Consider the following 54478-nt stretch of genomic DNA (forward strand, 5'->3'; position numbering starts at 1 on the left):
CTCAGGCCTACCAGATGCAGCAGGACGTCGACTCGCTCACGACGTTCGCGCGTGGGCACGCCGGCGATCTCCAGCGGCAGGTCGATATTGTCGTGGACATTGCGCGCGTGGATTAAATTGAAATGCTGAAAAATCATGCCCATCTGTTGGCGCTGGCGACGCAGCTGCGCCAGGCTCAGCTGCCCGATATCGCTGCCGTCAACCAGAATGCGCCCGGACGAGGGGCGCTCCAGCCGGTTAAGGCAGCGCAGCAGGGTGCTTTTGCCCGCGCCGCTGCGTCCGAGAATGCCGAAAATGGCGCCTGTCTCAATTGTCAGCGTCACTTCCGTTAACGCCGCCGCTGTCGTGCCGGGATAGTGTTTGCTCAGGTTCTCAATCTTAATCATGTTTTTCATCCGTCACCGGGATCACCGAGCCGTTATAGTGCTGACGAATAAAGGCCGCCACCTGCGGAGAGGTGAGATCTTTCGCCAGCGCCAGCACGCGCGGATCTTTCGCCAGCTGTGGCGTGGTGACCAGCAGGTTGGCGTATGGGTTGTGCCCGGCCGACTCCAGGCCCAGCGCATCTTTCGCCGGGGTCAGGCCTGCCTCCAGCGCATAGTTGCCGTTGATTACCGCGGCGTCCACATCGTCCAGCGAGCGCGGCAGCTGCGGCGCCTCAATCTCAATAATTTTGATCTGCTTCGGGTTCTCGCTGATATCTTTCGGCGTCACCAGCGTCGAACCGGCTTCACCCTGCGCATTGAGACGGATCAGCCCTTTATCCTGCAATAGCCAGAGCGCCCGGCTCAGGTTGGTGGGGTTGTTCGGCACCGCGATGCTGGCCCCCTGCGGCAGCGCCGTCAGGCTTTTTACCCTGTGTGAATAGATGCCGAGCGGCTCAACGTGTACGCTGGCGACAACGTCGAAGGTTTTGCCCAGCGCCTTCTCCTGATCTTTCAGGTAGGGCAGATGCTGGAAGTAGTTGGCGTCGACATCCCCGGCGGCCAGCAGCTCATTGGCGTTCACGCCGCCGCTCAGTTCGATCACGTCGAGATCGAGTTTCGGATCGAGCTGCTTCACATACTCCAGAATCTCGGCGTGCGGTACCGGATCTGCGGCGATGCGCAGCGGCGCGGCGTGCAGGCTTTGGGCGATCAGCAAAGAGAGTCCGGTAAGCGTTAGCGCAGTCTTGTTCATGATGATTCCCTGTCAGTGATTAAGAAGAGGTGTGCTCAGGATAGAAACGCTGCGCCACGTCTGGGTGCGAGCGCAGTCGTCCTTTGAGATAGTTCCAGCCCACTTCTCGCAGCAGCGGGTTGAGCGGATCGCTGGCTGGCCCCTGCGCCAGCCGCGCCAGCGACGGCGGAAGCTGATAAACCGGCACCACCGCATCCAGCTGCGCGCCGAGAAAAAAGGCGATGGAAAGGCGTTCTCGTTCGGCCTGCGGCGATACTACGCGATGTACGGTGGCGCGCAGATAGCCGTTGGTCGCCAGCTCCAGCAGCTCGCCGATATTCACGACAAAAGAGCCCGGCAGCGGCGAGGCCGCCACCCAGCTATTGGGCGTCAGTTCGACTTCCAGACCGGCCTGGTCATCCTGCAACAGCAGCGTCAGAAAGCCGGAATCTTTATGCGCGCCGACGCCCTGACGCGATTCGTTGGCGGCGCGTCCCGGATAGCGGATCAGCTTGATATGTTCATTAGGGCGGGCGCCGTAGAGCGTGTCGAAGGCGTTGCGCGGCAGCCGCAGCGCTTCGGCGAAGGCGCGCAGCAGTTCCAGCGCCACGCGCGTCATCTCCCGCTGCCAGCGGGTCACTACCTCGCGCAGCGCTGGCAACGCCTGCGGCCACTGGTTCGGCCCCTGCATCCGCTGCCAGGCGGGAGAATCCGGCGTTACCGGCAGCGCTTCGCGTTCGGCGCCGATATCGAACTGTTCGCGGAAGTCAGGCTGGCTGCGGGTGATCTCCACGCCTGACAGGTTGTAGCCGCGAAAGTGGGGCGAGTTAGCCATCTTTACCTTTAGCTTCTCTTCCTGCGGCAGGGCGAAAAAGTCGCGGGCGACGCGCTGTACCTCATCGAGCAGAGCCTGCTCAATATCGTGGTTGACCAGGTAGAAAAAGCCGACGTCGCGCGCAATCTGGCCCAGACGATCAATGGCCTGCGCGCGCTGCGGCGCCTGGCGGGTAAGCTGCGCGAAATCGATAATCGGAAGCGCTAAAGAAGGTGAATGGCTCATGGTATTAACCCCGGTCGTATTGGTTAAAATTACAGTGCCATTCCCCCCGACGCTTCACTACCAAGTTATTCTGCTATCGATATGCAAAGCCTGGATATTTATCACCCCAGGGCTGAAAAAACGCCGCCGCGCCCGGAGAGCGGGCGCTTGTAAAAGGCGGCTACTGTAGCGGCCAGCCAGGAGCGGACATATGCCTGTGTCCGCCTGTCGATTGCCAGCTTTATCGGTTGCAGGCTTACTCCCTGATTCGATGAGAGGGTTCCTTCAGGAAGTTGATGATTGCATCGAAAGCCTGCCAGCGGCCCGGCTCCATCAGAATCATGTGCGTGCCGCTACCAATCTCTATCCAGCGCCGCCAGGCGGCGTTATCGAAGCGCTTAAATAGATCCTGCATCATATCGACCCGTACGTCTTGATCCCACTCGGCGTGAACGAGCAGTACCGGTGCGGTAATCGCGCTCGGGTTATAGAGCGGCCGGTTGGCGAGCCAATGCTCACGGACATCCTGAATAGCTCCACCAGGGGCTCGGATGGTACCCGGCTCGGCAGCGCCCGGATCGGTAGAGGCCGTTACCGTCGCCCACTGTTCGAACCAACCGGGTAGCAACAAGCCTTCTTGCCGGTCGGCTGGGACACCTGCCAGCCACGCCTCGCGAAAGGCGTCGACATGTATCAGACGCCACGCTGTCAGCGGCTGTCCGGCATCGATGCGCAGGGGGCGATTCGATAGCCATAGCGGTGCCACCAGCACAAGTTTTTCAATATATTTGCTATGCCGTTCGGCATATATCCCCGCGACCGAACCTCCCCAGGACATCGCTACGATGCTGAGGCGATCAATGCCATTCCCGGCGAGAACATACTCAACCGCTGAGGCAAGATCACGTGCCGCGACCCGTGCTGGCGTCAGGGGGGCGGCGGTGTCAGGCGGCGCTGCCATGTCAGACGGGCGGGTCGAACCGCCGTAACCGCGGGCATCTACCGCCCACACGTCGAATCCAGCCGTGGCCAGCGCATCCATGAACGATATGTCATCCACAGGAACATCGAACAGGCTCTCGCTGGGGAAAGTGGCACCGTGTATCAACATCAGCGTCGTACCCGAACTGGGGCGGCCGATGTCGCGCCGGCGCCTGCGGAGCAGCTGCAACTGGATGCCAGCGGTATCACTGTCGATGAGGTAAGTTTCGCGTAGCAGTACGCCGTTGGTATTGTCGTTCATGACCGGGTCCCCTGAATGAATTGCCAATTGAAGCTGTGAGACTGTCGGCTGACTTTGCCAACAGAGCTATCTCCGAAGTGAGTAGTGAAAACCAGCGCGTCGAGTTCGGCAGCGAGTTGCATGGCCTTGTGACGGGACTGCTGTGCCGCCTCTGGAAACTCGCAATAGACTGAGTTAGTCTCGGGGCGACGGAACTGGAGCGGATGATGCATGATGTCGCCCCAGAACAAAGCAGTTTCACCCCGAGAGGTCACTGAGATGGAGGCATGATCGATACTGTGGCCAGGCGTGGAGTGGAAACGGAAGCCTTCGATCAGGGTATTATCCACCTTGATGCGTTGATCCAGACCTGCCTCGACGATGGGCATGACGCTATCTTCGAAAACGCCGCCGAGTGGATGGCGACGCGGCGTGCCGAGTCCTGCCTGCCGCTGGATTTTTGCCACCGCCGCCCGCTCGCGGGAAAGCGCCAGATTGTAGCGATATTCGCGTTCGGAAAAGACGTAGCGGGCATTGGGAAAAGTCGGTACCCATCGTTCGCCTTGTAACCGGGTGTTCCATCCCACATGGTCGGCGTGAAGATGGGTAAGCAGGACAAAGTCCACCGTTTCAGGCGATACGCCGATCGCCTGCAAACGCGCCAGGAAAGGCGCTTTGAGCTGGTGAAACAAGGGTGCCGTTGGGCGTAACTTGTCATTGCCGGTAGCAGTATCAACCAGGACGGTGTGAGTCGGCGTCTGTACCACCCAGGCGTGAATGCTTTGCCGAAGCAGGCCGTTCTCAGAATCGTAACTTCGCTCACCCCAATGAGTTGCATCGCCGATCATCTCCTCTGAATCATCTTCCGGGAAGAGCTGGCTGGCCTCTACTGCATCAAGCGCTAATTCTGGCACCTTGATGATCCGTACATCCCCGACAAGAAAGGTCTCTTGAGTCGTCATGATTTTTTCCCGTTGACTGATAATGAAAGTCAGCGTACTACTGGAAATATCATTAACTAAATCGATTCAAATAATGTTGCAAATCGACCATTTCGATTTAAGAAGCTTCGACCTGAATCTCCTGATCGCCTTTGACGCGCTAATGCGCGAGCGGAGCGTCACTCGGGCTGCCGATCTTTTGAAAATCCGTCAGCCAGCCATGAGCCACAGCCTGTCGCTGTTGAGAACGTTATTTCAGGATGAACTCTTTGTGCGTGTCGGGACAGTTATGCAACCGACCGCGCGCGCTTTAGCGCTGGCCGAGCCGGTGGAGCAAGCGCTCAGTATGATGCAGACGGTTATTCATGCCCGTTCGGAGTTCGATCCCTCGACTGACCAGCGTATCTTTCGCATGGGATTCTCCAGCGAGGTGGAGCTACTGCTGATGCCGGAGCTCGCCTTACGCCTGCGTCAGCTGGCGCCGGGGGTGAAGCTACATGGCCGCCCGGTGCAGCAGCGCGATGTCTACCGTATGCTGGATGACCGGGTGTTGGACCTGGCAATCGGCTGTTTTGACAGCCAGGCGATGCGTTATCGTCAGCAGCTCTTGTTCGGACAGTCGCTGAGTTGCGTTTTCCATCCTGACAAGATGGCATTCAAATCGGCGATTCCCCTTGAAGATTACCTGAGCCTGCCGCATGCGCTGGTAAGCCTCAGCGAAAGCTTACACGGTTGTCTCGAATCGGCACTTGATGCGATAGGCGGAAAACTCAACGTGGTTGCAACCTCGTCGGAATTTCTCGGTGTACTGGGCATGGTCGCGAGTGCGCCGTTGATTGCCACGTTGCCAACGCGGATGGCAAGACGCTACGGTGAGGCGTTTGGCCTGCGGGTCGTGCCGGTGCCAATGATACTGACGCTGCCCGACGTGTCTCTGGTTTGGACGGCGCAGGAGGATAACCATCCCGCCTCACGATGGTTGAGGGGAGAAATCAGCAGCATTCTGGGCAGGATGCCGCCATGAGTACAGCCAATCATTATTGGGGTGAATCGCCATCCTGATATGCCTTCCGCAGAAATGAATGTCGTCATCCCAGCTAAAAACGAAATCAACGAACGACCAGCCTGCGACCTGGCCGAAACACTTTTCCCGCAGGCGGTATTTCTCCATCATTGTTTGCCGCTGCGTTCGTAAAGCGGGGGACTTGTAAAAGGCGGTGACTCTGTACTACTGTATGTAAACACAGTAAAAAGGTCATGTCCGCCACAGAACGTCAGCGCAGGCATCCGTAAAAAAAGCGATAGACAATGTTCGCACTGGTTGATGTGAATAATTTTTATGCCTCCTGCGAGATGATTTTTCGTCCCGATCTGGCTGACAGGCCGGTGATTGTGCTCAGCAATAACGATGGCTGCGTGATCTCGCGCAACGCCCTTGCGAAGCAGGCGGGGATCGCCATGGCCGCGCCTTACTTTATGATTCAGGAGAGCGTGCGCCAGCATGGCATCGAGGTATTCAGCTCCAACTATGCGCTGTATGGCGATATGTCCAGCCGGGTGATGAGTCTGCTTGAAGAGCTGGCGCCGCGCGTGGAGATCTACTCGATCGACGAGGCGTTTATCGATCTGCACGGCGTCAGCCACTGCATGTCGCTGGAGCAGTTTGGCCATCAGCTGCGCGATCGGGTGCGCAAAGAGGCGCATCTGAAGGTTGGCGTCGGCATCGCCTGCACCCGAACGCTGGCGAAGCTGGCGAACTACGCGGCCAAGCGCTGGCCTCAGCTCGGCGGCGTGGTCGATCTTTCCGACAGCACGCGCCAGCGCAAGCTGCTGGCGCGCGTGCCGGTGGAGGAGGTGTGGGGCGTGGGACGGCGCATCAGCCAGCGGCTGCGGCAGCTGGGCATTGAAACGGCGTTGCAGCTGGCGGAAAGCCCTGCGCCGCTGATCCGCAAGCACTTCAGCGTGGTGCTGGAACGCACCGTGCGCGAGCTGCGCGGCGAATCCTGCCTGGCAGCGGAAGAGGTGCCGTCGGCGAAGCAGCAGATCGTCTGCTCGCGCTCGTTCGGCAGCCGCACCGACGACTATCAGGCGGTACGTCAGGCGGTGTGCGCCTGGGCGGAGCGCGCGGCGGAGAAACTGCGCAAGGAGAAGCAGTATTGCCGCCAGGTGGCGGTGTTTCTGCGCACCAGCCCGCACGCCGCCGATGGCCGCTACTACGCAAATCAGGCGAGCGGCCAGCTGCTGACGCCCACTAACGATACACGCGAAATCATTCGCCTCGCCACCGAAGGGCTGGATCGCATCTGGCGCGACGGCTATCGCTATATTAAAACCGGCGTCATCCTCAGCGATTTTTTCAGTCAGGGCGTGGCGCAGCTTGACCTGTTTGATGAGCACCGGCCGCAGGCCAACGGCGAACGGCTGATGAAGCTCATGGATGAAATCAACCAGCGCGGCAAAGGGAAGCTCTGGTTCGCCGGGCAGGGCATCGTCAAGCCCTGGACGATGAAGCGCGAAATGCTGTCGCCGACATGGACGACGCGCTGGTCAGATATCCCGGTCGCGCGCATTAAATAAGGCGGTCCACCGGCCATTCCCGCCTTGATAAAGAAAAAACTGCAGTATATTACTGCCTGTTTTTAAATTCCTTTTTCTGCCGGACTGTTTATGCCAGTCACTGGGCAGGTTACTTTATTATCTTAAGTACATCAGCATTATCTTAAGTACATCAGCGTTTTCTTTTCTGGATAACCTGTTCGGTAAAATCCGCCCGCCAGTTTAACTCTGTTGTCTTCAGGCTGAATGGCGAAGCTAATAAGCGAAGCGGACATCTGTCAGTTAGTCTGATTTTAACGCTTCGTTTTTTATTTTTTGCTTAATAAATCACAGGGTCTATGCTTAATTACTGAGTGAGCGGCAGACGACATAAGATTTTATGCTCCTGCCGTATTATGGAAGTTAAATTTATTCTTTAGTTGAAGAGAGGTATTTATGGCTGAGCATCGCGGTGGTTCCGGTAATTTCGCAGAAAATCCTGAGAAAGCTTCTGAGGCGGGCAAAAAAGGCGGTCATAACAGCGGCGGCAACTTCGCTAATGACCGGGAAAAAGCGTCCGAAGCCGGTAAAAAAGGGGGGCATAACAGCGGTGGAAATTTCGCTAATGATCGCGAGAAGGCGTCTGAAGCCGGTAAAAAAGGCGGCGAAAACAGCCACGGTGGCGGCCGTCAGGGTGACTGACAGCAGGGCGGTGCCTGCTGAATAACACCGTTATCGTTATTTAGAACTTTCATAATGGCTGTTATTCAGGGCGCTGCTATATAAAAGTGGCTGGCCGGGGGAATAATTCCTCCCGGCTCAGTGATATTTGTTTATTATGTAATCCCGCCCCCGACTTATATCCAGGGAAGAAGTAAATAATTTCCACAATCGTTCCGTAATAAACTATGTTTAGTTCTGTTATTCCTTCGCTCTGCTTATTTCCTCATTTGACGGGCATCGTTTTTTACTTAGTGATCGGCAGAAGACATTTCTGGGCGAAGTTGCCTTCCGGGTACTGATTGCCTGTGTCATGGTATTCAGCTTTCTGAAGATACCGGCCGTCGCGGCATACGTCAGCTTTCGCTGTTTGAACTGGTTATAAAGCCGGGCCGGCAGGCATCCCCTGTCACGGATGCGTTATTTTAAGATCGTGTTATCACCGCTTCTGTGAGCACGTTTTCTGGTTTTTTTTGCACGCCGGTACTCTTCAAGATAAGGCAACACCTCCATGACAAAAATGCCCGTAAGCACGGCAATGATATAGCCTGTCGGTAAAGGATCTGCTCTCAGCTTCAGTTCAAACCGGGCAGGTTCGTCGCCGGAACCGAACAGCGCCAGAAACTGCGGCCAGTGTCTTGAAATTACCAGCAGAAGTGCCATCAGGGGGACCATTTCCAGAAAACTGTGTATATGCTGCTCAACGGGGGAAACGCGCCTTGCAGTCACGGCGTAGCTGACATCCCACAGAGCCGTTGCTTCATGACAGAAGAACATCACAATCATGAACGCAATGACCAGCGCATTCACGTCCAGGAAGAGGGCTGACAGTAAAGGCAGGCCCATTTCTAAAAACATCAGGATATGGATATAGGTCTCTTTCAGACCGGTTGTTGATTCAATATCTGTTGCCCTGTGACAAAGCCAGTCGGCGAAACCGGCAATAAGCCATACAGGAAGGACGAAGTAGAGCAGCAGCAACATTTGTGGGTCGGAAGAATACATACACTATACCTACAGGATTGAAACAGAAAGCATAGGCATAGGGCGGCTATCCGCAAGTAACAAACAAATCACATGACTGGAATCAGGGAATGCTGACAACCTGTCTGCTGAATTTATCAGCTTTGCTGACATAAAACAGGCTATCCCGTTTCAGGCAAAGCAGACATATCATTGTACAACTTTGCAGCAGCGAGCATTTTGTTCCATGCTTATAACTTCTTTGCATTTAAAGTTAATAAGGGGAGATTATGTCTGAACTCTATCGCAGCTGCATCGAGTCCTGTTACATCTGCGCCGCAACCTGTGATTATTGCGCAACCTCTTGCCTGCAGGAAGAAAACCTGGAGATGATGCGCGAATGCATCCGAACGGACAGACAGTGCGCCAGCATCTGTCGACTGGCAGCCGAGTTGATGGCGATGGAAAGTGAATTTGCTGCCCGAATTTGTAAGATTTGCGCGGAAGTATGCCAGACATGCGGTGATGAGTGTGCCAGACATGAGCACGATCACTGTAAGAAATGCGCTGAAGCGTGTTACCGCTGTGCTGAAGAATGCCGGAAAATGTCAGCCTGACATATAACGCAGGCTGTTTTGTTGCGGCTTCCGTCAAAATCACAGTTACGCTTATTCCAGCAGTTACTTTGGAAAATATTTGGCCAGTAACTGCTTTCAGACATTTTTAAGTTCACGTTGATTTTCCATTCCATATAAATGGCGATATCTTCAGCCGGGCAATGAGCCTGCCTGAAGAGCTGGCGCCGCGCGGAGATCGACTCGATTGACGAGGCGTTTATCGATCTGCACGGCGTCAGCCACTGCATGTTGCCAGAGCAGTTTGGCCATCAGCTGCGCGATCGGGTACACAAAGAGGCGCATCTGAAGGTTGGCATCGGCATCGCCCGCACGCCGCCGATGGCCGCTACTACGCAAACCAGGCGAGCGACCAGCTGCTGACGCCCACCAACGATACACGCGAAATCATTCGCCTCGCCACCGAAGGGCCGGATCGCATCTGGCGCGACGGCCATCGCTATGCTGGAGGCGAAGCCAGGCATCGGCGGCATTCAGACGCTGCTGGCGGCGGAACAGCTACGGCAGGGGACGTTGGTTCAGCTGTTGCCCGACTATCGCTGGGAGCCGCCCACGCTCTACGCGATCTATCCCACCAGGCGCTTTATACCGCTGAAGGCCCGGCTGCTGACGGACGCGTTAACCAGCAGCCTTCACAGCGTGAGCGGTATCATACCCCTTTAAACCCTGCCTTCAGGCGGCGCTGATGAAAGCGCACGTTTTGGGCAGCGGTGGCCGGAAAAGGCGGACGGCGCGCATTTGCTTCGCCCGCTACGCCTGGTGCTGTTGCAGAAAATGTTTTACCGCCCCCAGCATGCCGGAATCATTGCCGTAGGTGGCGATATCCACTTTCATATCCACATCAAACCAGGCGAGATGATGATGAATTTCATCGAGAAAGGTTTTTCTGGCGGTAATGCCGCCGCCGAGGAACAAACATTCGGGATTAAATACGTGCGACAGATTATAAATACCGGCGCAGAGATCCTGATAAAAAGTGGTAACCAACCGGTCGCAAACCGGATCGTTATTATCATAGCGCTCAAAAATCTCCTCGCCGCTGATCTCCTCCTGCGGCCGGCCGGTATGCAGGCTGTAGTTGCGCGTCAGCACCCGCATGGTGCAGGTGGTGTTCATCGTATAGTTCAGAACGCTGTCGCTGCCGGGCCGTGAAGTCAGCAGCGAACCAAATTCGCCAGCCCGACGCTGTCGGCCACGCACCAGCGCGTTATTGCAGAAGATCGCGCCGCCGATGCCGGTGCCGATGGTCATCATCAGAAAATCGGACATCTCCTGCGCCTTGCCCAGCCAGCGCTCCGCCAGCAGAGCGCAGTTAGCATCGTTCTCTACGCTGACCGGCAGCGAAGTCTTGTCGCGCAGCCACTGACCGATAGCGAAGCGGTCGAAGTCGCGGATGGCGCCGCCCATGGCGATATAGCCGCTCTCCGGGTCGACATAGCCTGGAATGCTGACGGCGACGCCTTCGCAGTCGCTGTTTTTTTGTAGCCACGCCGTGATACCGTCGAGAATCTCTTCGCCGGAGTGGTTCTCGATCCCTTTCTTATCTGTCGACAGCATCTCGCCTTTCTCGCTCACCACGCCCATTTTTAAAGAAGTACCGCCGATATCGAACGCTGCAATTTTCATTCACTCCGCTCCGTTGCCATATTCAGGTCGGCAGTGAGTATAGCGCAGCGGAAAAAGAGCCTGCCGCCGCTGCGCAGTACAGGAAAAATAAAACTGACAGGAAAGTACGCATCATCAGCGGCGGCATGACGCGGCAATGGAAAATAAAGGCGTAATGCAAAGACGTGTAAAGTTTTCCAGGCGGGAACGCGTTGGGCGTAAATCAGCGCCGGGGCGTTTTATCCGTAAAGAAAAAGGGCGTTCCGCTGGCAACGCAGGTGTGTCGGCAGACGGATTCTTTTATCATAGCGAACCGTCCGTTTCCGTTGGAGAGAAGCATGAGTACGTTCGACACGCTGTTTAAGCAGGGCAAAGATATCGAAACCTTTATCAGCACCGGCACGCCGGAGCAAATTGCCGATTTGCGCCGCTGGCAGACGCTGCTGGAGAGCCAGACCGAGGCGGTGGAAAACGCCCTCGCGCCGGCGCGGCAGGCTGAAGGGCGCTTTCGCCTGCTGGTGGCGGCGGAAATGTGGTGCCCCGACTGTCATCGCAATATTCCGCCGCTGGCGCTGCTCTGTCAGCGGCTGCCCAACGTGGAAATGGCGATAATCACCCGCGACGAGGCGCAGCCCTTTACCGAATTGCTGGACGTTGAAAAGGTGAAGATTCCGTTTGTCGTGGTGCTGGACGCCAACTCGACGCCGCTGGGCGCCTTTATTGAACGTCCGGCGTCGGTGGTGAACGGCGGCGAGGCGCAGCTGGAGGCCTACCGTCGCGGCGATCTGCTGGCAGAGACCATCGGCGACATTACCGCGATCATCGCCGGTCTTTGACGGATGCGGCGGGGCAGGGAGGCCTCGCCGGAAAGGCGGCGGATGACGCTTTGCTCACCTGATCGAATCAGAGCAGGCTAACGTTAATGCCAATGCCAATGCCAATGCCAATGCCAATGCCAATGCCAATGCTCTGCTGCGCATGGCGCACCGACTGACGCAGCGCTACCAGCTGCGCGCCCTGCAACATCACCACAAACGGCGAGTTCTGCTGAACGGTGTTTTGCAACTGTTGATAGCACGCCCGGCGTGTTTCTGTCTTGTTTGCTGCCGATAAAAAAACGCGGCCTGATCTAACCTGAACCCGCGTCGTCGACAGCGGACGCTGGGCGTAACTGTCTGAAAAATCACCGTGGCATGATGTGGAAAGTCTTTGGCTTAACGGCTTTGCTACACTCTCTGCTGGATCTCCTAACGCAATCTGAGGTGAATAGTGAAAATTAAGAGTTACGCAGCGATGGAAGCCGGACAGGCACTGACTTTATATGAATATGAAGCGGAGTCGCTGAGCGCCGAAGATGTGGAAGTTGAGGTGGAATACTGCGGCGTTTGCCATTCCGATCTCTCCATGATCGACAATGAATGGGGCGTGTCGCAGTATCCGGTGATCGCCGGTCATGAAGTGATCGGGCGCGTTTCCGCGCTAGGCGACGCGGCCAAAAACAAAGGCCTCGCTATTGGTCAGCGCGTGGGCATCGGCTGGACCGCCAAAAGCTGCGAACACTGCGACGCCTGCATTAACGGCGACCAGGTCAACTGTCTGAACGGCAGCGTGCCGACCATCGCCAACAAGGGCGGCTTCGCCGAAAAGCTGCGCGCCAACTGGCAGTGGGTGATTCCGCTGCCGGAAAAGCTGGATCCGGCCACGGCGGGTCCGCTGCTGTGCGGCGGCATCACCGTATTCAAACCGCTGCTGATGCATAACATCACCGCCACCAGCCGCGTCGGCGTGATCGGTATCGGCGGTCTGGGCCATATCGCGATTAAAATTCTGCACGCCATGGGCGCGGAAGTGACCGCCTTCAGCTCATCGCCGGCGAAGAAGCAGTCAATTCTGGATATGGGCGCGGATCATGTGGTGAACAGCCGCGACCCGGAAGCGCTGAAGCAGCTGGCGGGGCAGTTCGATCTGATCCTCAGCACCGTGGCGGTCGATCTTGACTGGCAGCCATATTTTGCGGCGCTGGCGCCGCGCGGCAACTTCCATACCGTGGGCGCGGTGATGAAGCCGTTCGAAGTTTCCGCCTTCAGCCTGATCCTCGGCGACCGCGCGGTCACCGGCTCCTCCACCGGTTCGCCGGGCCAGCTGCGTTCGCTGCTGCGCCTCGCGTCGCGCACCGATATCGCGCCGAAAGTGGAATTTTTCCCGATGTCGAAAATCAACGAGGCGCTGGATCACGTTCGCGCCGGTAAAGCCAACTACCGCGTGGTGCTGAAAGCGGATTTCTGATGCGTTAAACGCCACGAAAAGTAAGCAAAAAAGCGGCGATCATCGCCGCTTTTTTTATGCCTCAGGCGTCGGGGCTCACCTGCCAGCGCTGCTGCGCCTGACGCGCGCGCTGTCGACGCAGCTTCAGCCGCCAGAACAGCGCCAGCAGCAGGAACCAGAGCGGCATGGCGCACAGCGCGGTCAGCGTATCGCGGTCGAACACCATGATCACCAGCGAAAAGAGAAAGAACGCCAGGCTCAGCCAGCACATCGCTACGCCGCCCGGCATCTTAAACGACGAGCGTTGATGCAGATCGGGCCGCCGTTTGCGGTACACCAGGTAAGCCACCAGGATCATGCCCCAGCTGTAGATCACCAGAATCGCCGCCAGCGTCGAAACGATGGTGAACAGGGTGACGACGTTGGGCACCAGGAACAGCAGCAGCGTGCCGCTCAGCATGCAGAAGCAGGAGAAAAGCAGGCTACGCACCGGGATCGCCGTGGCGCGGGAGAGAATGCGGAACTGCCGATGGGCATGTTTCTCCAGCGACAGGCCGTACAGCATGCGGGTGCTGGAGTAGACGCCGCTGTTGGCGGAGGAGATCGCCGAGGTGAGGGCGACGAAGTTGATCAGCGCGGCGGCGGCGGGCAGGCCCGCTTTGTCAAACAGCGTCACAAACGGACTGGTCTCCGCCGAGACGTGCGGCCAGGAGGTCACCGCGATAATCACCACCATCGACAGCACATAGAAAATAATAATACGCAGCGGAATGGCGCGAATGGCGCGCGGCAGAATTTTTTCCGGCGTTTTGGTCTCCGCCGTCATGGTGCCAAGCAGCTCCACGCCGGTGTAGGAGAAGATAGCGATCTGGAAACCGGCGAAAAAGCCCACTACGCCGTGCGGCATAAACACCGCCGGTTCGGTCAGGTTGCCTAGCGAGGCGCGCACGCCGTCCGGCGAGGTCCAGCCGGTCACCACCATCCAGAAACCGGTGAGGATCAGCGCCACGATGGCGATCACCTTGATAATCGCGAACCAGAACTCCGCTTCGCCGAACATCTTCACCGACAGCAGGTTAAACATAAACAGCAGCGCAAGGGTAAACAGCGCCGGAACCCAGGGCGAGAGATCGGGCAGCCAGTACTGCACGTAGCCGCCGCACACCACCACATCGGCGATGCAGGTGACCACCCAGCTCAGCCAGTAGGACCAGCCGAGAAAAAAGCTCGCTTTCGGCCCAAGATAGTCGGAAACGAAATCGGCGAATGAGCGGTAATCCAGGCGCGTGAGCAGCAGCTCGCCCATGGCGCGCATCACCATATACATAAAAAACCCGACTACCACGTAGGTGATCAGAATCGAGGTGCCGGATACGGCGATGGTTTTGCCTGCGCCCATAAACAGGCCGGTGCCGATCGCGCCGCCCAAAGAAATCAGCTGAATATGCCGTTCACTCAGGCCGCGATGCAGTTTTTGCGGCGCATCATCCTGCGCGCCGGACGCGGACGAGCGCGGGGGTGTTTTACGGTCATGGCATCTCCTTTTTTGACGTCTGACCATGAAGCGAATGGAGGTTTTCATCGGGCAATAGATCACCTTCCCTGATATATCGCAGGGAACAGGCGCAGCAGAGCTGCCGAAAGCACGGTGGACGGGCCCGATGACAGGCGATAAACATCACATTACAGCTGGCAGTGGATGCAACTTATTGAAACAGAGAAGAACCTCCTGGCGTTGGGCAAAATCGACGGCGATGGCTGCCCGGATAGCTTCAATGCTGGCCGTCGGAATTTACATTGTCAACCGTGTAAACTAACGAAAAATTAACTTTTTGATCACTTTCAAGGTTCTGAAAAATCAGCAAAAAATTGTTTTATGCATAAATAGTGCATAAAAAATGCATAAAAGCGAAGCGCTTATGGCAACGCTGAAAAGTAACTAATTATTCACCTCTGTTGCGATTGCTTTACGCAAAAACAATTTTTTCCGCGTCGCAGGGAAATCCGCAGACGATAATTAATGATAAATTCATCATCGCATAGTGATATGCGGGTCATTTCCACGGTTTAACAATATAAATAACTTTGTTCAAAAAGGTTTGTTATGGAAAAGCTATCTTACGCGTCAGAAAGCGGTACATCGGCCTGGAACACCTACCTTCAGCAAATTGACCGCGTTGCCCCTTACCTGGGCGAACTGTCGCGCTGGATCGATACGCTGCGCCATCCGAAACGCGCGCTGATCGTTGATATCCCCCTACAGATGGACGACGGCACCATTCGCCACTTCGAAGGCTTCCGCGTTCAGCACAATCTTTCTCGCGGTCCGGGCAAGGGCGGCATTCGCTATCATCCTGACGTGGACCTGAATGAGGTGATGGCCCTCTCCGCATGGATGACCATTAAATGCGCCGCCGTCAACCTGCCGTACGGCGGGGCGAAAGGCGGCATCCGCGTCGACCCTTTCTCGCTCTCCGAGGGCGAGCTGGAGCGTCTGACGCGTCGCTACACCAGCGAAATCGGCCTGATTATCGGGCCGCAGCGCGATATCCCGGCGCCGGATGTCGGCACCAACGGCAAAGTGATGGCCTGGATGATGGACACCTACTCCATGAACCACGGCACCACTATCACCGGCGTGGTGACCGGCAAGCCCATTCACCTCGGCGGCTCGCTGGGCCGTGAAAAAGCGACCGGTCGCGGCGTATTCGTTACCGGACGTGAAGTAGCGGGACGCGCGGGCATCGGAATCGAAGGGGCGAAGATCGCCGTCCAGGGATTCGGCAATGTTGGCAGCGAAGCCGCCCGCCTGTTCGCGGAAGCGGGCGCGCGCGTGGTGGTGATTCAGGATCATACCGCCACGCTGTTTAACGCCGACGGCATCGACCTGCATGCGCTCAGCGAGTGGCAGAACCGCCACAAGCAGATCGCCGGCTTCCCTGGCGCGAAGAGCATCGACAGCGAAGCGTTCTGGACCACGGATATGGATATTCTGATCCCGGCGGCGCTGGAAGGGCAGATTACCCGCGAGCGCGCTGAAAAACTGCGCTGCAAGCTGGTGCTGGAAGGCGCTAACGGTCCGACTTACCCGGACGCGGACGATATTCTGAAGGCGCGCGGCATTACCGTGGTGCCGGACGTGATCTGCAACGCCGGTGGGGTAACGGTCAGCTACTTCGAGTGGGTGCAGGATATGGCAAGCTTCTTCTGGAGCGAAGAGGAGATCAATGCGCGCATGGACAAGATCATGACCGAAGCGATGGTGCATGTCTGGGACAAAGCGGCGGAGAAAGAGTGTACGTTGCGTACCGCCGCCTATATCGTCGCCTGCGAACGCATTCTGATGGCGCGTAAAGATCGCGGCATCTATCCAGGCTGACAGGCTGCAAGCCGCGCGCGAACCCGTCGCGCGCGGCTTTTTGGCTAGCGGTGTGAACGACGCGCTCTGACGAGGCGCAGCCGCCGGACAAAAAACAGCACATCTTCACGCAGCCAGAGGCGGCGCGGAAGCGGATCGTGATTCAACGCTTCCGGCAGCGCGATGCCCTCAATGGCGCCGCGATTGCAGATCGCCCGAATAAAATCGCTTTCTTTCATGCCGACGCAGCGGGCGAATTCCAGCGCGGTAACGTGTAAGCGGCCCATCGTTTTCTCCTTAAGCCTGTTCAGGCAATCATTAATAAAATTTGGCTTAAGAACATCTTTTCTCCTTACAGAGGCGGCAATATTGATCTGCATCAGGAGATATAACGATTAAAGGTAAATTTTGCTAACCGTTTCGCTTGTTGCTGGCAGCGGGCCGCACCGAAAAGGAGAAGGGTGAATCCGCCGCAAGGCGGTGGCGGAAAAGGCAGGAAGCGTTCAGGTGATATGCATAATCGCGCCGGGCGCTTTCAGCATCTGAAACAGCGCTTGCTGGCTGGCGTCGGTGGCGTCGCCGCACTCCCAGCCGTGCCGCCAGGTGAGATGATGAATATGACCCAGCTGACGCCACAGGGCGATGGCGGAGGCCGCCAGCGCGCAGGTGTCGTCGCTCTGTAAACACTCCACGGTGGTATAGCTCCCTTCGTCCAGCGCATTAATAAATACCTGGGTCGCGTCGGACGGAAACACCGCGCGCAGGTCGTCCAGCATATCAGCGCTGACAGGACGGGAAAGCCGCAGAATAAAGGTTGATGAAGACAAAATGACTCCCTGAATGCCGTAGATGTGCATCGCACAGGACTGGTCGATGTCCGCAAAAGCGGAATGTTTTTATTGTACTACGTCAGCGGACAACGGGGAGAATGTTGTGTGGGAATAGCCTTAGCTGTCGCCAGGCTGGCCTGCCTGCTGGCCGCCGCGAAACGCGCGCCGCCATTCGCTGGGACTAATATCGAAGCGGGCCTTGAAACGCTGACGAAAGGAAACGGGCGAGTGGAAGCCCGACAGCTGCGCCACCGCTTCGATGCTGTGATCGGTTGTTTCCAGCAGCGCCTGGCTACGCCGCAGACGCTCCGTATCCAGCCATTCGCCGACGGAAATGCCCGTCGCCTTAATAAAGTGACGGGTAAAGGTGCGGCGGCTCATATTGACCAAACGCGCCAGCGAGTCGAGATTATGCGGCTGGTGAAGATGATTCCGCAGGTAATCCAGCAGCGCGTTGATTTTACTGTCACGCGTATTTTCCGGCACCGGATGTTCAATAAACTGCGCCTGGCCGCCTTCACGATAGGGCGCCACCACCATGCGTCGGGCGACGCGATTAGCCGCCGCGCTGCCGTACTGCTTGCGCACCAGATAGAGGCAGCAATCGATGCCGGCGGCGGTGCCCGCCGAGGTGATCAGCCGCTCGTCATCGATATAGAGCGCGTTGGTATCCAGCTGGACGGCCGGAAAGCGTTCGGTGAAGTCACGCTCCAGCTCCCAGTGCGTCGCCGCGCGCCGGTTGTCCAGCAGCCCTGCGTAGGCCAGCACATAGGTTCCCAGACAGAGACCCACCACCTGCGCGCCGCGCCGGTGAGCGGCGATCAGCGCGTCAAGAAGGGCCTGCGACGGTCTTTCAGTAGGATGATGCCAGTAGGGTACGATGACGATATCCGCCGTCTCCAGCGTCTCCAGCCCGCGTTCTACATTGACCGACATGCCGATATCAGACTGCACCATGCCGATTTTTTCCGCGCAGATAAGCAGCTGAAACAGCTCCGGCTGCGGCATCGACTGGCCAAAAATAATGCAGGGAACCGAGAAATGAAATGGGCTGAAACCCTCAGTAGCGATTACCGCGACGGATGGAGCGGGCATAACACTTTTCCAGTTGTCGCGCCGCTTCACTCACGGGCGAGGGCGCAGAAACATATAGCCGCAGACGCAGCTGCGGCGACGGTTAAGGCATGCGGACAACGGCAGTCAACAACGCGCGACTCAAAAATAACAGCTTTCGCCGTCCGCCGGGATGCGCAGGCACGCCTGGAGACCCTGCTCGCTGGCGTATTCACGCAGTTCGTCACGGCTCAGAATGCAGTGATTCACCGCTTCCATATGCGACGCCACGATAGTCGCCTGCGGCAGCGCCTGATGCGTACGCAGTATATCCTCTTTGCCCATGATAATGGCGCCGATATGGTCAACCTGAGCAAAACCGGCGTTCACCACCACCACATCAGGCCGCCAGGCGTTCAGGCTGTCGATATAGGATTTAACCCAGATGGTGTCGCCAGCGATATAAAGCGTTTTTTCATCAGGATGCTGGAACACCAGTCCGCAGGCGTCGCCAAGTAGCGCGGCGATCTCCGGGTTGCTATAGGCCTCATCGCTGCCGTGCTGACCGTCGGTTCTGATAAGGGTGATGCCGGCAAACGTATTGTGTTCCTCTAACACCTGAATTCGGGTAAAACCCTGCGCGCGGATAAGCTCGGCGTCGGCAGCGTTCTGGGTAAAAATCAGCATATCTTTGGAGATATGCGCCGCTGCCGCCTCATCCCAGTGGTCGCGGTGAGTGTGGGTGACGATGATCGCATCCACATCCAGCAGAGTTTCAAGCGGCAGCGGCAGCGCAACCAGCGGGTTACGCAGGTGCGAGCGTGCGGTGCCCGGAAAACCTTCCCAGGCCTCTTTGTCAGCCAGCATCGGATCGATTAGAAATTTTACCCCAGCGTAGTTAAGCAGCAGCGTGGCGTTACGAATTTGCGTCAGTTTCATCTTTCACTCCGGTTAAACATTACAGCGCGGGAGATTGCCTGTCGGGATGAAAGCAGTATAGGGAGGGGGAAAAGCGAGAGTGAGTAGCCTGATAGTCAAATAGCGATGGAATCGGGTCAATCCGCCCTCGCTGGTAGTGACAGCCCCAACGCAGTGGGGCTGACAGGCTTATTTATCGGCCCAGGCTTCGGTGGAGATGGTCAGAGCGATCTCATCGCTTACGGCCGGAATATACTGTTTCAGACCGAAATCGGAACGCTTCACGGTGCCGGTAGCGTCAAAGCCGATCGCCTGCTTTTTCATCATCGGGTGTTCGCCCTGTTTGTTCAGGGTGGCGTGCAGGGTCACAGGTTTGGTGACGCCTTTGATGGTCAGGTCGCCCTGGACATCATAGCGCTGGTTGCCCTTGCTGATGACGCGGGTACTGCGGAAAGTCGCCTGCGGATAAGTGCCGGTGTTGAAGTATTCGCCCGCCTTAAACTCTTTGTTCAGCGCATCGACATGGGTATCGAGGGTATCCATCGGCAGCGTCACTTCAACCTTCGATTTTTCCGGGTTGGCGCTGTCAAACACCAGCGTGCCGGAGGCGTTAGAAATGTCAGCGGTAGGATGGGAGAAGCCAAAGTGTGACCAGCTCATGACCACGGAAGTATGTTCCGGGTTCAGCTGATAGGTTTGCGCGGCGGCGTGGCCGAACTGCGTCCACAGCGCCAGACTTAACGCCAGCGGCGCGGCGATTTTTTTCATGTTCGACATAACAACGATCCTGAAGTCACTAAAAAGGAATGTAAGTGTGGTCGCTGTTGGCCGGAACGGAAAGCAAAGATAATTGTTTTTGATTATCAAATAATTTGATGTTGGCGGGCGGCAGGCGAGTTTGATATTGAGATAAGAAAACAGGCCAGCCGCTGACGGAGCAGAAACTGGCCTGAGGCGCCGGGACAGGGGCGGAATCCGCGCCGCCGTTTAGCGGCCCGGCCCGCCGCCGTGAAAGTGGCCGCCGCCCGGTCCGCCGCCGCCATGTCCGCCGCCTGGGCCGCCCCAGCCGGGGCCCCACCAGACGCAGCCGCTTAATGAGACGGTCAGCAGCGCCGCCGTTAACAGCATAAACAGTTTTTTCATTATCATCCTCCAGCAAGTTGCGGCGATTCTAAGATAAAAAAATGCGCGCTAAACCAGGCGCAGAGCGGATTTTCGCTTTCCTGACGGTTTGCTGCGCTTTTCCTGCAAAAAAGTGAACGGGAAGGGCAATTAAGGGGAAAGCAGGAGCTGGGGGCAGCCGTCAGGCGTGGAAAAGGGGTGAGGCGCGCGCCGTCGCCGCGCGCCGACTTTGCTATATTTAAAGAAACAACAGGAGGGAACAATGGATCTGAATATTGAGAAACATCAAACGGCTGACGGCGGCTATGAGTATCGGGCAAGTTGCGAACAGCCAGGCTACCGCTTTACGTTAACGGGAAAAGGAAGCACCGCAACCGAAGCAGATGAAAACCTGCGTCAGAACATCAAAGAGATGCAAAATCGTCTCGATGAGATTACCCAAATCAGTAAAGTCTCCGCCTGAGCGGAGACGCTGGCCCATCATCTGACCGTTACGTCTGCCGGGGTCGCGGAAAGCGGTTTCAGTATGCTACCGCCTCCTGCATGGCGTCCATTCCTGCCGTCAGCGTACGCAGACGGCTCAGGTTATCCGTAATACTCTGACGCTGCTGGCTGTGAGCGTATTTAATAAATTTTCTCTGATCCTTACCACAGCGGCGAATAAGCGCGCGCCAAAGGGGACTCAGCCCGCAAAAGAGAATTGCGCGGCTGAAGCGCGTTTATTCCACCGATTGAAAAAATACGTGAGGTTTAGGCTATAACATTGAGATTTGATTTAACGGTAACCGTTAAAGCCAATTCACTGATGTTGGCCTTAAAATTTGCCGATAGTAGTCAACGACGGCATCAGAACCGTTTTACGTTCGGAAGCTGCAAAAGGCGAAGGGATACACTCTCCCTGTCAGGACGCGTGGCGATGCGGGCTTCTCAGAACACGTTTATGTCGGAGAGTTCCCTTGACTATAAAAGCAACACGCAAATCCTGGTTTGATACTGACGCGCAGGCGACAACCAGTGCAACCAGCAGCACCTGGTACGCTTCGGCGCCAACCGACCATTACAGCACCAGCCAGGCTGCGGTACAGCTCACCCGCAGTGGACTGAGCTGGAACGGCTATCAGGTTTACAACAAGCCCGTCGCGCTCACCTTCAGCTTTCTCGACAGTACGACGACGGCCTCCCCGCGCGGCGATAAAGGCATTGTCGCCTTTAACAGCGCGCAGCAGGCGGCGGCGATGCAGTCGTTACAGGCCTGGTCCGATCTGGCCAACATTAAATTCACCCAGGTTGCGTCGGGCGGACGGCTGACGTTTGCCAACTATACCCAGTTTTCTAATGGACAGCCTGCGAACGATCAGGCCTATGCTTATCTGCCCAGCACCAGTAAAGCGGGCGGATCGATGTGGTTTGATTACAACATCAGCAATATCCGCTCGCCCGACAAATATGAGTATGGCCGTCAGACGATAACGCATGAACTGGGCCACGCGCTGGGGCTGAGCCATCCCGGCGACTACAACAGCGGCACCGGCGTGATCTCTTACAGCGCCAGCGCCACCTACGTTGAGGATTCACGCCAGTATTCGCTGATGAGCTACTGGAGCGAAACCAATACCGGCGCTAAGTTTAACGGTCACTACGCCGTCGCGCCGCTGCTGCATGATATCGCCGCCATTCAGCGCCTCTACGGCGCCAATATGACGACGCGCACCGGCAATACCGTGTACGGTTTCGACTCCAATAGCGGACGCGACTACTACAGCGCCAGCAGCAGCAGCGACGTGTTGATTTTCTCGGTTTGGGATGCGGGCGGCAACGATACGCTTAATTTCTCCCGTTATGGCCAGAACCAACTGATTAACCTGAATGCGCAGACTTTTTCTAACGTCGGCGGACTGATCGGCAACGTCTCCATCGCTCTCGGCGCGGTGATTGAGAACGCCATCGCCGGGGCGGGCAACGATTCCGTGATCGGCAACGCCGTCGCCAACCTGTTGCGCGGCAACGCCGGCAGCGATCGCCTCTACGGCAACGATGGCAACGACGCGCTGTATGGCGACGACGGCAACGATCTGCTCTATGGCGGCAACGGCGATGACATGCTGACGGGCGGCAACGGCATCGATACGCTGAACGGCGACGGCGGCAACGACCGGATTTGGGGCAGCGAGGGCGACGATCTGCTTTATGGCGGGAGCGGCAACGACACGCTGAACGGCGAGAACGGCAATGACCGGCTCTGGGGCGGCGAAGGCGTCGATATTCTCTACGGCGGCAACGGCAACGACACGCTGTACGGCGAGAACGGCAATGACCGGCTCTGGGGCGGCGAAGGCGTCGATATTCTCTACGGCGGCAACGGCAACGACACGCTGTACGGCGAGAACGGCAATGACCGGCTATATGGCGGCGAGAACGACGATCTGCTCTACGGCGGCAACGGCAACGACACGCTGTACGGTGAGAACGGCAATGACCGGCTATATGGCGGCGAGAACGACGATCTGCTCTACGGCGGCAACGGCAACGACACGCTGAACGGCGAGAACGGCAACGACCGGCTCTGGGGCGGCGAAGGCGCCGATGCGCTCTATGGCGGCAGCGGCAACGACATCCTGTACGGCGAAAATGGCAATGACCGGCTGGAGGGCGGGGCGGGCATCGATCGTCTCTACGGCGGCGGCGGTGCGGATAAGCTTTACGGCGGCGACGGCAACGATCTGTTTATCTTTACGCGCGCCAGCGATTCGCTGCCGGCGCTGCGGGATCTGATCGGTGATTTCGCCAGCGGGCGCGATAAGATTGACCTGTCGGCGCTCGACAGCGCGGCGCATCCGCTGCACTTCACTTCGAAGTTTACCGGCAAGCTGGGCGAGATGCAGATGCTCTGGGATGTCAACACCCATCTGACCCATCTCAGTCTTAACCTGACGGGGACAGCCGCCCGGATATGACCATCGATATCGCCGCGCATCCCAATATGCGCATTGATTTTATTGTGTAAATAAACAGAGCGGTCTCGACTTTGCCGCTCAGGCTGAATAGTATCCTCTCTGCTACGCTTATAAGGACATCAGGTTTTTCAACGTAAAAATGGAGGTTACATGGGTCTGTTAAGCTTTGTGAAGGACGCAGGAGAGAAACTGTGGGATGCGGTAACGCACAACACGGAACAGCAGGACGCTAAAATCAAAGAGCATTTACAGAAAACCGGCGTGCCGGATGCGGATAAAGTGCAGGTTGAAGTGAAAGACGGCCAGGCGACCGTAACCGGCGAAGGGCTGAGCCAGGAAGCGAAAGAGAAGATCCTGGTGGCGGTGGGCAACATTGCCGGCATCAGCGGCGTTGACGACAAAGTCGCCGTGGCGCAGCCCACAGCGGAAAGCCGCTTCTACACCGTGAAGAAGGGCGATACCCTGAGCGCCATCGCTAAAGAGATGTACGGCAATCCCAACGAGTACAATAAAATCTTTGAAGCGAACAAACCGATGCTGAGCAGCCCGGACAAAATCTATCCGGGACAGACGCTGCGTATTCCGCAGTAAGCATTTCAGGCCCGCCGTCCGGCGGGCTTTTTATTGGCCTTTCACAGAATGACCCGCTTTTGCTCTCTTTTTCGCCCAGCGCTACCGCTAACCTTTTCAGCATCTTATATTCCGCGCGCCAGCCTCATGCCGCCTTTTAACCCTGTAAAACCAACGCTTATTTCGATAAGAAAATTCGATTGTTAGCATCTACGAAAAGCGTATAGTGGGGCGCGTAATCGGAGGGTTAGCATAATGTTAAGAGATCACTTAGAAATTGATGAGAGCGACACGCTGGAACGCGTGGAAGAAATTCTGTTGAAAAACCGTGGCCAGGAAGAGATCACCAGATGGTCGATTAAAGGGCCGGACGGCCATCTGAAAGGTCGGGTCACGCTGTTCGATAAATTTTGCAGCCGCCGCTCCTGGCCAGTTAACTACCGCATCACCCAGCACGACAGCAACGGTAAGGTTGTTGTCGATAAGCTGACCGACAGCCTGTAATGTCCGTCGCGTTTACGCGGCGCGGAAACAGTAAAGGGGACGCAGCGTCCCCTTTTTTGTCCTTATCGTCAGACTCACTCAGGGCGCGAAGACCGCGCGCAGACAGCCATCTTCCTTGTGCTTGAACATCTCATAGCCTCGCGGCGCCTCTTCCAGCGAAAAGCGATGCGTCGCCATAAAGGCCGGATTGAGCTCGCCCTTCGCCACGTGATCGAGCAGGCGATGCATATAGCGCTGGCCGTGCTGCTGGGCGGTGCGGATGGTCAGGCTTTTATTGATCATCAGCCCCAGCGGAAACTTATCCATCACGCCATAGACGCCGAGAATGGAGATATTGCCGCCTTTGCGGCAGGAGTAGAGCGCCTGCCGCAGCGCCGCGCCCACGTCCGTCTCCAGATGCAGCAGCTGCTTGGTGCGATCGTAAACCTGGCTCAGCCCCTCGCCGCGCGCTTCCATGCCGACCGCGTCGATGCAGCTGTCGGGGCCGCGGCCGCCGGTCAGCTCCAGCAGCGCTTCATGCACGTCCGCCTTGCTGTAGTCGAGCGTAATCGCGCCCGCGTGTTCGCGCGCCATCGCCAGGCGCTCCGGGAAACGGTCGATAGCGATCACCTGATGCGCGCCCATCAGCCAGGCGCTCTGCATCGCCATCAGGCCGACGCCGCCGCAGCCCCAGACCGCCACGGTGTCGCCGGGATGGATATTACAGAAGTCCGCGCCCATATAGCCGGTCGGCGCCGCGTCGGACAGAAACAGCGCCTGTTCGTCGCTGACCTCGTCCGGCACCACGAAACAGTCGTTGTCGGCAAAGGGCACGCGCACATATTCAGCGTGCGAACCGGCGTAGCCGCCGAACGCATGGCTGTAAGCGTAGATGCCGCCGGTGGCGTGACCTAAGACCGGTTCGCCCTGTTCCCAGTGCGGGTTGGTGTTGTCGCAGCAGGAGGGCAGCTCGTGCTGGCAGTACCAGCAGGAGCCGCAGGAGATAAATGAAGGCACCACCACGCGGTCGCCGCGTTTGATGTTTTTCACCGCGCTGCCGGTCTCCACCACTTCGCCCATAAATTCATGGCCGAGAATATCGCCTTCGCGCATGGTTGGGATCAGCCCGTCGATAACGTGCAGGTCGGAACCGCAGGTAGTGGTTAAACGAACTTTGATAATGGCGTCGTGCGGGTTGAGCGGCACAGGGTCCGCCACGGTCTCCACGCGTAAGTCATTGACGCCGTTCCAGCATAGTGCGCGCATTACGCCTCCTCATCTTTGCGGCTGTCGTGACGGCCAGCGGGCTGCCCGTCCAGGGTGGGGATTTCGCCGGTTTCGGCCAGGCTTTTAAAGCGGTGCAGCGCCTTGCTGAGCTGCTCTTTAGGGAACAGATCGAGCAGGGAGGCGACTTTTTTGCCAATCTTGCCGCCCGGCGGGTTGAAGCGCAGCGTCAGCGTCAGTTCGGTGCCCCATTCGCCCGGCGCGGGGCGGAACTGCAGCATGCCTTCATTCGGCACGTCGGCGCCCTCCAGCGATGCCCAGGCGATCACCACGCCGGGCTGTTCATCGACGATGCGGGTGCGCCAGCGATAGCCTTTCTTCAACGGCCCCTTGACGTGCCATTCCGCTTCAGCGTCGTTTAGCACGGTAATGTCGGCGAAATGCGCCATAATCTGCGGCAGCGTGGCGGGATCTCGCCACAGCGCATAGAGCCGATCCGCGGGCTGGCCCACGGTGATCCAGCGGCGCAGCATAATTTCATGCGCCTCGTGGGTGCCAGTCGTTTGAGCTTTCTTACTCACAAGACCTCCGGTAGTGAATAGCGGTTGCGATTCAGTCTGTGAATGGGAGTAACAGCCTGCGTTACCCGACATAAAACGCCCCCGAGCCAACGAGCGGCGCGGGGGCGAATATCAGAAGAGATGAAAGTGGTGCCGCAGACTGAAAAAGCTCCAGTAGATGACGGAGGCGATCAGATAGGCCCAGCAGCCCCAGTAAGCGACCGGCTCGCGTCTGTGCTTCTCTTTCGGCAAATTGATAAATAAATAGAGCGCGGCGGCGATTAGCGCAATAAAGTAAAATATTTTCAATTTATTCTCCCTTTTTCCTTGGCCTGTCAGAACATAGCGTTGTAAAAGCTATAGCACAGAAGCGCAAACAAGGAGAACAAACCGGCGCAATTCGCCGCGTACTGGTTAAGGCGCGTAATAACTCTGCTGGCGCAGCCACTTCTCCAGCGCCGCCGCTTTCATCGGCGCGGCGCAGTAAAATCCCTGAACCTCGTCGCAGCCCAGCTGGCGCAGCAGTTCAAAGGTGCTTTTATCCTCGACGCCCTCCGCCAGCACCACGTAATCGAGATCCTTTAGCATGCTAATCACGTTGCGCACGATAATGTCGCTGGCGGTGTCAAGCTGCAGGCGGCTGATCAATGAGCGATCCAGCTTAATGATGTCGATAGGGATGCGGCGCAGGTAGCTGATGTTGCTGTAGCCGGAGCCAAAGTCGTCGAGCGAAATTTTAAAGCCGCGCAGCTTCAGCATATCGAAGCCGTGCAGCGCATCCGGACTGGCGTGGATCTCTTCCGTTTCCAGGCATTCGATGCCGAGATATTCCGGTGTCAGGCCACAGCGCAGCAGCCGCTCCTCCTGGCGATCGGCGAAGCCGGGACGGCAGATATCGGAGACGCTGACGTTAACCGAGACCGGCAGATGAATGCCTTTTTCCGCCCAGCGCTGCAGCTGCCGGATGGTGCTGTCGATCACCCAGTCGGTCAGCTCCGCCATCAGGCTGGTGCCGACGGCCAGCGGAATAAAACGGCCCGGAGGAATCTCTCCTTCCACCGGGTGTTTCCAGCGCAGCAGCGCCTCCAGCCCGACCGGTTTACCGGTATGCAGACAAATTTTCGGCTGAAACACCAGATAAAGACCGTAGCGCCCGCGCACCGCCCGCGCCAGGTCGTTCAGCAGCTGAAACTCCTGGTTGCGTCGGCTGTCGCATTCGCTGTCGAACGCCTGCCAGGGCGTCTGGCGCGCAATCGCTTCATGCAGCGCGCTCAATGCGCGACGCACCGCTTCGCGCGGCGGTAGTGAACGGGGAGAGAACAGCACTTCACCGACGCGCACCTGTAAGTCTGTCGTGATGGTGTCGCTCAGTCGCGCATTAATGCCGCGCAGCTTTTCGCTACAGGTTTGGGCGTTCAGCTCGTCGTCGTCGCGCGCCAGCAGCGCGAAGCGGCCGTGGCTGATGGTGTAGAGCAACGGTTCGCTGACGCCGTTCAGCCGCTGATGCAACACCTGCGTCAGCTCGCGCAGCAACCCCTCCGAGGCGGCCATGCCGAGCGATCGCGCCACTTCGAAAATATGCTGCGTATCAATGCAGTCAATCATCAGCAGCCGATAAGAGTGCTGCGGGAACGTATCGGCGCTCAGCTCCAGGTCGCGCATCAGCCGCTGACGATTGGGCAAACCGGTCACGGTATCGAGGTAGCCGTTAGCGTACCAGGCATCCAGAAAGGCGGCGGTCAGGCGCGCCAGCGTGGTCAGCGTGGCCTGCTGCTCTGCGCTAAAGGCGTGCGGCCTGGTATCGGTTACGCAGAGCGTGCCGATAACGTAATCTTCCCCCGACACCAGCGGCGCCCCGGCATAAAAGCGAATAAAGGGCGCGCCCCGCGTCAGCGGATGATCGCTGAAGCGCGGGTCCAGATGGGTGTCATGGCAAATCAGAATCTTTTCGCACTGCACCGTATGGCGACAGAACGCCTGCTGCAGCGTCGTCTCCGCCAGCGTAAAATGCTGAGCCGCTTTAATGTACTGTCGCTCTTCATCAAGAATTGAGACGAAGCAGCTGGGAATGCCCAGCAGCTGACTGGTCAGCTGCGTAAACTGGCTCAGGATCTCATCCCGGCAGCGATCGTTTTTTTTCAACAGTTCCAGCGCTGCCCGCCGCTTACTGAGTTGTTGTGTTATCTGGGTAAGCATATTGTCCGCCTGGCGTCGGAACGGTAATTAAAAAAGGAGTGATTCTACCCAGCAAATTATCGGCCCGTTGGGTCTTTGCTTTAATTTTACTTTTCGCGCGATTTTTCTTTCTGCGTGAGCTGTGCCAGGTTTATAGGGGGAGGAGATTGATATGAAACGTGATGTACTGAGTGAAGAGTATTATGACGAAGTGTGTCGGGTGATTGGCGATGCGGTGATTGTGTTGGCCGAAAGCGGCTTCGATACCGAACGCGACACGCTCGCCAGCCTGCTGTGGCAAACGCGCCTGCGTCGTCACGACAGCGATCGCGACGAGCAAAAGGTGTTAGAACACGCCATCCGGCTGATTAAAACCTGATATCTCACTCAGCGTGCCGCACAGGCAGAGAAGGGAATTCGGTGACTAAAAAATGACGCAGGTGATCGAGACACCATTCACCATCTTCCGCGCGCTGGCAGCAAAAGGCCAGGGTGATCTTTTTACCACGCGCGCCGGCGATCTCCAGGGGAGACCAGCTCCACTTGAGCGCTGAACGCGCGTAGCCCACCATCGCGCCGTCGCTGATATGGTGTTCGATCTCCTGCTTCGCCAGATAGGCCCAAAAATAGTCATCCAGATTCGGTGTATCGTCCGTGAGCAAGGCGGGCAGGCCGGGGCGGAAGGCAAAATCGACATAGCCCGCCACTCCCTCCGTCAACAGACGATAATCGCAGCCGAGCGTCATAAATAACCCATCCTGTAAATTCACCTCCTCCAGTAATCGACGCAGATTCGGCGATCGCTTCGCTTCTTCTATCTCATCAATGCGTTGCGTTTCATGGATCAGATCGATGCCGCCGTAATTAACGCTGCCGTCGCTATAGCTTTCACGTGGGTAGGGAAAGGTAACGAAGTGGTCGTTGAGTTTTTCCTGTTCCATATTAGGGCCTTATTGAGTGAGTTCTGGTTATCCTGCGTCATCCGGTGACAAATGCCTGGTAAAATTGTGCCATGGGCCGAATAGCCAGGCTGGTTTTAGGCCGTCGCTGGAAATGCATGTGCCTGTTTGTTCGGCACTTTATCCTCTGTTGCACGCATTTTTATTCAGGCTAATTAGATAATATAAATAAGGAAAATGTAATGATTGATCGTATCGAATACTGTATTGAACGCTGCTATCTGTGCGCGGCCGCCTGCGAGCGTTGCGTCAGCTCCGGCTTGATGTCGCCCGACTGGGAAGCGATGCGCGACTGTCTGCAGTCGGCTTCACAGTGTGCAACGTTATGTCGCCTGGCGGCGCAATACCTCGCGATCAACACTGAGTCAGCCTTACAGCTTTATCAGATTTGCATTGAAGCCTGCGAGGCCTGCGCGGAAAAGTGCAGCAAATATCAGCTTCTGTCCTGTCGTCACTGCGCGCAAACCTGCCGTCAATGCGCCATTCTGCTGAAGGAGATCATGGCGTAAGTCGTCCGCACCTGTGGGAAATTTATTTCCCACAGGTCCAGGTAATCATCTTATCCTGCTGCGGATCGATCAGGCGGAACTGGCGATCGGAAATGCGCTGAGCCAGATACCCTTCTTTCGTCACCGCCGCCGGAATATAGCGCGTGCGATCGGTGGAATGGAGCGGGCCGCTTTCCACTTTCACATCGTCGTTAGCGACGCTGAACGAACTGACTAAATCAAATACCCTGCCGCGCGTGACGGCGGTTTCCTGGCCGTAAATCGTGGCGACTTTTCCTGGACACTCTATCCCCTGCGGGCCGGATGAACAGGCGGCAAGCAAAAAGGGAAGGGTGAACACCATCATACGCAGCATAGTCATTGCCTTTTCATTCTGTGGCTTTCCCTGCCGCAAAGCGGTCAGTAACGGGCGCGATGCGCTTTAATCATCATAGCATCAGCGCAGCGAAAACGGCGGCCTCCGGTCATATCGACCCGTTAGCGCCAGTGAAAAAAATGTCTTAACTTGGTTTGACGCGATAAATTTGGCAATATGTGCGCCCTGTCACGAAAGGGAAACGATGAATGAAAGAAGAAGAAGCGAGTCTGATGCTGATTCGTCACGCTGTAGCCAACCTTCCTCAACCGCAGAAAACGCAGGTGGAAGCCTGTATTGCGGGCATAAAAGGCGTAATGCGCGATTACTCCCATGAAGACGCCGGCCTGGCGTTGATGCTGGTGGCGGCGGAAGTGGCCGCAGAGCAGGAATAATCCGGCATCACCCTGAGGGGCGTAGTCGCCCCGGCGTGATGCAGTAAAATGTGGCACGCTTAGCGGTTCATCTCTTTGACCAGCCAGGCATGAATCACCGTTACGATATAGCGCTGCTGCGCGGCGCTCAACGGCTGATGCGCGGTGATATTGTGCCACTTCTCCAGACAGCCCCGGCAGCAGGTGGCGGTGGCGTGCTGGGCGATAAACACCGGATGGCCGCGCATCGGCGTCTGTTTGCCATCGTTACGCGGCTCGGCATCGGCCAGGCGCCTGGCGATAAAATCCGCCGCGTGCTGGTCGATGATCTCCGGCCCTTTCTCCAGACAGTAGCGACGCTCTTTCTCGCCCAGACGGAACCGGCGGCGAAAGGGCGAAGCGGCCAGCCGCTGGAACAGCAGATCAAGTTCAGACATAAGGGACTCCCGTTAATCGTGCGATCTTAACCACGGGTCAGGCGCTGTCAAACCGCAGCGCGTGAAACCGGCGCTGCGGCGCGCGATTTTTTCGCCGCCGTCGGCGCAGACAGGTCTATGATTAATGTGGTTTTCTTACAACGCGAAGGAACAGAGCGTGATGAAACACTTTTTATTCGCAGCTGGCGTTGCGACGCTGTGGCCTGCGTTTGCACACAGCGAGACGGAATTTCAGATAACCTGTCCGGGGCGTCCGGTGATGACCGTATCGCGCGCGCAGCACGGCTTATCCACTTTAATGTGGCCGCCGCACCATTTTCAGGTCGCTTCCGGCCAGACGCGCACCACGATAAATAACGGCGAGCAGGTCGCCATTACCCGTTTTCGCAACGGCGACAGATTAATTATTAATCACACCCGTAACCAGGTCTGGTTCGCCAGGCACAAGAGCGACAAGCTGGAATCCTGTAGCCGCAGCACCAAACGCGAGGTGGAAGCGGTAACGCTGGAGCGCTTTGACGATCGCCGCGTCGACTCATAACGCCGCGCGCAGGCTCAGCCCGTCGCCTGAGACGCGCCTTCCTGGCGCAGCACCGGATGGCCGCTGACGCGCAGGCGCGCCTGGCCGCCCTCAACGCTTAACTGGCCGCGCGCCCCCAGCGGCAGCGTGACGGTCTGCCAGTCGTGCCCGAAATCGAGCCCATCGATCACCGGCAGGCCGGTAATATCGCGAATGCGTTGCCAGACGACGGCGAAGTCAAAGCCGTTGTCATAGGCTGACGGCATAAAGCCGGTAAAGCTGCCCACCACGATGGCGCGCTGGCGCGCCAGGACGCCGCACTGATGGAGCTGTAGCAGCATGCGTTCGATGCGGAACGGATGCTCGTTAATATCCTCGATCACCAGAATCCCGCCTTCGATAAGCGGCAGCCACGGCGTGCCTGGCAGCGTCATCAGCATCGCCAGGTTGCCGCCCCACAGCGTGCCTTCCAGCGCGGGCAGCGCTGCGCTGTTGCTGGACCATTGCAGCGTGAATTCCGGTTCGGTCAGCGCCTGCCAGAAATGGCGCCAGGTGAACTCGCTGAGTTCAGGCGCGCCGAAATTGCCGCTTAACATCGGGCCGCTAAAGGTGATCAGCCCGGTTTTCGCCAGCAGCGCCAGCTGCAACGCGGTCAGATCGCTATGACCGCACAGCGCCGTCGGTTTGCCTGCGAGCTGCTGCTTCAGGCCGCTGTAGTCGATCTGCTCCAGCAGCCGCGTGACGCCATAGCCGCCGCGTACCGCCAGAATGATATCGGGCAGCGGGCTCAGGCGGGCAAGGGCGTTGATATCCTGCAATCGTTCGGCGTCGCTGCCGGCAAAGCGCTGAAAGCGACGGCTGATGACGCTCTGATTCGCTACCTGATGGCCTGCAGCCTCCAGCCGCTGCACGCCCAGCGCGGCGGCGGCCTGGTTATGACAATAGCCTGACGGGGCAATCAGATGGATAGTGCGGGGCGTTTGTGAATTCATTAATAGCGGCTCCTGAATACCTGGACAGAGCGGACAGCGGCAAAACCGACAAACGGCAGGGAAGCGTTTCCTTCGCTGCGCCCGTTTACGCGGTTGCGCTGTCTGATTTGTGAGCTGCGCCGGTTTTCTGCGCAGAAATCCGGCATCTTTTCGCTTTTTTCGCGGTCCAACTGGCGTAATGATGACGAAACGGCGACGTAAAATCATCATTTGTCACACTTTATTCGCGAATTAGGAAAAGCGGCAATTTTTAAAAGCGAACCGGTAAGTAACATGGAACAGAGCAACCAGGCTTCGAGGAACCTTATAGCGTGAAATTCAGACTGCTTGTGCTTTCTGCACTGTTACTGTCGGGCTGTGCCAGCGAAAATGCCCGACATGTCGCTCATCAGCAGCAAACCCCGTTAACCAAAGCGCCGCCGAGCCGCGTATCGCAAGCCTGGTCGATGTTTACCGAAAATGCCGCCAGCCACTACGGCGTGGATGAGCGTTTAATCAGCGCTATCATCAGCGTTGAATCGGGCGGCAACCCGGACGTAGTCAGCCGCTCCAATGCCGTCGGCCTGATGCAGATAAAAGCCTCCACCGCCGGGCGCGAAGTCTACCGAGCGCAGGGACGACGCGGACAGCCGACCGCCGCTGAGCTGCGCGATCCGGCGAAAAATATCGATATCGGCACCGCCTATATCCATCTGCTGCAACAGCGGATGCTTTCCGGCATCCGCGATCCTGAAACGCTGCGCTACGCTACCATCGTTGCCTATGCCAACGGCGCGGGCGCGCTGCTGCGCACCTTCTCACGCGACCGCGATCGCGCCATCGCCATGATTAATGATATGTCGCCCGATGAATTTCGGCGCCATGTGCAAACCCGGCATCCGGCCGCACAGGCGCCGCGCTACCTGTGGAAAGTCAATACTGCTTACCGCACCATCTGACGCTTAGACGCTGGTGATTTGTTCTCGCCTTCTTCATTGGAGGCGGAATCCGCGACGTTCACCTCCGGCAGGATACCGCCGGTGAACTGCACATGGCGGATCGGGAAGGCGAAATGGACGTCCAGCGCCGCCAGCCGTTCCATCAGCTGCAGGTTAATCTCCTGCTGAATATCCATATATTTGTTGTAGTCGGCGTCGGTGACGTAGTAGATCACTTCATAGGTCAGCTGGGAGACATCGAACGACAGGAAATGCGCGCGGTCGAAACGCGTTTGCTCCACGCCCTGAATAATCTCCTTCACGATGCCGCCGATCTGGCGCGCTTTCTCCGCCGGCGTGTGATAGCTAATGCCGAAGCGGAACTGAATGCGGCGCTCCTGCATCCGCTTGTAGTTATGAATCGTCTGCTGCAACAGAATGGCATTGGAGCAGACGATCTGCTCGCCGCTCAGGCTGCGGATGCGGGTAGTTTTAAGTCCAATATGTTCGATTGAACCGGCAACGTCGCCGAAAACGATAAAGTCGCCGATTTCAAACGGCTTGTCGATGCCAATCGCCAACGACGCGAAGACATCGCTCAGCACCGTCTGGATCGCCAGCGCCACCGCGATGCCGCCGACGCCTAAGCTGGCCACCAGCGCGGTGATATTGACGCCCATGTTGGAGAGGATCGCCAGCAGGATAATCGCCCAGATAAATACCCGCAGCATAATGCCAAGGATCACCATGGTGACCGGGTTGCGTACGTGCGTTGGGTCGCGCAGCATATTGCGCAGCCAGAGGCGCACGCCGCAGTCGAGCCAGAGCGCGAACTGAAAAATCAGCGCGATAAACCAGCCGTGATCGACGGCGCTGCGCCAGGTGGCGGGCAAATCGATAAATTTAATGGCGATCAGCAGGGAGAAAATAAACAGCAGCAGCCGGCTGGTGGTGCGCAGCATTTCAACGGCGATATTGTAAAAGCGCGATGAGTGATGCTCGCTGAAGCGCCCCAGGCGGGTGCTGATAAAGGCAATCAGCGATCGCAGCACCCAGTAGATGATCAGGGTGCCGCCCACGACGATAGCGGTGTTGATCCAGAATGACTGATTGGTGAGTAGCGACAGCGTCTGATCGGAAAGTATGTCCTCCATCAGGGAGTATCTCCTTACGGTTGATCGGGCAAAAAAATCAACTGTAAGCCTGGCTCAGGGCTATGCCGTTTGCCAGGTCGATGGAAAGCCGTGTTTAACGGAAGCGCATCGCTTTTTCGCGCGCCGCGCGTTCAAGGGCGAAGATAACCTGTTGCAGCTGGCGCTCCTGTACGGCGCTAAGCGAGGTGAAGCGGAAGCTCAGACGCGGCGTGTGAATCGTCTCATTCTTGCTGCTAACGGTGGTGCGCGTTCCCACATGCAGCAGCTGGGCGTCCACCTGCATCTCGCCATATTCGCCCATATCCAGCCGCAGGCCACGCCAGATATCGCCGCTGGCGACGTTTTCCGGCAGCTTGCTCTCCACCAACACGCCCACGCCGCCTAACGACAGATCCTGTAAACGGAAACGCGCTCTGCCGCCGCCCGGCCAGGTGGCGTGACAGTAAAAAACCGGCGCCAGCGGCGCGCTGATGCGGAAATATTCGCGCCGCTGGATCTGTAACAGTTCCGACGGCAGCGGAGCGCTGAAGGCGGGCAGGCCATCGAACTGGGTAGGGTTCAGCTGCGGCAGGATAAATTCCACTTTGGCGCCGCGCATTTCCGCCGTTACGGTCAGCGCGCGCATCTCCAGCGTTACCTGGTTGTCGTAATCGTTGCTGCCATAATCGATAATCATCTGCTCTTTATCAACAAACAGCACGCGGCTAATAAACTGGCCACGCGCGTGGGCGACCATTACCGGCGTATCTTCACGCTCGATATCGCGCAACACGCCCAGCACAGCCAGCGTACCGCGCTTGTAAAACTGTTCATTGTCGGTGTCTTTCACTTACTGCTCCAGCGCTTGTCAAAAAAAGTTACAGTTACTGTTACCTCAGGATTATCGGCAGCGCCGCCGGGAGGTTTACGGCGTCGGTAATATTTTTCGGTAATTTTTTTCTGGAAAGTTTTGCCTGAAATCACAGAGTTAGAAATTTGTCCTATACTTGTTGCCAGAAGTGAGTTGAGCAGGATGGCCGCTAACGTTTCAGGAGGGCAGGTAATGTTTTCGAAAAAAGATACGCGCGACAGCCTCGAATATGCGCAAGATCGCACCCGTGAAGCAGGTAGCGGTCTCTGCTGTGGAATGAACAACGCAACGCATCAGGCGTGTTCGTATGTGAGAAGTAACCCCTGGGCAGGCGTTGGCGCCGGCGCCGTAGTGGGATTTATCGTTGGTATGTTAATTAGCCGTAAATAATAAGGAGCTACAGATGGGAATTCTGTCATGGATCATTTTTGGTTTAATCGCCGGTATCATCGCTAAATGGATCATGCCTGGTAAAGATGGTGGTGGTTTCATTATCACGATTATCCTCGGCATTATCGGTGCGGTCGTCGGCGGCTGGATCAGTACGCTGTTCGGCTTTGGCAAAGTTGACGGCTTTAACTTCGGCAGCTTTGTGGTCGCGGTTATCGGCGCCATTGTGGTGCTGTTTATCTACCGTAAAGTGCGTCACTGATTATCGCGCATAATAAAAAGGAGGCTTCGGGCCTCCTTTTTTATGTGCGCCGTTCTGGTTTTTGCCGCTGCTGCTGAATAGCCGGAAAGCGATGTTCCAGCCAGTCGGTTAGCGCCAGCACATGCTCGCTCGCCTCGCGGCCCAGCGGGGTCAGGCGGTATTCCACATGCGGCGGCACCACGTCATACGCTTTTCTCACCAGCAGGCCATCCTCCTCCATATAACGCAGCGTCTGCGCCAGCATCCGTTCGCTGACGCCGCCGATGGCGCGGCGAATCTCGCTAAAGCGCAGCGTTTGATCGCGCAGCGCCAGCATCACCAGCATCGTCCAGCGGCTGGTAATGCGTTTCAGCAATTCGCGCGAAGGGCAGTCAGGATTCAGCAGCTCGCCGCGTAGCGGAGACGCGTCGGTAAAGGCTAAGTGATTTTTTTCCATGCTAACATTCCTGTAAGTACTTACTTTTAGAAAGTGTATCTTTTACGCTGCTTTTCTACCACCGTAGATTGAAAGGGAGAAAAGAAGATGATTGCAATTACCGGCGCGACCGGCCAGCTTGGCCGTTTGACCATTGAAAGCCTGTTAAACGACGTCGCTGCTGAAAAGATCGTGGCGATAGTGCGTAACCCGGAGAGTGCGCGCGATCTGGCGGCCAAAGGCGTCACCGTGCGCCAGGCGGATTATAACGACTCCGCTGCGCTGGAGCAGGCGCTGGCGGGCGTGGATCGCCTGCTGCTGATCTCCTCCAGCGAAGTGGGGCAGAGGGTGGCGCAGCATCAGGCGGTGATTGATGCGGCGAAGAAAAACGCTGTGCGCTTTGTCGCCTATACCAGCCTGCTGCACGCCGATCGTTCTCCGCTGGGTCTGGCGCAGGAACATTTGCAAACCGAAGCCGCGCTGCGCGAGTCCGGTCTGGCGTTCGCGCTGCTGCGCAACGGCTGGTACACCGAAAACTATGCGGCCAGCATTCCCGCCGCGCTGAAATTCAACGCCTTTACCGGTGCGGCGGCGGAAGGGCGCATCTCCTCTGCGGCGCGGCGCGATTATGCGCAGGCGGCGGCGGTAGTTATCTCGCAGGCGACGCCGCAGGAAAAGGTTTATGAACTGGCTGGCGACAGCAGCTACACGCTGGCGGAATTCGCGGCGGAGATCGCCAGTCAGAGCGGCGTGCCGGTCGCATGGCATAATCTGCCGCAGCAGGCGTTTGCCGAACTGCTGATCGGCGCGGGACTGCCGCAGGGCCTGGCGGAGATGCTGGCCGATTCCGACGCGGGCGCGGCGCAGGGCGGCCTGTTTGACGAAAGCCGCACGCTGAGCCAGCTGATTGGTCGCCCCACAACGCCCTGGCAGGAAACTATCGCCGCCGCGCTGGGCGGCTGAACATACCGGTAGCGTACTCATAAAAAAGGAGGCGAATGCCTCCTTTATTATGCGACTCACGCGCGGGCTTTAGCTAAACAGATGGCCGCCAGATAAAGGAGGCGAATGCCTCTCTTATCTTTAGCGCATCAGAAATCGTAGCCCACGGTCGCCACAACCGAACGCTCTGCGCCCCAGTAGCAGTTGCCGGTGCCGTAACAGGCGGCGACATAATCGCGATCGGTCAGGTTATTGGCATTCACCTGCACCCAGGCGCCTTTCAGCTTGTTATTCCAGACGCCGAGGTCGGCGCGCACCGAGGCATCCAGCAGCGTTGTCGATGGCAGACGAGTGGTATTTTCATTATCCGCCCACTGTTTGCCGATATAGCGCACGCCTGCGCCGGCGCTAATGCCATAATCGAACTTATAGTTGCCCCATAGCGAAGCGATCTGATTCGGCGTCACGTACGGCGTGTGTCCATCGTTGCCGTCAACGCTATCTTTCATGCGCACGCGCGTCACCGAATAGTTGGCGATGGTACTGAAGCGCGGCGTAATCTGATTACGCGCTTCCAGCTCCAGCCCGCGTGAATGCACCTTACCGGCAGGCTCATAATAAGAGGTATTCACAATACGGTTGCCGACATCTTTCTGCGTCAGATCGTAAACCGCGATGGAGTACATATCGGCGGTGCCGGTCGGCTGATACTTCACGCCTGCCTCATATTGTTCGGCGGTGGTCGGCTTCAGCAGATCGCCGTTCGCGTCCGGCAGGCTCGAAGGGGTGACTGCCTGGCTGTAGCTAACGTAAGGCGACACGCCGTTATCGAAGGCGTAGAGCAGCGAGGCGCGACCGCTGATATGGTCATCGGAGCGACGGCGGCTGGTGTCGGTGGTGTCGTTGGTGCTTTTCGCCACCAGGCGATCGTAGCGGCCCGACAGGGTCATATGCCACTTATTCCACGCCATTTCATCCTGTAAATAGACGCCCGTCTGGTGGTAGCGGCGCGTTTGTTCATAAGCGTAAAGGCCGGCGATGCGGTCCGCGTCAGGGTTTGCAGGATCCCATGCCCGCTGCCAGAAGCGCGAGCCGCCTTCGCCAGTGCGGGCGTTCAGCGGATCGACATAAGCGCTGGCGTCCCACAGGCTGTCGCGATACTGATGGTAATCCGCGCCCAGCACCAGCGTATGTTCCACTTCGCCGGTGGTGAAATCAGCTTCCAGTTGGTTATCGATAGCAAAGGCGTCCAGCGAAGAACGCTCGCCGGAGTAGTAGCGATCCAGCAGGTCGCTATCGCCGCGCCAGCCAATCTGATAAACCTGATCCAGATCGACGTTGGAATGGGTATAGCTGGCGTTGGAGCGGAAAGCCCAGGTGTCGTTAAAACGATGTGAGAACTGGTAGCTGTAAATCTGTTCGCGGCGCTTGAACTGGTCGATGGCGCTTTCACCGTCATAGAAACCGTTGCTGAGCTTTTGGCCATTGTGCGCCGTGATGCTGCCTTCGCCCGGCACCGAGCCGTGATAGCCGCCGGACGGATCTTTTTGCAGATACGCTTTCAGCAACAGCGAGGTGTCGCTGTCAGGCTGCCAGAGCAGGGAAGGCGAAATCGCGTAACGTTCTTCACGCGTGTGATCGTACTGGGTATCGCTGTGGCGGGTGATGCCGGTAAGACGAAACGCCCACTGTTCGTTTATTGCGTTGGTGTAGTCGAAGGCGGCGCCGGTGGTGTTGTTATTGCCCGCCATCAGACGGAAATGGCCTTCCTGCTGAAACTGCGGCCGTTTCGAGGTCATCATCACCAGGCCGCCGGGCACCGTCTGACCATACAGAGCGGAAGAGGGGCCTTTAATCACGTCGATACGCTCAAGGAACCAGGGATCGACCTGCAACGCATTATAACTGCCGCCGTCAGTCATCAGACGCAGACCGTCGAGGAACGTATTATCAACGTCGCCGCCGTGGAAGCCGCGCAGCGAAACCGTGTCGTAGCGTGTGGCCGCGCCGGCGAAGTTGGTAAAGACGCCGGAGCTGTAGTTCAGCGCCTGGTTAACATCCATCGCGCCCTGATCTTCGATCTGCTGCCGCGTCACCACCGAAACGGACTGGCCGGTGGTAATCAACGGTCGATCGGTTTTTGTCGCGCCGGCGCTGGTTTTGGCGGTATAGCCAGAGGTCGGCGAATCGGCGGTTTCGGCTGGCTGCGCGGTGACCACCAGCGTATCGGCGGCAATAACGAAACCCGGTACGGCAAGCGCCAGCGAGCAGAGCAGCGCGGAACGTTTCAGGTTGAAAGGCATTCCCATCTTATATCCCTTAAACAGAGCGAAAAGGCCGCTTCGGCGACAGCACGCGGCCGGAAAAGGTAAATGAGAGGTTAATCTCATGTAATTGCGAAAACTAATGAGAATTATTATCTTTCTCTCTTGATGATTCAAGATGTAATTTATCCGATTATTTCCAGATAAATGGTGTGGTTTCAGAGGATTAAGACGGGGGAAAGCCAGCCTGGCCACGTCGCCAGGCTGTTATTCATTACTGCGCTTTCTTCAAATCACCGACGTTATTACAGGTCACGCCTTTCGGACAGTACATATCCATCAGCTTCAGGGTGACGCCGTTGGTCCAGCCGAAGCCATCCTGTAACGGATATTCGCCGCCGCCGCCGCCGCCCAGATTGCCTTCAACCACATATTTTTCCACCAGCTTATGCTCGCGGTCATAGGTAGCCTGCACGTTATCCAGGAAGCGGATGCCGATCTCTTTCGCCAGCGTCTGCTTGCCGTAGTTGTTCAGCCCTTCGACCGCCACCCACTGCAACGGCGCCCAGCCGTTCGGCGCATCCCACTGCTGGCCGTTATGCACGGTGGTGGTCACCAGACCGCCCGCTTTCAGCAGCTGTTTTTCCACCGCATCGGCGGTTTTCGCCGCGCGATCGTCGGTTGCCGCCTTCATATAGAGCGGGAAGAGGGCGGCTGCCGTCAGCTGCGTGCGTACGCTGTTGCGTTTCCAGTCATAATCCGCATACCAGCCGCCTTTTTCATTCCACAGATAACGGTTGATCGCTGCCTGACGTTTCTTCGCCAGCGCTTCGTAGCGTTGGCTCTCTTCATCATTGAGCGCCACCTTGCTGGCGTGCGCCAGGGTTTTCTCCAGATGGAACAGCAGGGCGTTCAGATCCACCGGTACGATTTCCGTGGTACGGATCGTAGAGAGATTTTTCGGATCGTCGAACCAACGTGAACTGAAGTCCCAGCCGGACGCTGCGCCGGAGCGCAGGTCGCGATAAAGATCCGCTTTATTGCGCTGGGTCGCTTTTTCCGCCGTGGCGATATCATCCATATAAGATTCGGTGCGCGGTACGTCGCGCGCATCCCAGTAGCGGTTCAGCACCGTGCCATCTTTCAGCTTAACGACGCGCTTGCTGGCGCTGCCGGATGCGACACTTTGCGCATCCGCCATCCAGTATTTGTACTCTTTTTGCAACTGCGGCAGGTATTTGCTGTAGACGCTCTCTCCCTCATGCTGGGCCAGCAAATTGACCATCAGGCTGAAGAAGGGCGGCTGCGAACGGCTGAGGTAATAGCTGCGGTTGCCGTTGGGGATATGCCCGTAGACGTCCAGCTCGTGAGCAAAGTTATCCACCATATCCCGCACGCGATCCCAGTGGCCGCTTTCCGCCAGTCCCAGCATCGTGAAGTAACTGTCCCAGTAATAGACTTCACGGAAGCGGCCGCCTGGCACCACGTAGGGTTTCGGCAGCGGCAGCAGCGAATCGTACTGGTTTACCTTATCGGTAGTGCGAGTCAGCACCGGCCACAGGCCATCGATATGCTCGCGCAGGCTCTGATTAGCGGGCGGCACGTAAGCTTCGCCTTTGGCGGGCAGGGTGAAATTACTGTCGACAAAACGGCGCAAATCAAAATTGCGCTGATTTTTCTGCATCTGCCAGTCGGCAAGAATCGATGCCGGATTAAATTTCGGCACCGCATCCGCAAAGGTTTTCTGATCCGGGAAGAACTTAGCCGACTGCACCGCATGATAAAGCGGCCCAAGGCGTACATCCGGCGGCTGCGGCGCGTGCTGCTCTTCCGCTGCTTGTACATAAAACGATCCCGTTGTCAGCGCGCCGGCGATCAGCATCGGCAGTACCAGTGCGCCTTTCCATTGAGTGGTTGCGGCCTTTTTCGTCATCAGTATTCTCCTTGTCCAGACCAGACATAGCCTGTAAGTGTTTGACCCTTCAAAAAACATTAGACGAATTTTAATAGTTTGCTTGTAGTCAGGGTGGGAAATGTGAGTTGGATTAGGGTTTATACCTGAACTTTTGTCCAGGTCTTGCTTTCATGCCATTCTGCTTACCCCACAGAAGCTACGTCCTGGAAAGTTTCCGCCTTTCGTCAATAAATCGCGGAGCGTCTTAAACGGCAATGTTTATCCGCTTTAAACAAAAAGTATTCAATAAAGGATGAAGGTGATGCTGCCAACTTACTGATTTAGTGTATGATGGTGTTTTTGAGGTGCTCCAGTGGCTTCTGTTTCTATCACCTGTCCCTCCTGTTCAGCTACTGACGGGGTGGTGCGTAACGGCAAAAGCACTGCCGGACATCAGCGCTATCTCTGCTCTCACTGCCGTAAAACATGGCAACTGCAGTTCACTTACACCGCTTCTCAACCCGGTACGCACCAGAAAATCATTGATATGGCCATGAATGGCGTTGGATGCCGGGCAACCGCCCGCATTATGGGCGTTGGCCTCAACACGATTTTACGTCACTTAAAAAACTCAGGCCGCAGTCGGTAACCTCGCGCATACAGCCGGGCAGTGACGTCATCGTCTGCGCGGAAATGGACGAACAGTGGGGCTACGTCGGGGCTAAATCGCGCCAGCGCTGGCTGTTTTACGCGTATGACAGGCTCCGGAAGACGGTTGTTGCGCACGTATTCGGTGAACGCACTATGGCGACGCTGGGTCGTCTTATGAGCCTGCTGTCACCCTTTGACGTGGTGATATGGATGACGGATGGCTGGCCGCTGTATGAATCCCGCCTGAAGGGAAAGCTGCACGTAATCAGCAAGCGATATACGCAGCGAATTGAGCGGCATAACCTGAATCTGAGGCAGCACCTGGCACGGCTGGGACGGAAGTCGCTGTCGTTCTCAAAATCGGTGGAGCTGCATGACAAAGTCATCGGGCATTATCTGAACATAAAACACTATCAATAAGTTGGAGTCATTACCCGGCGGGGGTTCTCATTACCCCCCTCGTGGGTGCTGTATGCATACAAAAAAGCCTGAACGTTCGCTCAGGCTTTCTCGTGAAATAATGGCGGTGAGGGGGGATTCGAACCCCCGATACGTTGCCGTATACACACTTTCCAGGCGTGCTCCTTCAGCCACTCGGACACCTCACCATATTGTCGTCAACAGGCACACTGCTGACGGGCGCTAATGTAGGGGCTTTACGTCGTCGCGTCAATCAACTTTCTTCGTTAAATGATGCGTTTAGTCAGTTTTAAACCACTTCGCCGTGAAAATAACCGAAAAGCAGGCAGAAAATGGTAGAAGCCCGAAATCAGACTGCATAACCCCCGTAAAAGATGCATACTAATGCGCTCTAAATGCTTAAAAATCACTGAGGTCAGCTTGAACAACGTATCGAAAGCGCAACCGCAGGGGAGTCCGGCCGGAGCCGGAGCGCTGTTTTTTATTCAAATCTTCGCAACGCTCGGCTTCGCCGTGCTCTATTCCACGCTGGTGCTCTACGCCACTAAACGGCTGGGCTTCAGCGAGGCGCAGGCGAACGCCACCATGGGCGTGTTCGGCGCCTTCAACTATGGCCTGCATCTGTTCGGCGGTTATTTGGGCGGACGCTTCCTCAGCAACCGCAACCTGTTCGTATTGGGTATGGTATTGCAGGTGGCAGGCTGCTGGGTGCTGTCGGGAGAAAGCGCGCAGGGGCTTTACTGGGGGCTGGCGATGTTCCTTACCGGCAGCGGCCTCAACGTCACCTGCATCAATATGATGCTGACGCAGCGCTTCGCGCCGGATGACCAGCGCCGTGAAAGCGCCTTCCTCTGGAACTACGCCGGGATGAACCTGGGCTTCTTTATCGGCTTTACCGGCGCGGGCTACTTCCAGCTGGGCGAGCATTATCAGGCGCTGTTCCTGTTCGCCACCGTTGGCAATGCGCTGGCGATTATCATTAGCCTGCTGCGCTGGAAAATTCTGGCGGATATCGATACGCCGCTACTGCATGCGAATCCGCGCCAGTTCCGCTTGCGGATGCTGGTCGGGCTGGCGGTACTGGTGATCCTGGTGCCGGTTATCCGCGTGATGCTGACTCACGCCGATTTCACCGGCTCCTTCGTGATTGGCCTGGGGGGTCTGATCTTTCTGCTGCTGTGCGTCACCACGCTGCGCCATCGCCCGCGCGACGAGCAGCGCCGCATGACCGCGTATCTGCTGCTGGCGCTCGGCTCGCTGGTCTTCTGGATGCTCTATCAACTGGCGCCGATGGGGCTGATGCTGTTTGTCGAACATAATATCAACCTCAACGTCTGGGGCATGCGCGTGGCGCCGCAGTGGGTGCAGAATATCAACACGCTGGTGATCGTTATCGGCGGGCCGCTGCTGGCCGTGGCCTTTAACCGTCTGCGTCAGCGCGGCTGGCGCATCGATATTCCGCTGCAGTTCGCCAGCTCGCTGTTCTGCATCGGGCTGGGAATGCTGGTACTGCCGCTCGGCATTATGCTGGCAGGCGGCGACGGCATGGTGGCGTTTAAATGGATCTTCTTCAGCTACCTGCTGCAAAGCATTGGCGAGCTGCTGATTTCGCCGATCGGCTACGCGATGATCGGCAAGCTGGCGCCGACCCGCTATCAGGGCATCATGATGGGCTGCTGGATGATGGTGACCGGCGTAGCGTCAGTGCTGGCGGGCTACGTCTCGGCGCTGATGCCGGAAAACAGCGGCAGCAGCGCCGTGCTGACCAACCCTGGCTACAGCCACATCTTTAGTCTGTTGGGCTGGGGCGCCGCCGCCGTCGGCCTGGTGATGCTCTGCCTGATGCCGCTGCTGCGCAGACTGATCCAGCCTGTCGCGCCGTCGGCATAACCGCCACCGGGCTTGCGTCGCCCGACGCAAGCCCGATCATTTTTTACTTGCCAGCGCCTCCGTTTTCCCTGAGCCTTGGGGAAAAATAACGATAAGGAGGCATTATGGACATCATCTTCTGGCATCCTACCTTTAACCCGGAAAAGTGGCGACAGGGGCTGAAACAGCGTCTGCCGCAGGCGCGTTTGCGTCCCTGGCAGCCGGACGATAAGGCGCATGCCGACTATGCGCTGGTGCGCAGCGCGCCGGTGGAGATGCTGCGCGGTCGCGGCGGTCTGAAAGCGATCTTCGCCATCGGCGCAGGCGTCGATGATATTTTGGGACAGCTGCAACATCATCCCGATATGATCGATCCCGCCGTGCCGCTGTTTCGCCTGGAAGATACCGGCATGGGGTTGCAGATGCAGGAGTACGCCGTGCATACCCTGTTGGGCTGGTTCCGTCGTTTCGACGACTACCGGCGTCAGCAACAGCAGGCGCTCTGGCAGCCGCTGCCCAACTACCGTCGTGAAAACTTTACCGTCGGCATTCTCGGCGCGGGCGTGCTGGGGCTGAGCGTGGCGGAAAGCCTGAAGCCCTGGGGATTCCCGCTGCGCTGCTGGAGCCGCTCGCCGAAACAGCTGAATGGGATTGAAAGCTTCCACGGCGAGGCGCAGCTGAATGATTTTCTCTCCGGCACCCAGGTGCTGATCAACCTGTTGCCGAACACGCCGCAAACCGTCGGTATCATTAATCGCCAGCTGCTCGATCGCCTGAATGACGGCGCGTTTGTGATGAACCTGGCGCGCGGCGCGCATGTCGTGGAGGACGATCTGCTGGCGGCGCTGAACAGCGAAAAAATCAAGGGCGCGGCGCTGGATGTTTTCGTCAACGAACCGCTTACGCCCGATCACCCGTTCTGGCATCATCCGCGCGTCACGTTAACCCCGCATAATGCCGCCGTCACCCTGCAAAGCGAAGCGATGGACTATATCGCCGACGCGATCCGCCAACTTGAGGCGGGCCAGCAGCCGGAAGGACGCGTCGATTTAACGCGCGGCTATTAACTGTCACTACGGCAGCGCGCCTGCCGTCTCTTTTTAAAGGAGAAAAAGCTGAATGTATCCTGTTGATCTACATATGCATACCGTCGCCAGCACCCACGCCTACAGTACGCTGCATGACTATATCGCCGCCGCGAAGCAAAACGGCATCAAACTGTTCGCTATCACCGATCACGGCCCTGATATGGCCGATGCGCCGCACTACTGGCACTTTATCAATATGCACGTCTGGCCGCGCGTGGTGGATGGCATCGGCATTTTGCGCGGCATCGAAGCGAATATTAAAAATAACGAGGGCGAAATCGACTGCACTGGCCGTATGCTTGACGCGATGGATCTGGTGGTGGCGGGCTTTCACGAGCCCGTTTACGCGCCGCGCGATAAGGCGTCGCACACCGAGGCGATGATCGCCACGATGGCCAGCGGCAACGTGCATATTATCTCTCATCCCGGCAATCCGAAGTTCCCGGTCGATATTCCGGCCATTGCCGCCGCCGCGGCGGAATATAATGTGGCGCTGGAGATCAACAACTCCTCCTTTACCCATTCGCGTCCCGGCAGCGAACCTAACTGCCGCGCCATCGCCGAAGCGGTACGCGACGCTGGCGGCCTGCTGGCGTTCGGCTCCGATTCCCATACCGCTTTTACCCTGGGGAACTTCGAACATTGCCTGCGCATTACGCGCGAGGTGGATTTTCCTGAGGATCGCGTGTTAAATGTCACGCCGCGCCGCCTGCTCGATTTTCTTGAAATGCGGGGCGGGAAGCCTCTCGACGCCTTTGCTGATTTTTAACGGCGGCGTTATCACCTCTGAACGGACTGAAAGTAATGAATGAGTTTTCCATCATCTGCCGCGTAATCGGCTCGCTGTTTAATCGCCAGCCGCAGGACCCGCTGCTGGAGCCGCTGTTCACCCTGATCCGCGAAGGCAAGCTGCAACAGCACTGGCCGCTGGAGCAGGATGAGCTGCTGGCGCGCCTGCGTCAGCACTGCGATCCGCAGACGCTGGCGGCCGATTACAATGCGCTGTTCGTCGGGAGTGAATGCAAAGTGCCGCCGTACGGATCGCAGTGGAAAGAGGGGCCGACAGAGGCGGAGGCGCGCAGCTTTTTACAGCAGCGCGGCATGCCGTTGACGGACGCGCCCGCCGACAGCTTCGGCGCGCTGCTGCTGGCGGCCTCCTGGCTGGAAGACCAGGCGCAGGAAGATGAGATCCAGGCGCAGATTGCGCTGTTCGATCAGCTGCTGCTGCCCTGGTGCGGCGCATTCCTCGGCAAGGTAGAGGCGCACGCCGCCAGCGGTTTTTACCGCACGCTGGCGGCAATCAGCCGCGAAGCGTTACAGGCGATGCGCGAAGAGCTGGCCGAAGCGGAAGAGGATCACGAGGCGGACGCGGACGACGAAGCGTAAACCTCAGGGCGTCAGCCAGATCGGTTCGGCTGCGCCCAGCGGTCCGCCCGCCCGCGACCAGAGCAGCGGCGTGCCGGGCAGCCAGAACGGCGGTTTCAGGCGATAGCCGAGGCCGAGCGGGGTCAGCTCCAGCGTATCGCGCTCATCATAAGGCAACGACGGAGCGAGACCGGCGGCCGCCATGCCCGCCGGATAAGGATGCGAGGTCAGCAAATGCGCGGTGCGCGCCAGCGACAAACGCGCCCTCACGCCGGTGCCATGGGTGACGCGCTGGCGCATCCCTTCCAGCGCCGCGGCGGCCATCAGATAACCGGTGGCGTGATCCAGCGCCTGTACCGGCAGCGGCTGCGGCGTGTCGGCGCCGTGCCAGCGCTGTCCGGCGTCGGCGATGCCGCACGCCATCTGTACCAGGCTGTCGAAACCGCGCCGGTTACGCCACGGGCCGCTCCAGCCCCAGGCGTTCAGGCTAACGTCGATCAGGCCTGGCGCAAGCTGTTGTAAGCGCGCGCTGTCATAGCCCAGCGCCTCCAGCGCGTCGGCGCGATAGCCATGCACCAACACATCCGTCTGCATTAACAGCCGTTCAAACTGCTGGCGGCCCGCGTCGCTTTTCAGATCGAGACGCGCGCAGCGTTTGCCCAGCATCATCTCTTCTTCCAGCGTGGGTTCTTCCCAGTCGGGCGGATCGAGGCGCAGCACCTCGGCGCCCAGTCCGGCAAGAAACCGCGTCGCCACCGGCCCGGCAATAACGCGCGTTAAATCGAGAACCCGCACGCCGTGAAGCGGGCGAGCGATAGGCAGGGCCCAGGCGGGCGGCGCGCTTTCCGCCTGCGATTGCCAGGCGATCAGCGGCTCCTGCGCCACGCTTTGGCCCTGCGGATGCTGTCGCCACGCCTCAAGGCTGCGCATCTCTGCGGCACAGCCGCCCGCATCGACAATCGCCTGTTCCAGCGTCTGCTTTTGCCAGCCCGCCACAATCCGCGCCAGCGCCGCGCGGTCGGGCTGTTTGCCCAATACGCGCTCCATCGACTGGCGATGGTGCGGCGCATTGGTATGCAGACGGATCCAGCCATCGGCGGTTTGGTAGTCGCCAGCGAAGGCATCCCAGGCGGGCGGCAGCGGACGATTGATCGGACGAAAGCTGTGCTGAAACCAGCGCGAGGCGAGATGCGCATCCAGCCGCGGTTTTGCCGGATTGCCGGTCAGCGCCGCCGCTGCCTGCGCAGCCAGCGCGATGCTGGCGGCGGCCAGCTCGCTGACCGGATAAACGGAACAAAAGGCGTCATGCCCCTGCCAGACGATCTGAGGAACCGGCGTGTGCTCATCGCGTAAACCGTGCCAGAGCTGCTGCCAGAGTCGTGCCGCCAGATTGGTATCCATCTTCTTCTCCCTCGCTACGTTGCTCTTTCACCTTAGCAAGGGATGGCCTTTTTTTCCTGTTACGGACGGGGCGGCCGCCGCAGCGGAAAACGTGGGAAGCGGGCGTGCATGCGCAGGTTGCGGATATTGATCACCGCAACGGCGGTGCCGAAGATAACCAGTAGCGAACCGGCAATCTTAAACAGATTCATGCTGTCGCCCAGCACCAGTACGCCCATAATCACCGCCAGCACCGGCGTCAGCAGCGAGTAGGGCATAATCAGGTTGACGTTATATTTCCGCAGCAGTGCATACCACAGGGAATAGGCGACAACGGAAGAGGCGATGGCGCTGTAGAGGATGCCGAACCAGCCGCGCCAGGAAGCGTGCAGCAGCGCGTCGATCTGGTGCGATTCAGTCAGCCAGGAGGTGGCGCCCACGATCGGGATCGCCAGAAAAGAGAGCCAGCCGGTCATGGCGAGCGGCTTAATCGGCGGCGCCTTTTTCACAATCAGGTTGCTGATCGCCCAGCCGACGGCACTGGTTAACAGCAGCGCCAGCACCCACCAGCTGGGAATGGTCGGGCTGCCGGTCAGCACCGCGACGCCGCTCAGCGAGATGGCGATGCCGAACAGCTGAATAAAGGAGAGCGACTCTTTCAGAATCACCCACGCCAGCAGCATGGCGATCGGCGTGCCCAGCTGCACCACCACCGCGCCGGTACCGGCATCGGTGTAGCGAATGCCGACGAACAGCAGCGAAAAGTGCATAAAGCCGAAGGTAAAGGCGAGCGCCGCCAGCCAGGGCAGCTGAGCGCGCGTGACGCGGTTAAAGGGCACCAGCACCAGCGCCACGACGACAAACCGCATGCAGGTCATAAACAGCGGCGGCAGATCGAGCAGTCCCCATTTAATGGCGACGTTATTAAACGCCCAAATCGATACAACCATCAATACCAGAAAAAAATGACGCAGCGCCACGTATCTATCCTTTATTGTCTGCCGTAATCCATTAATTATCATGACAGGTATTAGCCAGCAGACAAGCGCCGCAGCGGTGGTTTTGTGCAGGCGGCGCGGCGCGCGCCTTATCCCGTAGCCGCAGTTAAGTCTCAGAAAAAGTTATGAGACAGCGTAAAACAGAGATGCAATACTTTGCAGCCGATACGCCTCTTTCACAGAAAAAGGATTCGGTATGACCGCTTCGCAGTTGTCTTTAGCGTTAATTCAGCTGGATATTCCTCCCGTCCCGGTGCGCGACCGCATCGGCGAACAGGCGCGTTGGTTTATTGATGCGTTGCGCCTGACGCCGCACGATTATGTGATCTGTCGTCCCGATCTGGGCGAGTCGCTGCCCGATTTCAACGCCGTCAGCGGCGCAATCCTCAGTGGCTCCTGGGCGATGGTCACCGACCATGCCGAATGGAGCGAGCGCACCGCCGCCTGGGTGCGTGCGGCGACAGAGCAGTCGCTGCCGCTGCTGGGCGTCTGCTACGGCCATCAGCTGATGGCCTATGCCCTCGGCGGCGAAGTGGGCGATAACCCGTACGGCTGGGAGCGGGGCGCGCTGCCGGTCTCGCTGCTGGCGGGCGCGCAGGCCGATCCGCTGTTGCAGGCGCTGCCCGCCACCTTCGCCGCCTGGCTTTCCCATCGTCAGACGGTGCTGACGCCGCCGCCCGGCGCGCGCGTGCTGGCGCGTTCCGCCGCCGACGACTGCCAGATTGTGCGCTATAGCCCGCAGGCGCTGTCGGTGCAGTTTCATCCCGAATTTGACGCGCGCATCATGCAGGCTTGCCTGGGCGTCGGGAGCGACTTCGATCCTGAGGCGCAGCCTGCTACCGACAGCGCGCGGCTGATTTTGCAGCGCTTCTGGCGCAGCCTGAACCAGCGGGAACAGATCAGCGCCTGACGCTGAATCTTTCCGTCGCGCTCACACTTTTATCCTGTGGCGACTGACAAAGTCGTATGTCTCGGTCATGTTAATAAATGGTTATTCATTTGTTAGCTACTTATCGCCACGGGAGAATGTGTATGCGTTACGCCTGGCCTGGATATCAAGATTCGCTGATTGCGCTGCAACAGCGCTACGGCAACTACATCAACGGCGAGTTTGTGCCGCCGGTTGAGGGGCAATATTTTACCAACACCTCGCCGGTGGACGGCTCGGTGATCGGCGAGTTCCCACGATCCGGCCAGCAGGATATCGAGCTGGCGCTGGACGCCGCTCACGCCGCCGCCGAACGCTGGGGCAAAACCTCAGTGCAGGCGCGTTCCCGGCTGCTGCTGAAAATCGCCGACCGCCTGGAGCAGAATCTGGAGCGGATGGCAGTCAACGAAACCTGGGATAACGGCAAGCCGGTGCGTGAAACGCTGGCGGCCGATCTGCCGTTAGCCGTCGACCACTTCCGCTATTTCGCCGGCTGCATTCGCGCGCAGGAAGGTACGGCGGCGGAGATCGACGAACATACCGCCGCGTACCATATTCATGAGCCGCTCGGCGTGGTGGGGCAGATTATCCCGTGGAACTTCCCGCTGCTGATGGCGGCCTGGAAGCTGGCGCCCGCGCTGGCGGCGGGCAACTGCGTGGTGCTGAAGCCGGCGGAACAGACGCCGCTGTCGATTACGCTGTTTGCCGAACTGATGGGCGATATTCTTCCGCCGGGCGTGCTGAACGTGGTGCACGGCTATGGCCGTGAGGCGGGCGAAGCGCTGGCGGGCAATCCGCGCATCGCCAAAATCGCCTTTACCGGGTCTACCGCCACCGGTACCCATATTCTTGAGCTGGCGGCGAAAAACCTGATCCCGTCCACCGTCGAGCTGGGCGGCAAATCCCCCAACATCTTCTTCGAAGATATTATGCAGGCGGAACCCGCCTTTATTGAAAAAGCGGCGGAAGGGGTGGTGCTGGGCTTCCTCAACCAGGGCGAGGTTTGCACCTGTCCGTCACGCGCGCTGATTCAGGAGTCAATTTACGAACCCTTTATCGCCGCGGTAATGGCGCGTATTAAAACCATCCGGCGCGGCGACCCGCTTGACACCGACACCATGGTGGGCGCGCAGGCGTCGCAGCAGCAGTTCGACAAAATCCTCTCTTACCTGGAAATCGCGCAGAAAGAGGGCGCGGAAATCCTGACAGGCGGCGGCGTCGAACAGACCGAGGGCCAGCTGAAAAGCGGTTATTATATACAGCCGACGCTGCTCAAGGGCCGTAACGATATGCGCGTCTTCCAGGAGGAGATTTTCGGCCCGGTGATCGGCATCACCACTTTTAAAGATGAGGCGGAAGCGATCGCTATCGCCAACGATTCGATCTACGGCCTCGGCGCGGGCGTCTGGACGCGCGATATCAATCGCGCCTGGCGCGTAGGCCGGGCGATCAAGGCGGGGCGCGTCTGGACCAACTGCTATCATCTCTATCCGGCGCACGCCGCGTTCGGCGGCTACAAGAAATCGGGGATCGGCCGCGAGACCCATAAAATGATGCTGGATCATTATCAGCAGACGAAAAACCTGCTGGTCAGCTACAGCATCGATCCGCTGGGTTTCTTCTGAAACCGCTGAGCAGTCAGTGAGACGGGGCGATAAGCGCCCCGTTTTTTTATTTCTTTCTCCCGCCTTGCCTGGCGCTGCACGCCGGGCGTTCTATGCTTAGCGTTCAGATACCGTAACGGGAGCGGCAGCGATGACCGTGGGAATTTTGCTGCTGGCGGCAGGAGAAAGCGCGCGTTATCGCGCCGCCTGCGGTCGGCATAAACTGCTGGAGTCGATAGAGGGCGAGACGATGCTGGCGCGTTGCTACCGCATCGCCCGGCAAAGCGATCTGCCGGTCGCGGTGGTGCTACGGCCGGAGCCGCTGGCGCTGCGGCGTTGTCTCGGCGGCGCGCGTCAGATCGTGCTCGCCAGCGACGGCATCGGCAGCTCCATCGCCGCTGGCGTACGCGCCACCGCGCACTGGGACGGCTGGCTGATTATGCTGGCGGATATGCCCTGGCTACAGCCGACAACGCTGCGCCAGGTGGCGCAGGCATTAACGCTTCATGCGCAGGCGCGCGCCTGCTGGCGCGGGCAGCCGGGTCATCCGGTGGGCTTCAGCCGCGCCAGCTATGCGCAGCTGACGACGCTGGAGGGCGAAACGGCGGCGCGCGAGTTGCTGATGCGGCAGGGCGTCCATCTGCTGGCGACGGATGATGCGGGCGCGGTGCGCGATATCGATCTGCCGTCAATGTGGTCAAACGGAGAAACCTGATGCAGTCACTGGATCAGCAGGTTATCGCCTGCGCGCTGAAATGGCACCGGCAGGGGGACGACATCTGGCTCTGCACCGTGCTGCATAGCTGGGGCTCTGCGCCGCGCGCGCCTGGCGCGATGCTGGTGGCGAATCAGCAAGGGGAATTCTGCGGATCGCTGTCCGGCGGCTGCATTGAGGATGATTTTCTGGCGCGTCTGCAACAGGGCGCGTTTATACGCGACAGCCAGCTGGCACGCTACGGCGAAGGCGGGCTGGATGCGCAGGTTCGCCTGCCGTGCGGCGGCGTGCTGGAGGTGCTGATCGAACATCTGCCCGCTGACGCGGCGACGCTGACGCACCTTACGCTGCTGCATCGGGCGCTGGAAGGGGGCGATCGTCTGATCAAGCAGGTGATTATCGGTCAGACCGCGCGGCTGGAAACGGCCCGCGACGACGCGCTGCACACGCTGCATTACGACTGCGACAGCGTATCGTTGCCGATCGGCAGCGTGCCGACGCTGCTGCTGGCAGGCTATTCCACCGTGGCGGGCGAATGCCTGCGGCTGGCGCTGATGCTGGGAATGCAGGTTATCGTCTGCGAACACCGCGAGACCTTCTGGCGGCAGCTGCAGGAGAATCATCCTGAACAGCCAGCGCTGCGCTGCATCAATCAGCATCCGGCGCGCTATCTGGAACTGCACGGCGCCAGCGCGCAGACGGCGGTGATCTGCGCCACGCACGATCCGCGCGTTGACGATCTCGCTCTGCTGGAAGCGGTAAACACTCCGGCCTTTTATCTCGGCGCGATGGGATCGGCCAGCAACAGCCAGCAGCGTCTGGCGCGGCTGCGACGCATCGGCGAGCTGGATGAGGGCAGCCTGCGGCGCATTCACGCGCCGGTCGGGCTGCCGATCGGCAGCAAAACCCCGACGGAGATTGCGCTGGCGATCATGGCGGATATCGTGCGGGTCCGAAACGGACGTCCCTTGCTGGCAACGGCGTAATGCGCCAATGCGGAAAAAACGCAAAAAAGCGGCGGTTTATCTCAGGATCTGGCGCAGCGGCCCGATATTACTATGATTAATAAGGATGCCCTTTCACCGGAGGATAATGATGTCATTTAGCCGCAGCCTGCCCGACGAACGTGATGAAACGCTGGACGCTCTGGAAGAGAGCCTGATTGCGGTGAATTTGCCGGGACGACAACCGCTGTATCTGAGCGACAGGGAGCGCGCGCCCGCCATAATGAGCGACCACTACGGCGCGCTGCGCGATCCGCTGTATGAATCTGACGAACGCGTTATCTGGCGATAAGGGGTAACGGCTTCAGCGGCGCGTTTGCGCCACTGTCTTATCGTCAGACGTGCGCGGTTTTAAAAATCGCCACGCTGCGGGTGAGGTGAGAAGCCTGATCTTCCAGCGACGCGGCGGCGGCGGCGGCCTGTTCAACCAGTGCGGCGTTCTGCTGCGTCACTTCATCCATCTGCGCGACCGCCAGGCCCACATGCTCAATGCCGTTTGCCTGTTCATCAGAGGCCGTGGAGATCTCATTCATGATCTCCGACACGCGCTGAATCGAGGTCACGATATCTTTCATCGTGGAGCCGGCATCGGCCACCAGACCGGTGCCCTCCGTCACGCGCTCGGTTGACTGATGGATCAGCCCTTTAATCTCTTTCGCCGCCGTGGCGCTGCGCTGCGCCAGCGCGCGCACTTCGCTGGCGACTACCGCGAAACCGCGACCCTGTTCGCCCGCCCGCGCCGCTTCCACCGCCGCGTTCAGCGCCAGGATATTGGTCTGGAAAGCGATGCCTTCGATTGTGCCGATAATATCGACGATATGCTGCGAGCTTTCCGCAATCGCCGACATGGTGGTAACCACCTGGCCGACCACATCGCCGCCGCGCAGCGCAA

The 54478-nt window shown here is 58.2% G+C and carries 63 protein-coding genes and 1 tRNA gene (2 of these 64 running past the window's edge); 31 read left to right on the forward strand and 33 right to left on the reverse strand.

The genetic code is table 11. The features are described from left to right. The 5 genes from C2E16_RS08910 to C2E16_RS08930 all read right to left on the reverse strand — a co-directional run. Positions 1–386, reverse strand: partial view of a methionine ABC transporter ATP-binding protein gene (locus C2E16_RS08910; RefSeq protein ID WP_052133908.1) — the 5' portion only. The gene continues 403 nt to the left of window position 1, outside the view; the window shows 386 of its 789 coding nt (coding positions 1–386); its start codon is at positions 384–386; its stop codon lies beyond the left edge, outside the window. After that, the gene (locus C2E16_RS08915; RefSeq protein ID WP_038626609.1) at positions 379–1179 is read right to left on the reverse strand and encodes a MetQ/NlpA family ABC transporter substrate-binding protein; all 801 of its coding nucleotides are present in this window, start codon (positions 1177–1179) and stop codon (positions 379–381) included. The genes C2E16_RS08910 and C2E16_RS08915 overlap by 8 nt, the downstream gene beginning before the upstream one ends. Before the next feature lie 19 nt (positions 1180–1198). Then, entirely contained in the window at positions 1199–2218 is a 1020-nt protein-coding gene (locus C2E16_RS08920; RefSeq protein WP_038626608.1) for an isopenicillin N synthase family dioxygenase, read from the reverse strand. A 235-nt stretch (positions 2219–2453) separates the two neighbouring features. Next, on the reverse strand, positions 2454–3440 hold the full coding sequence (locus C2E16_RS08925) for an alpha/beta hydrolase (protein WP_038626606.1): 987 nt from the start codon (positions 3438–3440) through the stop codon (positions 2454–2456). Then, on the reverse strand, positions 3437–4381 hold the full coding sequence (locus C2E16_RS08930) for an MBL fold metallo-hydrolase (RefSeq protein ID WP_038626604.1): 945 nt from the start codon (positions 4379–4381) through the stop codon (positions 3437–3439). Before C2E16_RS08930 ends, C2E16_RS08925 begins: the two co-directional genes overlap by 4 nt. Before the next feature lie 73 nt (positions 4382–4454). On the opposite strand from C2E16_RS08930, the gene C2E16_RS08935 reads away from it, so the two are divergent. From C2E16_RS08935 to C2E16_RS08945, 3 genes are all read left to right on the forward strand, one after another. Beyond that, positions 4455–5384 carry a LysR family transcriptional regulator gene (locus C2E16_RS08935; RefSeq protein WP_084969982.1) on the forward strand — a complete coding sequence of 310 codons (930 nt, stop codon included), beginning with the start codon at positions 4455–4457 and terminating at the stop codon, positions 5382–5384. Between the two features lie 284 nt (positions 5385–5668). Then, a complete protein-coding gene (gene umuC, locus C2E16_RS08940) occupies positions 5669–6937 on the forward strand; it encodes a translesion error-prone DNA polymerase V subunit UmuC (protein ID WP_038626600.1) in 1269 nt (422 codons plus the stop codon). A 414-nt stretch (positions 6938–7351) separates the two neighbouring features. Continuing rightward, complete coding sequence (locus tag C2E16_RS08945) at positions 7352–7597, forward strand: con-10 family general stress protein (RefSeq protein WP_038626598.1); 246 nt, start codon at positions 7352–7354, stop codon at positions 7595–7597. Between the two features lie 438 nt (positions 7598–8035). Here the strand turns inward: C2E16_RS08945 and C2E16_RS08950 are convergent, their stop codons facing one another. Beyond that, on the reverse strand, positions 8036–8599 hold the full coding sequence (locus C2E16_RS08950) for a diguanylate cyclase (RefSeq protein ID WP_257152265.1): 564 nt from the start codon (positions 8597–8599) through the stop codon (positions 8036–8038). 269 nt (positions 8600–8868) lie between these two features. Here C2E16_RS08950 and C2E16_RS08955 point away from each other — a divergent pair, with 269 nt between their 5' ends. The 3 genes from C2E16_RS08955 to C2E16_RS08965 all read left to right on the forward strand — a co-directional run bounded on the left by C2E16_RS08955 (position 8869) and on the right by C2E16_RS08965 (position 9876). Beyond that, a complete protein-coding gene (locus C2E16_RS08955) occupies positions 8869–9195 on the forward strand; it encodes a four-helix bundle copper-binding protein (protein WP_071883683.1) in 327 nt (108 codons plus the stop codon). Positions 9196–9441: 246 nt separating this feature from the next. Next, positions 9442–9576 (forward strand): hypothetical protein, encoded by a 135-nt coding sequence (locus tag C2E16_RS21105; RefSeq protein WP_244555252.1) that lies wholly within the window; start codon positions 9442–9444, stop codon positions 9574–9576. A 78-nt stretch (positions 9577–9654) separates the two neighbouring features. After that, complete coding sequence (locus C2E16_RS08965; protein ID WP_038626594.1) at positions 9655–9876, forward strand: type 2 periplasmic-binding domain-containing protein; 222 nt, start codon at positions 9655–9657, stop codon at positions 9874–9876. An 87-nt stretch (positions 9877–9963) separates the two neighbouring features. Here the strand turns inward: C2E16_RS08965 and C2E16_RS08970 are convergent, their stop codons facing one another. Then, positions 9964–10839 carry an ROK family protein gene (locus C2E16_RS08970; protein ID WP_038626592.1) on the reverse strand — a complete coding sequence of 292 codons (876 nt, stop codon included), beginning with the start codon at positions 10837–10839 and terminating at the stop codon, positions 9964–9966. 317 nt (positions 10840–11156) lie between these two features. Here C2E16_RS08970 and C2E16_RS08975 point away from each other — a divergent pair, with 317 nt between their 5' ends. Next, complete coding sequence (locus C2E16_RS08975; RefSeq protein ID WP_038630034.1) at positions 11157–11654, forward strand: thioredoxin family protein; 498 nt, start codon at positions 11157–11159, stop codon at positions 11652–11654. A 67-nt stretch (positions 11655–11721) separates the two neighbouring features. Here the strand turns inward: C2E16_RS08975 and C2E16_RS20795 are convergent, their stop codons facing one another. Continuing rightward, complete coding sequence (locus C2E16_RS20795) at positions 11722–11883, reverse strand: hypothetical protein (protein WP_156462393.1); 162 nt, start codon at positions 11881–11883, stop codon at positions 11722–11724. Between the two features lie 201 nt (positions 11884–12084). On the opposite strand from C2E16_RS20795, the gene ahr reads away from it, so the two are divergent. Then, on the forward strand, positions 12085–13104 hold the full coding sequence (ahr, locus tag C2E16_RS08980; RefSeq protein WP_167401684.1) for an NADPH-dependent aldehyde reductase Ahr: 1020 nt from the start codon (positions 12085–12087) through the stop codon (positions 13102–13104). A gap of 61 nt (positions 13105–13165) precedes the next feature. Here the strand turns inward: ahr and C2E16_RS08985 are convergent, their stop codons facing one another. Continuing rightward, positions 13166–14665: an amino acid permease gene (locus C2E16_RS08985; RefSeq protein WP_257152266.1), complete on the reverse strand. Its 1500-nt coding sequence runs from the start codon at positions 14663–14665 to the stop codon at positions 13166–13168. Positions 14666–15187: 522 nt separating this feature from the next. Between C2E16_RS08985 and C2E16_RS08990 the strand changes: the two genes are divergently transcribed. Further along, the gene (locus C2E16_RS08990) at positions 15188–16462 is read left to right on the forward strand and encodes a Glu/Leu/Phe/Val family dehydrogenase (protein ID WP_038626585.1); all 1275 of its coding nucleotides are present in this window, start codon (positions 15188–15190) and stop codon (positions 16460–16462) included. A gap of 44 nt (positions 16463–16506) precedes the next feature. Here the strand turns inward: C2E16_RS08990 and C2E16_RS08995 are convergent, their stop codons facing one another. From C2E16_RS08995 to C2E16_RS20800, 6 genes are all read right to left on the reverse strand, one after another. Next, a complete protein-coding gene (locus C2E16_RS08995) occupies positions 16507–16728 on the reverse strand; it encodes a hypothetical protein (RefSeq protein ID WP_038626583.1) in 222 nt (73 codons plus the stop codon). A gap of 216 nt (positions 16729–16944) precedes the next feature. Further along, the gene (locus tag C2E16_RS09000) at positions 16945–17268 is read right to left on the reverse strand and encodes a hypothetical protein (RefSeq protein ID WP_038626581.1); all 324 of its coding nucleotides are present in this window, start codon (positions 17266–17268) and stop codon (positions 16945–16947) included. Positions 17269–17388: 120 nt separating this feature from the next. Continuing rightward, the gene (locus tag C2E16_RS09005) at positions 17389–18366 is read right to left on the reverse strand and encodes a GlxA family transcriptional regulator (protein WP_038626579.1); all 978 of its coding nucleotides are present in this window, start codon (positions 18364–18366) and stop codon (positions 17389–17391) included. A gap of 120 nt (positions 18367–18486) precedes the next feature. Beyond that, on the reverse strand, positions 18487–19263 hold the full coding sequence (locus tag C2E16_RS09010) for an MBL fold metallo-hydrolase (RefSeq protein WP_084969986.1): 777 nt from the start codon (positions 19261–19263) through the stop codon (positions 18487–18489). Positions 19264–19431: 168 nt separating this feature from the next. Next, a complete protein-coding gene (locus C2E16_RS09015; RefSeq protein ID WP_084969987.1) occupies positions 19432–20019 on the reverse strand; it encodes a YceI family protein in 588 nt (195 codons plus the stop codon). Positions 20020–20229: 210 nt separating this feature from the next. Then, positions 20230–20385, reverse strand: a complete 156-nt coding sequence (locus C2E16_RS20800; RefSeq protein ID WP_167401664.1) for a hypothetical protein — start codon at positions 20383–20385, stop codon at positions 20230–20232. 241 nt (positions 20386–20626) lie between these two features. Between C2E16_RS20800 and C2E16_RS09020 the strand changes: the two genes are divergently transcribed. From C2E16_RS09020 to C2E16_RS09035, 4 genes are all read left to right on the forward strand, one after another. Then, complete coding sequence (locus tag C2E16_RS09020; RefSeq protein WP_038626572.1) at positions 20627–20827, forward strand: hypothetical protein; 201 nt, start codon at positions 20627–20629, stop codon at positions 20825–20827. Positions 20828–21320: 493 nt separating this feature from the next. Then, entirely contained in the window at positions 21321–23318 is a 1998-nt protein-coding gene (locus tag C2E16_RS09025) for a M10 family metallopeptidase C-terminal domain-containing protein (RefSeq protein ID WP_104951476.1), read from the forward strand. Between the two features lie 150 nt (positions 23319–23468). After that, the gene (gene lysM, locus C2E16_RS09030) at positions 23469–23909 is read left to right on the forward strand and encodes a peptidoglycan-binding protein LysM (RefSeq protein WP_038626571.1); all 441 of its coding nucleotides are present in this window, start codon (positions 23469–23471) and stop codon (positions 23907–23909) included. Positions 23910–24143: 234 nt separating this feature from the next. Then, a complete protein-coding gene (locus C2E16_RS09035; RefSeq protein WP_038626569.1) occupies positions 24144–24392 on the forward strand; it encodes a hypothetical protein in 249 nt (82 codons plus the stop codon). Between the two features lie 78 nt (positions 24393–24470). On the opposite strand, the gene C2E16_RS09040 is transcribed toward C2E16_RS09035, so the two are convergent. The 4 genes from C2E16_RS09040 to C2E16_RS09050 form a co-directional block, all read right to left on the reverse strand. Continuing rightward, on the reverse strand, positions 24471–25637 hold the full coding sequence (locus C2E16_RS09040; protein WP_038626568.1) for a zinc-dependent alcohol dehydrogenase: 1167 nt from the start codon (positions 25635–25637) through the stop codon (positions 24471–24473). Beyond that, entirely contained in the window at positions 25637–26176 is a 540-nt protein-coding gene (locus C2E16_RS09045; protein ID WP_038626567.1) for an SRPBCC family protein, read from the reverse strand. The genes C2E16_RS09040 and C2E16_RS09045 overlap by 1 nt, the downstream gene beginning before the upstream one ends. 111 nt (positions 26177–26287) lie before the next feature. Next, entirely contained in the window at positions 26288–26464 is a 177-nt protein-coding gene (locus C2E16_RS20805; RefSeq protein WP_167391851.1) for a hypothetical protein, read from the reverse strand. Between the two features lie 105 nt (positions 26465–26569). Then, a complete protein-coding gene (locus C2E16_RS09050; RefSeq protein ID WP_038626566.1) occupies positions 26570–28351 on the reverse strand; it encodes a sensor domain-containing diguanylate cyclase in 1782 nt (593 codons plus the stop codon). A 151-nt stretch (positions 28352–28502) separates the two neighbouring features. Here C2E16_RS09050 and C2E16_RS09055 point away from each other — a divergent pair, with 151 nt between their 5' ends. After that, positions 28503–28709 (forward strand): DUF2767 family protein, encoded by a 207-nt coding sequence (locus C2E16_RS09055; RefSeq protein WP_038626565.1) that lies wholly within the window; start codon positions 28503–28505, stop codon positions 28707–28709. 4 nt (positions 28710–28713) lie between these two features. Here C2E16_RS09055 and C2E16_RS09060 read toward each other — a convergent pair whose 3' ends face one another. Continuing rightward, the gene (locus C2E16_RS09060) at positions 28714–29271 is read right to left on the reverse strand and encodes a hypothetical protein (RefSeq protein ID WP_038626564.1); all 558 of its coding nucleotides are present in this window, start codon (positions 29269–29271) and stop codon (positions 28714–28716) included. Positions 29272–29471: 200 nt separating this feature from the next. On the opposite strand from C2E16_RS09060, the gene C2E16_RS09065 reads away from it, so the two are divergent. Then, positions 29472–29798, forward strand: a complete 327-nt coding sequence (locus C2E16_RS09065) for a four-helix bundle copper-binding protein (protein WP_038626563.1) — start codon at positions 29472–29474, stop codon at positions 29796–29798. Between the two features lie 22 nt (positions 29799–29820). Here C2E16_RS09065 and C2E16_RS09070 read toward each other — a convergent pair whose 3' ends face one another. Then, a complete protein-coding gene (locus C2E16_RS09070) occupies positions 29821–30153 on the reverse strand; it encodes a hypothetical protein (RefSeq protein WP_038626561.1) in 333 nt (110 codons plus the stop codon). A 209-nt stretch (positions 30154–30362) separates the two neighbouring features. Between C2E16_RS09070 and C2E16_RS09075 the strand changes: the two genes are divergently transcribed. After that, positions 30363–30548 carry a hypothetical protein gene (locus C2E16_RS09075; RefSeq protein ID WP_038626560.1) on the forward strand — a complete coding sequence of 62 codons (186 nt, stop codon included), beginning with the start codon at positions 30363–30365 and terminating at the stop codon, positions 30546–30548. A 59-nt stretch (positions 30549–30607) separates the two neighbouring features. Here C2E16_RS09075 and C2E16_RS09080 read toward each other — a convergent pair whose 3' ends face one another. After that, positions 30608–30964 carry a DUF4186 domain-containing protein gene (locus tag C2E16_RS09080; protein WP_038626559.1) on the reverse strand — a complete coding sequence of 119 codons (357 nt, stop codon included), beginning with the start codon at positions 30962–30964 and terminating at the stop codon, positions 30608–30610. Positions 30965–31124: 160 nt separating this feature from the next. On the opposite strand from C2E16_RS09080, the gene C2E16_RS09085 reads away from it, so the two are divergent. Further along, on the forward strand, positions 31125–31505 hold the full coding sequence (locus tag C2E16_RS09085; RefSeq protein ID WP_038630031.1) for a hypothetical protein: 381 nt from the start codon (positions 31125–31127) through the stop codon (positions 31503–31505). Positions 31506–31519: 14 nt separating this feature from the next. On the opposite strand, the gene ldcA is transcribed toward C2E16_RS09085, so the two are convergent. Next, positions 31520–32476, reverse strand: a complete 957-nt coding sequence (ldcA, locus tag C2E16_RS09090) for a muramoyltetrapeptide carboxypeptidase (protein ID WP_084970996.1) — start codon at positions 32474–32476, stop codon at positions 31520–31522. Positions 32477–32787: 311 nt separating this feature from the next. Between ldcA and emtA the strand changes: the two genes are divergently transcribed. Further along, positions 32788–33414: a membrane-bound lytic murein transglycosylase EmtA gene (gene emtA / locus C2E16_RS09095; RefSeq protein ID WP_084970994.1), complete on the forward strand. Its 627-nt coding sequence runs from the start codon at positions 32788–32790 to the stop codon at positions 33412–33414. Here the strand turns inward: emtA and C2E16_RS09100 are convergent. From C2E16_RS09100 to C2E16_RS20810, 3 genes are all read right to left on the reverse strand, one after another. Continuing rightward, positions 33399–34547, reverse strand: coding sequence for a mechanosensitive ion channel family protein (locus tag C2E16_RS09100; protein WP_038626557.1), 1149 nt, complete (start codon positions 34545–34547; stop codon positions 33399–33401). The genes emtA and C2E16_RS09100 overlap by 16 nt on opposite strands. 94 nt (positions 34548–34641) lie before the next feature. Further along, positions 34642–35376: a flagellar brake protein gene (locus tag C2E16_RS09105; RefSeq protein ID WP_038626556.1), complete on the reverse strand. Its 735-nt coding sequence runs from the start codon at positions 35374–35376 to the stop codon at positions 34642–34644. After that, the gene (locus C2E16_RS20810) at positions 35373–35510 is read right to left on the reverse strand and encodes a hypothetical protein (protein ID WP_167401646.1); all 138 of its coding nucleotides are present in this window, start codon (positions 35508–35510) and stop codon (positions 35373–35375) included. The genes C2E16_RS09105 and C2E16_RS20810 overlap by 4 nt, the downstream gene beginning before the upstream one ends. A gap of 79 nt (positions 35511–35589) precedes the next feature. Between C2E16_RS20810 and C2E16_RS09110 the strand changes: the two genes are divergently transcribed. Beyond that, positions 35590–35787 carry a glycine zipper domain-containing protein gene (locus C2E16_RS09110; RefSeq protein WP_244555333.1) on the forward strand — a complete coding sequence of 66 codons (198 nt, stop codon included), beginning with the start codon at positions 35590–35592 and terminating at the stop codon, positions 35785–35787. A 13-nt stretch (positions 35788–35800) separates the two neighbouring features. Next, complete coding sequence (locus tag C2E16_RS09115; RefSeq protein WP_038626555.1) at positions 35801–36049, forward strand: GlsB/YeaQ/YmgE family stress response membrane protein; 249 nt, start codon at positions 35801–35803, stop codon at positions 36047–36049. Between the two features lie 40 nt (positions 36050–36089). Here C2E16_RS09115 and C2E16_RS09120 read toward each other — a convergent pair whose 3' ends face one another. Continuing rightward, complete coding sequence (locus tag C2E16_RS09120) at positions 36090–36485, reverse strand: winged helix-turn-helix transcriptional regulator (RefSeq protein ID WP_038626553.1); 396 nt, start codon at positions 36483–36485, stop codon at positions 36090–36092. Positions 36486–36572: 87 nt separating this feature from the next. On the opposite strand from C2E16_RS09120, the gene C2E16_RS09125 reads away from it, so the two are divergent. Continuing rightward, positions 36573–37427: an SDR family oxidoreductase gene (locus C2E16_RS09125; protein ID WP_084970990.1), complete on the forward strand. Its 855-nt coding sequence runs from the start codon at positions 36573–36575 to the stop codon at positions 37425–37427. A gap of 128 nt (positions 37428–37555) precedes the next feature. Here C2E16_RS09125 and C2E16_RS09130 read toward each other — a convergent pair whose 3' ends face one another. Beyond that, positions 37556–39715 (reverse strand): TonB-dependent siderophore receptor, encoded by a 2160-nt coding sequence (locus tag C2E16_RS09130; protein ID WP_084970989.1) that lies wholly within the window; start codon positions 39713–39715, stop codon positions 37556–37558. Positions 39716–39944: 229 nt separating this feature from the next. Then, positions 39945–41603, reverse strand: coding sequence for an alpha,alpha-trehalase TreA (treA, locus tag C2E16_RS09135; protein ID WP_038626547.1), 1659 nt, complete (start codon positions 41601–41603; stop codon positions 39945–39947). Positions 41604–41937: 334 nt separating this feature from the next. Between treA and C2E16_RS09145 the strand changes: the two genes are divergently transcribed. Beyond that, positions 41938–42635, forward strand: a protein-coding gene (locus tag C2E16_RS09145; RefSeq protein WP_233987823.1) for an IS1-like element IS1A family transposase whose coding sequence is annotated in 2 segments (ribosomal slippage) — positions 41938–42187 and positions 42187–42635 — 699 coding nt in all. Because the reading frame shifts where the segments join, the coding sequence is not laid out codon by codon here. A 101-nt stretch (positions 42636–42736) separates the two neighbouring features. Here C2E16_RS09145 and C2E16_RS09150 read toward each other — a convergent pair. Next, positions 42737–42823: transfer RNA gene (locus C2E16_RS09150), tRNA-Ser, on the reverse strand. Between the two features lie 232 nt (positions 42824–43055). Between C2E16_RS09150 and C2E16_RS09155 the strand changes: the two genes are divergently transcribed. The 4 genes from C2E16_RS09155 (at position 43056) to C2E16_RS09170 (ending at position 46978) form a co-directional block, all read left to right on the forward strand. Continuing rightward, positions 43056–44525: a peptide MFS transporter gene (locus C2E16_RS09155; protein WP_244555359.1), complete on the forward strand. Its 1470-nt coding sequence runs from the start codon at positions 43056–43058 to the stop codon at positions 44523–44525. A gap of 104 nt (positions 44526–44629) precedes the next feature. Beyond that, complete coding sequence (gene ghrA, locus C2E16_RS09160; protein WP_038626545.1) at positions 44630–45571, forward strand: glyoxylate/hydroxypyruvate reductase GhrA; 942 nt, start codon at positions 44630–44632, stop codon at positions 45569–45571. Between the two features lie 52 nt (positions 45572–45623). Continuing rightward, positions 45624–46361, forward strand: coding sequence for a phosphatase (locus C2E16_RS09165; RefSeq protein WP_038626543.1), 738 nt, complete (start codon positions 45624–45626; stop codon positions 46359–46361). 35 nt (positions 46362–46396) lie between these two features. After that, positions 46397–46978 (forward strand): TorD/DmsD family molecular chaperone, encoded by a 582-nt coding sequence (locus C2E16_RS09170; RefSeq protein ID WP_084971672.1) that lies wholly within the window; start codon positions 46397–46399, stop codon positions 46976–46978. Between the two features lie 3 nt (positions 46979–46981). On the opposite strand, the gene C2E16_RS09175 is transcribed toward C2E16_RS09170, so the two are convergent. Together C2E16_RS09175 and C2E16_RS09180 are read right to left on the reverse strand one after the other, a co-directional pair. After that, positions 46982–48358, reverse strand: coding sequence for a CoA transferase (locus C2E16_RS09175; RefSeq protein ID WP_104951477.1), 1377 nt, complete (start codon positions 48356–48358; stop codon positions 46982–46984). A 59-nt stretch (positions 48359–48417) separates the two neighbouring features. Next, positions 48418–49317 carry a DMT family transporter gene (locus C2E16_RS09180; protein WP_084971731.1) on the reverse strand — a complete coding sequence of 300 codons (900 nt, stop codon included), beginning with the start codon at positions 49315–49317 and terminating at the stop codon, positions 48418–48420. Positions 49318–49531: 214 nt separating this feature from the next. Here C2E16_RS09180 and C2E16_RS09185 point away from each other — a divergent pair, with 214 nt between their 5' ends. The 5 genes from C2E16_RS09185 (at position 49532) to C2E16_RS09205 (ending at position 53878) form a co-directional block, all read left to right on the forward strand. Further along, on the forward strand, positions 49532–50245 hold the full coding sequence (locus C2E16_RS09185) for a glutamine amidotransferase (protein WP_104951478.1): 714 nt from the start codon (positions 49532–49534) through the stop codon (positions 50243–50245). A gap of 122 nt (positions 50246–50367) precedes the next feature. Beyond that, positions 50368–51888: an acetaldehyde dehydrogenase ExaC gene (exaC, locus tag C2E16_RS09190; protein WP_038626536.1), complete on the forward strand. Its 1521-nt coding sequence runs from the start codon at positions 50368–50370 to the stop codon at positions 51886–51888. 130 nt (positions 51889–52018) lie between these two features. Then, positions 52019–52582, forward strand: a complete 564-nt coding sequence (locus C2E16_RS09195) for a nucleotidyltransferase family protein (RefSeq protein WP_104951479.1) — start codon at positions 52019–52021, stop codon at positions 52580–52582. After that, on the forward strand, positions 52582–53568 hold the full coding sequence (locus C2E16_RS09200) for an XdhC family protein (RefSeq protein ID WP_038626532.1): 987 nt from the start codon (positions 52582–52584) through the stop codon (positions 53566–53568). Before C2E16_RS09195 ends, C2E16_RS09200 begins: the two co-directional genes overlap by 1 nt. A 109-nt stretch (positions 53569–53677) precedes the next feature. Further along, on the forward strand, positions 53678–53878 hold the full coding sequence (locus tag C2E16_RS09205; RefSeq protein WP_038626530.1) for a hypothetical protein: 201 nt from the start codon (positions 53678–53680) through the stop codon (positions 53876–53878). 43 nt (positions 53879–53921) lie between these two features. Here C2E16_RS09205 and C2E16_RS09210 read toward each other — a convergent pair whose 3' ends face one another. Further along, positions 53922–54478 carry the 3' end of a methyl-accepting chemotaxis protein gene (locus C2E16_RS09210; RefSeq protein WP_052133904.1) on the reverse strand. It continues 1000 nt past the right edge of the window, so 557 of the gene's 1557 nt are visible here — the last part of the coding sequence; the start codon falls outside the window, past its right edge; its stop codon occupies positions 53922–53924.

The organism is Mixta calida, assembly GCF_002953215.1.
GTDB lineage: Bacteria > Pseudomonadota > Gammaproteobacteria > Enterobacterales > Enterobacteriaceae > Mixta > Mixta calida.

Excerpts from the sequence above, each read along its gene's own strand:
- C2E16_RS09175 (WP_104951477.1), bottom strand. The coding sequence starts at position 48,358 with ATGGATACCAATCTGGCGGCACGACTCTGGCAGCAGCTCTGGCACGGT.
- C2E16_RS09020 (WP_038626572.1), top strand. The coding sequence starts at position 20,627 with ATGGATCTGAATATTGAGAAACATCAAACGGCTGACGGCGGCTATGAG.
- ghrA (WP_038626545.1), top strand. The coding sequence starts at position 44,630 with ATGGACATCATCTTCTGGCATCCTACCTTTAACCCGGAAAAGTGGCGA.
- C2E16_RS09110 (WP_244555333.1), top strand. The coding sequence starts at position 35,590 with ATGTTTTCGAAAAAAGATACGCGCGACAGCCTCGAATATGCGCAAGAT.
- C2E16_RS09185 (WP_104951478.1), top strand. The coding sequence starts at position 49,532 with ATGACCGCTTCGCAGTTGTCTTTAGCGTTAATTCAGCTGGATATTCCT.
- C2E16_RS09050 (WP_038626566.1), bottom strand. The coding sequence starts at position 28,351 with ATGCTTACCCAGATAACACAACAACTCAGTAAGCGGCGGGCAGCGCTG.
- C2E16_RS09070 (WP_038626561.1), bottom strand. The coding sequence starts at position 30,153 with ATGCTGCGTATGATGGTGTTCACCCTTCCCTTTTTGCTTGCCGCCTGT.
- C2E16_RS08965 (WP_038626594.1), top strand. The coding sequence starts at position 9,655 with ATGCTGGAGGCGAAGCCAGGCATCGGCGGCATTCAGACGCTGCTGGCG.
- C2E16_RS09075 (WP_038626560.1), top strand. The coding sequence starts at position 30,363 with ATGAAAGAAGAAGAAGCGAGTCTGATGCTGATTCGTCACGCTGTAGCC.
- C2E16_RS08995 (WP_038626583.1), bottom strand. The coding sequence starts at position 16,728 with ATGGGCCGCTTACACGTTACCGCGCTGGAATTCGCCCGCTGCGTCGGC.
- C2E16_RS08925 (WP_038626606.1), bottom strand. The coding sequence starts at position 3,440 with ATGAACGACAATACCAACGGCGTACTGCTACGCGAAACTTACCTCATC.
- C2E16_RS09015 (WP_084969987.1), bottom strand. The coding sequence starts at position 20,019 with ATGTCGAACATGAAAAAAATCGCCGCGCCGCTGGCGTTAAGTCTGGCG.
- C2E16_RS09080 (WP_038626559.1), bottom strand. The coding sequence starts at position 30,964 with ATGTCTGAACTTGATCTGCTGTTCCAGCGGCTGGCCGCTTCGCCCTTT.
- C2E16_RS09170 (WP_084971672.1), top strand. The coding sequence starts at position 46,397 with ATGAATGAGTTTTCCATCATCTGCCGCGTAATCGGCTCGCTGTTTAAT.
- C2E16_RS09205 (WP_038626530.1), top strand. The coding sequence starts at position 53,678 with ATGTCATTTAGCCGCAGCCTGCCCGACGAACGTGATGAAACGCTGGAC.
- C2E16_RS09120 (WP_038626553.1), bottom strand. The coding sequence starts at position 36,485 with ATGGAAAAAAATCACTTAGCCTTTACCGACGCGTCTCCGCTACGCGGC.
- C2E16_RS09035 (WP_038626569.1), top strand. The coding sequence starts at position 24,144 with ATGTTAAGAGATCACTTAGAAATTGATGAGAGCGACACGCTGGAACGC.
- C2E16_RS09085 (WP_038630031.1), top strand. The coding sequence starts at position 31,125 with ATGAAACACTTTTTATTCGCAGCTGGCGTTGCGACGCTGTGGCCTGCG.
- C2E16_RS09200 (WP_038626532.1), top strand. The coding sequence starts at position 52,582 with ATGCAGTCACTGGATCAGCAGGTTATCGCCTGCGCGCTGAAATGGCAC.
- C2E16_RS08935 (WP_084969982.1), top strand. The coding sequence starts at position 4,455 with ATGTTGCAAATCGACCATTTCGATTTAAGAAGCTTCGACCTGAATCTC.
- C2E16_RS08970 (WP_038626592.1), bottom strand. The coding sequence starts at position 10,839 with ATGAAAATTGCAGCGTTCGATATCGGCGGTACTTCTTTAAAAATGGGC.
- C2E16_RS20800 (WP_167401664.1), bottom strand. The coding sequence starts at position 20,385 with ATGAAAAAACTGTTTATGCTGTTAACGGCGGCGCTGCTGACCGTCTCA.
- C2E16_RS09125 (WP_084970990.1), top strand. The coding sequence starts at position 36,573 with ATGATTGCAATTACCGGCGCGACCGGCCAGCTTGGCCGTTTGACCATT.
- C2E16_RS08950 (WP_257152265.1), bottom strand. The coding sequence starts at position 8,599 with ATGTTGCTGCTGCTCTACTTCGTCCTTCCTGTATGGCTTATTGCCGGT.
- C2E16_RS09005 (WP_038626579.1), bottom strand. The coding sequence starts at position 18,366 with ATGCCCGCTCCATCCGTCGCGGTAATCGCTACTGAGGGTTTCAGCCCA.
- C2E16_RS08975 (WP_038630034.1), top strand. The coding sequence starts at position 11,157 with ATGAGTACGTTCGACACGCTGTTTAAGCAGGGCAAAGATATCGAAACC.
- C2E16_RS08990 (WP_038626585.1), top strand. The coding sequence starts at position 15,188 with ATGGAAAAGCTATCTTACGCGTCAGAAAGCGGTACATCGGCCTGGAAC.
- C2E16_RS09055 (WP_038626565.1), top strand. The coding sequence starts at position 28,503 with ATGAAACGTGATGTACTGAGTGAAGAGTATTATGACGAAGTGTGTCGG.
- C2E16_RS09195 (WP_104951479.1), top strand. The coding sequence starts at position 52,019 with ATGACCGTGGGAATTTTGCTGCTGGCGGCAGGAGAAAGCGCGCGTTAT.
- C2E16_RS08945 (WP_038626598.1), top strand. The coding sequence starts at position 7,352 with ATGGCTGAGCATCGCGGTGGTTCCGGTAATTTCGCAGAAAATCCTGAG.
- C2E16_RS21105 (WP_244555252.1), top strand. The coding sequence starts at position 9,442 with ATGTTGCCAGAGCAGTTTGGCCATCAGCTGCGCGATCGGGTACACAAA.
- C2E16_RS09060 (WP_038626564.1), bottom strand. The coding sequence starts at position 29,271 with ATGGAACAGGAAAAACTCAACGACCACTTCGTTACCTTTCCCTACCCA.
- treA (WP_038626547.1), bottom strand. The coding sequence starts at position 41,603 with ATGACGAAAAAGGCCGCAACCACTCAATGGAAAGGCGCACTGGTACTG.
- C2E16_RS08955 (WP_071883683.1), top strand. The coding sequence starts at position 8,869 with ATGTCTGAACTCTATCGCAGCTGCATCGAGTCCTGTTACATCTGCGCC.
- lysM (WP_038626571.1), top strand. The coding sequence starts at position 23,469 with ATGGGTCTGTTAAGCTTTGTGAAGGACGCAGGAGAGAAACTGTGGGAT.
- C2E16_RS09115 (WP_038626555.1), top strand. The coding sequence starts at position 35,801 with ATGGGAATTCTGTCATGGATCATTTTTGGTTTAATCGCCGGTATCATC.
- C2E16_RS09040 (WP_038626568.1), bottom strand. The coding sequence starts at position 25,637 with ATGCGCGCACTATGCTGGAACGGCGTCAATGACTTACGCGTGGAGACC.
- C2E16_RS09010 (WP_084969986.1), bottom strand. The coding sequence starts at position 19,263 with ATGAAACTGACGCAAATTCGTAACGCCACGCTGCTGCTTAACTACGCT.
- C2E16_RS08920 (WP_038626608.1), bottom strand. The coding sequence starts at position 2,218 with ATGAGCCATTCACCTTCTTTAGCGCTTCCGATTATCGATTTCGCGCAG.
- C2E16_RS08915 (WP_038626609.1), bottom strand. The coding sequence starts at position 1,179 with ATGAACAAGACTGCGCTAACGCTTACCGGACTCTCTTTGCTGATCGCC.
- C2E16_RS09065 (WP_038626563.1), top strand. The coding sequence starts at position 29,472 with ATGATTGATCGTATCGAATACTGTATTGAACGCTGCTATCTGTGCGCG.
- C2E16_RS09100 (WP_038626557.1), bottom strand. The coding sequence starts at position 34,547 with ATGGAGGACATACTTTCCGATCAGACGCTGTCGCTACTCACCAATCAG.
- C2E16_RS09130 (WP_084970989.1), bottom strand. The coding sequence starts at position 39,715 with ATGGGAATGCCTTTCAACCTGAAACGTTCCGCGCTGCTCTGCTCGCTG.
- C2E16_RS09165 (WP_038626543.1), top strand. The coding sequence starts at position 45,624 with ATGTATCCTGTTGATCTACATATGCATACCGTCGCCAGCACCCACGCC.
- ldcA (WP_084970996.1), bottom strand. The coding sequence starts at position 32,476 with ATGAATTCACAAACGCCCCGCACTATCCATCTGATTGCCCCGTCAGGC.
- C2E16_RS08985 (WP_257152266.1), bottom strand. The coding sequence starts at position 14,665 with ATGAAAACCTCCATTCGCTTCATGGTCAGACGTCAAAAAAGGAGATGC.
- umuC (WP_038626600.1), top strand. The coding sequence starts at position 5,669 with ATGTTCGCACTGGTTGATGTGAATAATTTTTATGCCTCCTGCGAGATG.
- exaC (WP_038626536.1), top strand. The coding sequence starts at position 50,368 with ATGCGTTACGCCTGGCCTGGATATCAAGATTCGCTGATTGCGCTGCAA.
- C2E16_RS08930 (WP_038626604.1), bottom strand. The coding sequence starts at position 4,381 with ATGACGACTCAAGAGACCTTTCTTGTCGGGGATGTACGGATCATCAAG.